The organism is Pseudomonas sp. GW821-FHT07G06, from assembly GCF_058986625.1.
The window spans coordinates 449,161-503,518 of record NZ_JBYSVW010000001.1 but is presented as its reverse complement, the minus strand read 5'-3'; the positions used below and the strand labels follow the sequence as shown (position 1 = coordinate 503,518).

The 54,358-nt window shown below is 59.4% G+C and carries 57 protein-coding genes, 1 tRNA gene and 4 pseudogenes (1 of these 62 cut by a window edge); 41 read left to right on the top strand and 21 right to left on the bottom strand.

Annotated elements, in window-relative coordinates; translation table 11 throughout:
• Together AC3WJW_RS02195 and AC3WJW_RS02190 are read left to right on the top strand one after the other, a co-directional pair.
• On the top strand, positions 1 to 43 hold the final stretch of the coding sequence (locus AC3WJW_RS02195) for a response regulator (protein ID WP_007979804.1). Its footprint begins 629 nt before the window's first position; the window shows 43 of its 672 coding nt (coding positions 630-672); its start codon lies beyond the left edge, outside the window; the stop codon is at positions 41 to 43.
• Positions 36 to 1,424: a sensor histidine kinase gene (locus AC3WJW_RS02190; protein ID WP_102698995.1), complete on the top strand. Its 1,389-nt coding sequence runs from the start codon at positions 36 to 38 to the stop codon at positions 1,422 to 1,424. The genes AC3WJW_RS02195 and AC3WJW_RS02190 overlap by 8 nt, the downstream gene beginning before the upstream one ends.
• 115 nt (positions 1,425 to 1,539) lie before the next feature.
• Here the strand turns inward: AC3WJW_RS02190 and AC3WJW_RS02185 are convergent, their stop codons facing one another.
• Positions 1,540 to 2,361, bottom strand: coding sequence for an HDOD domain-containing protein (locus AC3WJW_RS02185; RefSeq protein WP_493724963.1), 822 nt, complete (start codon positions 2,359 to 2,361; stop codon positions 1,540 to 1,542).
• Between the two features lie 27 nt (positions 2,362 to 2,388).
• Positions 2,389 to 3,330, bottom strand: a complete 942-nt coding sequence (gene ygfZ / locus AC3WJW_RS02180) for a CAF17-like 4Fe-4S cluster assembly/insertion protein YgfZ (RefSeq protein ID WP_493724962.1) — start codon at positions 3,328 to 3,330, stop codon at positions 2,389 to 2,391.
• A gap of 149 nt (positions 3,331 to 3,479) precedes the next feature.
• Between ygfZ and AC3WJW_RS02175 the strand changes: the two genes are divergently transcribed.
• Together AC3WJW_RS02175 and AC3WJW_RS02170 are read left to right on the top strand one after the other, a co-directional pair.
• Positions 3,480 to 3,734, top strand: coding sequence for an FAD assembly factor SdhE (locus tag AC3WJW_RS02175; RefSeq protein ID WP_007979797.1), 255 nt, complete (start codon positions 3,480 to 3,482; stop codon positions 3,732 to 3,734).
• Positions 3,718 to 4,170 carry a protein YgfX gene (locus tag AC3WJW_RS02170; protein WP_493724961.1) on the top strand — a complete coding sequence of 151 codons (453 nt, stop codon included), beginning with the start codon at positions 3,718 to 3,720 and terminating at the stop codon, positions 4,168 to 4,170. The genes AC3WJW_RS02175 and AC3WJW_RS02170 overlap by 17 nt, the downstream gene beginning before the upstream one ends.
• On the opposite strand, the gene nadB is transcribed toward AC3WJW_RS02170, so the two are convergent.
• Entirely contained in the window at positions 4,139 to 5,755 is a 1,617-nt protein-coding gene (gene nadB, locus AC3WJW_RS02165; RefSeq protein WP_493724960.1) for an L-aspartate oxidase, read from the bottom strand. The two genes, AC3WJW_RS02170 and nadB, sit on opposite strands and share 32 nt — an antisense overlap.
• 552 nt (positions 5,756 to 6,307) lie before the next feature.
• On the opposite strand from nadB, the gene rpoE reads away from it, so the two are divergent.
• The 4 genes from rpoE to AC3WJW_RS02145 all read left to right on the top strand — a co-directional run bounded on the left by rpoE (position 6,308) and on the right by AC3WJW_RS02145 (position 10,079).
• A complete protein-coding gene (rpoE, locus tag AC3WJW_RS02160) occupies positions 6,308 to 6,889 on the top strand; it encodes an RNA polymerase sigma factor RpoE/AlgU (protein WP_003172477.1) in 582 nt (193 codons plus the stop codon).
• 31 nt (positions 6,890 to 6,920) lie between these two features.
• A complete protein-coding gene (locus tag AC3WJW_RS02155; protein ID WP_493724959.1) occupies positions 6,921 to 7,508 on the top strand; it encodes a sigma-E factor negative regulatory protein in 588 nt (195 codons plus the stop codon).
• 8 nt (positions 7,509 to 7,516) lie between these two features.
• On the top strand, positions 7,517 to 8,476 hold the full coding sequence (locus AC3WJW_RS02150) for a MucB/RseB C-terminal domain-containing protein (protein ID WP_493724958.1): 960 nt from the start codon (positions 7,517 to 7,519) through the stop codon (positions 8,474 to 8,476).
• Positions 8,477 to 8,654: 178 nt separating this feature from the next.
• On the top strand, positions 8,655 to 10,079 hold the full coding sequence (locus tag AC3WJW_RS02145) for a DegQ family serine endoprotease (RefSeq protein WP_493724957.1): 1,425 nt from the start codon (positions 8,655 to 8,657) through the stop codon (positions 10,077 to 10,079).
• Positions 10,080 to 10,156: 77 nt separating this feature from the next.
• Here AC3WJW_RS02145 and AC3WJW_RS02140 read toward each other — a convergent pair whose 3' ends face one another.
• A complete protein-coding gene (locus AC3WJW_RS02140) occupies positions 10,157 to 11,590 on the bottom strand; it encodes a M48 family metalloprotease (protein WP_102698987.1) in 1,434 nt (477 codons plus the stop codon).
• Between the two features lie 98 nt (positions 11,591 to 11,688).
• On the opposite strand from AC3WJW_RS02140, the gene AC3WJW_RS02135 reads away from it, so the two are divergent.
• Positions 11,689 to 11,928, top strand: coding sequence for a sulfurtransferase TusA family protein (locus AC3WJW_RS02135; protein ID WP_007979782.1), 240 nt, complete (start codon positions 11,689 to 11,691; stop codon positions 11,926 to 11,928).
• A 31-nt stretch (positions 11,929 to 11,959) separates the two neighbouring features.
• The gene (locus tag AC3WJW_RS02130) at positions 11,960 to 13,030 is read left to right on the top strand and encodes an AI-2E family transporter (RefSeq protein WP_007979780.1); all 1,071 of its coding nucleotides are present in this window, start codon (positions 11,960 to 11,962) and stop codon (positions 13,028 to 13,030) included.
• A gap of 11 nt (positions 13,031 to 13,041) precedes the next feature.
• Here AC3WJW_RS02130 and AC3WJW_RS02125 read toward each other — a convergent pair.
• A pseudogene (locus AC3WJW_RS02125) lies at positions 13,042 to 13,491 on the bottom strand (peroxiredoxin); the annotation flags it as partial.
• Positions 13,492 to 13,501: 10 nt separating this feature from the next.
• A complete protein-coding gene (locus AC3WJW_RS02120) occupies positions 13,502 to 14,062 on the bottom strand; it encodes a glycine cleavage system transcriptional repressor (protein WP_007979776.1) in 561 nt (186 codons plus the stop codon).
• Between the two features lie 329 nt (positions 14,063 to 14,391).
• On the opposite strand from AC3WJW_RS02120, the gene dapA reads away from it, so the two are divergent.
• The 7 genes from dapA to AC3WJW_RS02085 all read left to right on the top strand — a co-directional run bounded on the left by dapA (position 14,392) and on the right by AC3WJW_RS02085 (position 20,049).
• A complete protein-coding gene (dapA, locus tag AC3WJW_RS02115) occupies positions 14,392 to 15,270 on the top strand; it encodes a 4-hydroxy-tetrahydrodipicolinate synthase (protein WP_493724956.1) in 879 nt (292 codons plus the stop codon).
• Positions 15,271 to 15,287: 17 nt separating this feature from the next.
• Positions 15,288 to 16,403, top strand: a complete 1,116-nt coding sequence (bamC, locus tag AC3WJW_RS02110; protein ID WP_493724955.1) for an NlpB/DapX family lipoprotein — start codon at positions 15,288 to 15,290, stop codon at positions 16,401 to 16,403.
• A gap of 4 nt (positions 16,404 to 16,407) precedes the next feature.
• Entirely contained in the window at positions 16,408 to 17,166 is a 759-nt protein-coding gene (locus tag AC3WJW_RS02105; protein WP_116580246.1) for an MBL fold metallo-hydrolase, read from the top strand.
• 28 nt (positions 17,167 to 17,194) lie between these two features.
• Positions 17,195 to 17,908, top strand: a complete 714-nt coding sequence (gene purC / locus AC3WJW_RS02100) for a phosphoribosylaminoimidazolesuccinocarboxamide synthase (protein ID WP_007944067.1) — start codon at positions 17,195 to 17,197, stop codon at positions 17,906 to 17,908.
• Between the two features lie 83 nt (positions 17,909 to 17,991).
• Positions 17,992 to 18,081: transfer RNA gene (locus AC3WJW_RS02095), tRNA-Ser, on the top strand.
• A gap of 290 nt (positions 18,082 to 18,371) precedes the next feature.
• A complete protein-coding gene (locus AC3WJW_RS02090) occupies positions 18,372 to 19,412 on the top strand; it encodes a phosphoribosyltransferase-like anti-phage protein (protein ID WP_493724954.1) in 1,041 nt (346 codons plus the stop codon).
• Positions 19,393 to 20,049, top strand: a complete 657-nt coding sequence (locus tag AC3WJW_RS02085) for an NADAR family anti-phage protein (RefSeq protein WP_493724953.1) — start codon at positions 19,393 to 19,395, stop codon at positions 20,047 to 20,049. The genes AC3WJW_RS02090 and AC3WJW_RS02085 overlap by 20 nt, the downstream gene beginning before the upstream one ends.
• A gap of 76 nt (positions 20,050 to 20,125) precedes the next feature.
• Here AC3WJW_RS02085 and AC3WJW_RS02080 read toward each other — a convergent pair whose 3' ends face one another.
• From AC3WJW_RS02080 to AC3WJW_RS02070, 3 genes are read right to left on the bottom strand one after another with little or no spacing between them, the layout of a single operon-like run.
• Complete coding sequence (locus AC3WJW_RS02080; protein ID WP_493724952.1) at positions 20,126 to 20,395, bottom strand: hypothetical protein; 270 nt, start codon at positions 20,393 to 20,395, stop codon at positions 20,126 to 20,128.
• Positions 20,396 to 20,410: 15 nt separating this feature from the next.
• Positions 20,411 to 20,701, bottom strand: coding sequence for a hypothetical protein (locus tag AC3WJW_RS02075; protein ID WP_493724951.1), 291 nt, complete (start codon positions 20,699 to 20,701; stop codon positions 20,411 to 20,413).
• Positions 20,635 to 20,934 (bottom strand): Arm DNA-binding domain-containing protein, encoded by a 300-nt coding sequence (locus tag AC3WJW_RS02070; RefSeq protein ID WP_493724950.1) that lies wholly within the window; start codon positions 20,932 to 20,934, stop codon positions 20,635 to 20,637. The genes AC3WJW_RS02075 and AC3WJW_RS02070 overlap by 67 nt, the downstream gene beginning before the upstream one ends.
• Here AC3WJW_RS02070 and AC3WJW_RS02065 point away from each other — a divergent pair.
• From AC3WJW_RS02065 to AC3WJW_RS02040, 6 genes and pseudogenes are all read left to right on the top strand, one after another.
• Positions 20,925 to 21,134, top strand: a complete 210-nt coding sequence (locus tag AC3WJW_RS02065) for a hypothetical protein (RefSeq protein ID WP_493724949.1) — start codon at positions 20,925 to 20,927, stop codon at positions 21,132 to 21,134. The genes AC3WJW_RS02070 and AC3WJW_RS02065 overlap by 10 nt on opposite strands.
• A gap of 93 nt (positions 21,135 to 21,227) precedes the next feature.
• On the top strand, positions 21,228 to 21,704 hold the full coding sequence (locus AC3WJW_RS02060) for a glycoside hydrolase family 19 protein (RefSeq protein WP_493724948.1): 477 nt from the start codon (positions 21,228 to 21,230) through the stop codon (positions 21,702 to 21,704).
• A gap of 26 nt (positions 21,705 to 21,730) precedes the next feature.
• Positions 21,731 to 22,237, top strand: a pseudogene (locus AC3WJW_RS02055) (lysis protein).
• A gap of 1,449 nt (positions 22,238 to 23,686) precedes the next feature.
• A complete protein-coding gene (locus AC3WJW_RS02050; protein WP_493725141.1) occupies positions 23,687 to 24,088 on the top strand; it encodes a LexA family protein in 402 nt (133 codons plus the stop codon).
• 510 nt (positions 24,089 to 24,598) lie between these two features.
• Positions 24,599 to 25,525 carry a LysR family transcriptional regulator gene (locus AC3WJW_RS02045; protein WP_493724947.1) on the top strand — a complete coding sequence of 309 codons (927 nt, stop codon included), beginning with the start codon at positions 24,599 to 24,601 and terminating at the stop codon, positions 25,523 to 25,525.
• Between the two features lie 51 nt (positions 25,526 to 25,576).
• Positions 25,577 to 25,942, top strand: coding sequence for a 5-carboxymethyl-2-hydroxymuconate Delta-isomerase (locus AC3WJW_RS02040; RefSeq protein ID WP_007979758.1), 366 nt, complete (start codon positions 25,577 to 25,579; stop codon positions 25,940 to 25,942).
• 3 nt (positions 25,943 to 25,945) lie between these two features.
• Here the strand turns inward: AC3WJW_RS02040 and AC3WJW_RS02035 are convergent, their stop codons facing one another.
• The 3 genes from AC3WJW_RS02035 to AC3WJW_RS02025 form a co-directional block, all read right to left on the bottom strand.
• A complete protein-coding gene (locus AC3WJW_RS02035) occupies positions 25,946 to 26,884 on the bottom strand; it encodes a LysR family transcriptional regulator (protein WP_493724946.1) in 939 nt (312 codons plus the stop codon).
• A gap of 113 nt (positions 26,885 to 26,997) precedes the next feature.
• Positions 26,998 to 27,915 carry a DMT family transporter gene (locus AC3WJW_RS02030; RefSeq protein WP_493724945.1) on the bottom strand — a complete coding sequence of 306 codons (918 nt, stop codon included), beginning with the start codon at positions 27,913 to 27,915 and terminating at the stop codon, positions 26,998 to 27,000.
• Between the two features lie 13 nt (positions 27,916 to 27,928).
• Entirely contained in the window at positions 27,929 to 29,113 is a 1,185-nt protein-coding gene (locus tag AC3WJW_RS02025) for a cyanate transporter (protein ID WP_493724944.1), read from the bottom strand.
• Between the two features lie 485 nt (positions 29,114 to 29,598).
• Between AC3WJW_RS02025 and AC3WJW_RS02020 the strand changes: the two genes are divergently transcribed.
• From AC3WJW_RS02020 to AC3WJW_RS01995, 6 genes are all read left to right on the top strand, one after another.
• Complete coding sequence (locus AC3WJW_RS02020; RefSeq protein ID WP_493724943.1) at positions 29,599 to 30,981, top strand: glutamine synthetase family protein; 1,383 nt, start codon at positions 29,599 to 29,601, stop codon at positions 30,979 to 30,981.
• Positions 30,982 to 31,170: 189 nt separating this feature from the next.
• Positions 31,171 to 32,820 carry a phosphoethanolamine transferase gene (locus tag AC3WJW_RS02015; RefSeq protein ID WP_493724942.1) on the top strand — a complete coding sequence of 550 codons (1,650 nt, stop codon included), beginning with the start codon at positions 31,171 to 31,173 and terminating at the stop codon, positions 32,818 to 32,820.
• A gap of 72 nt (positions 32,821 to 32,892) precedes the next feature.
• Entirely contained in the window at positions 32,893 to 33,543 is a 651-nt protein-coding gene (locus AC3WJW_RS02010) for a class I SAM-dependent methyltransferase (RefSeq protein ID WP_493724941.1), read from the top strand.
• Positions 33,544 to 33,666: 123 nt separating this feature from the next.
• Positions 33,667 to 34,800, top strand: a complete 1,134-nt coding sequence (gene rnd / locus AC3WJW_RS02005) for a ribonuclease D (RefSeq protein WP_493724940.1) — start codon at positions 33,667 to 33,669, stop codon at positions 34,798 to 34,800.
• Positions 34,797 to 35,090 carry a YcgL domain-containing protein gene (locus AC3WJW_RS02000; protein WP_102698976.1) on the top strand — a complete coding sequence of 98 codons (294 nt, stop codon included), beginning with the start codon at positions 34,797 to 34,799 and terminating at the stop codon, positions 35,088 to 35,090. The genes rnd and AC3WJW_RS02000 overlap by 4 nt, the downstream gene beginning before the upstream one ends.
• 119 nt (positions 35,091 to 35,209) lie before the next feature.
• Positions 35,210 to 36,142 (top strand): D-2-hydroxyacid dehydrogenase, encoded by a 933-nt coding sequence (locus tag AC3WJW_RS01995; RefSeq protein ID WP_493724939.1) that lies wholly within the window; start codon positions 35,210 to 35,212, stop codon positions 36,140 to 36,142.
• A 123-nt stretch (positions 36,143 to 36,265) separates the two neighbouring features.
• Here the strand turns inward: AC3WJW_RS01995 and AC3WJW_RS01990 are convergent, their stop codons facing one another.
• Positions 36,266 to 36,859, bottom strand: a complete 594-nt coding sequence (locus tag AC3WJW_RS01990) for a nitroreductase family protein (protein WP_493724938.1) — start codon at positions 36,857 to 36,859, stop codon at positions 36,266 to 36,268.
• A 164-nt stretch (positions 36,860 to 37,023) separates the two neighbouring features.
• On the opposite strand from AC3WJW_RS01990, the gene AC3WJW_RS01985 reads away from it, so the two are divergent.
• On the top strand, positions 37,024 to 37,473 hold the full coding sequence (locus AC3WJW_RS01985; protein WP_007984794.1) for a YcgN family cysteine cluster protein: 450 nt from the start codon (positions 37,024 to 37,026) through the stop codon (positions 37,471 to 37,473).
• Positions 37,474 to 37,508: 35 nt separating this feature from the next.
• Positions 37,509 to 38,738 carry a hypothetical protein gene (locus AC3WJW_RS01980; protein ID WP_493724937.1) on the top strand — a complete coding sequence of 410 codons (1,230 nt, stop codon included), beginning with the start codon at positions 37,509 to 37,511 and terminating at the stop codon, positions 38,736 to 38,738.
• A gap of 128 nt (positions 38,739 to 38,866) precedes the next feature.
• Here the strand turns inward: AC3WJW_RS01980 and AC3WJW_RS01975 are convergent, their stop codons facing one another.
• The 4 genes from AC3WJW_RS01975 to AC3WJW_RS01960 form a co-directional block, all read right to left on the bottom strand.
• Positions 38,867 to 39,244, bottom strand: coding sequence for a YgaP family membrane protein (locus tag AC3WJW_RS01975; RefSeq protein WP_493724936.1), 378 nt, complete (start codon positions 39,242 to 39,244; stop codon positions 38,867 to 38,869).
• An 80-nt stretch (positions 39,245 to 39,324) separates the two neighbouring features.
• On the bottom strand, positions 39,325 to 39,795 hold the full coding sequence (locus tag AC3WJW_RS01970; RefSeq protein WP_007993783.1) for an RNA methyltransferase: 471 nt from the start codon (positions 39,793 to 39,795) through the stop codon (positions 39,325 to 39,327).
• Positions 39,796 to 39,993: 198 nt separating this feature from the next.
• Positions 39,994 to 40,365, bottom strand: a complete 372-nt coding sequence (locus tag AC3WJW_RS01965) for a YajD family HNH nuclease (protein ID WP_007944009.1) — start codon at positions 40,363 to 40,365, stop codon at positions 39,994 to 39,996.
• A 50-nt stretch (positions 40,366 to 40,415) separates the two neighbouring features.
• Positions 40,416 to 41,102: a spermidine synthase gene (locus tag AC3WJW_RS01960; RefSeq protein WP_007972413.1), complete on the bottom strand. Its 687-nt coding sequence runs from the start codon at positions 41,100 to 41,102 to the stop codon at positions 40,416 to 40,418.
• 95 nt (positions 41,103 to 41,197) lie between these two features.
• Between AC3WJW_RS01960 and AC3WJW_RS01955 the strand changes: the two genes are divergently transcribed.
• Positions 41,198 to 41,488 (top strand): hypothetical protein, encoded by a 291-nt coding sequence (locus AC3WJW_RS01955; protein WP_493724935.1) that lies wholly within the window; start codon positions 41,198 to 41,200, stop codon positions 41,486 to 41,488.
• On the opposite strand, the gene AC3WJW_RS01950 is transcribed toward AC3WJW_RS01955, so the two are convergent.
• Complete coding sequence (locus AC3WJW_RS01950; RefSeq protein ID WP_008015977.1) at positions 41,485 to 41,958, bottom strand: cyclic nucleotide-binding domain-containing protein; 474 nt, start codon at positions 41,956 to 41,958, stop codon at positions 41,485 to 41,487. The two genes, AC3WJW_RS01955 and AC3WJW_RS01950, sit on opposite strands and share 4 nt — an antisense overlap.
• 137 nt (positions 41,959 to 42,095) lie before the next feature.
• The gene (locus tag AC3WJW_RS01945; RefSeq protein ID WP_493724934.1) at positions 42,096 to 44,156 is read right to left on the bottom strand and encodes a S9 family peptidase; all 2,061 of its coding nucleotides are present in this window, start codon (positions 44,154 to 44,156) and stop codon (positions 42,096 to 42,098) included.
• A 289-nt stretch (positions 44,157 to 44,445) separates the two neighbouring features.
• On the opposite strand from AC3WJW_RS01945, the gene AC3WJW_RS01940 reads away from it, so the two are divergent.
• The 4 genes and pseudogenes from AC3WJW_RS01940 to AC3WJW_RS01925 all read left to right on the top strand — a co-directional run.
• Positions 44,446 to 44,943, top strand: coding sequence for a hypothetical protein (locus AC3WJW_RS01940; protein ID WP_007972419.1), 498 nt, complete (start codon positions 44,446 to 44,448; stop codon positions 44,941 to 44,943).
• Positions 44,944 to 44,975: 32 nt separating this feature from the next.
• Positions 44,976 to 45,752 (top strand): class II glutamine amidotransferase, encoded by a 777-nt coding sequence (locus AC3WJW_RS01935; RefSeq protein WP_015096368.1) that lies wholly within the window; start codon positions 44,976 to 44,978, stop codon positions 45,750 to 45,752.
• A gap of 11 nt (positions 45,753 to 45,763) precedes the next feature.
• Positions 45,764 to 46,306, top strand: coding sequence for a DUF2937 family protein (locus AC3WJW_RS01930; RefSeq protein ID WP_007993795.1), 543 nt, complete (start codon positions 45,764 to 45,766; stop codon positions 46,304 to 46,306).
• Positions 46,307 to 46,440: 134 nt separating this feature from the next.
• Positions 46,441 to 46,605: pseudogene (locus AC3WJW_RS01925) on the top strand (DUF2937 family protein); the annotation flags it as partial.
• On the opposite strand, the gene AC3WJW_RS01920 reads toward AC3WJW_RS01925, so the two are convergent.
• A complete protein-coding gene (locus tag AC3WJW_RS01920; protein ID WP_493724933.1) occupies positions 46,586 to 48,697 on the bottom strand; it encodes a TonB-dependent receptor in 2,112 nt (703 codons plus the stop codon). The pseudogene AC3WJW_RS01925 and the gene AC3WJW_RS01920 sit on opposite strands and share 20 nt — an antisense overlap.
• Positions 48,698 to 49,208: 511 nt before the next feature.
• Positions 49,209 to 50,138, bottom strand: a complete 930-nt coding sequence (locus tag AC3WJW_RS01915; protein ID WP_493724932.1) for a LysR family transcriptional regulator — start codon at positions 50,136 to 50,138, stop codon at positions 49,209 to 49,211.
• A 146-nt stretch (positions 50,139 to 50,284) separates the two neighbouring features.
• Here AC3WJW_RS01915 and AC3WJW_RS01910 point away from each other — a divergent pair, with 146 nt between their 5' ends.
• From AC3WJW_RS01910 to AC3WJW_RS01890, 5 genes and pseudogenes are all read left to right on the top strand, one after another.
• Entirely contained in the window at positions 50,285 to 51,571 is a 1,287-nt protein-coding gene (locus AC3WJW_RS01910) for an MFS transporter (RefSeq protein WP_007972423.1), read from the top strand.
• Between the two features lie 72 nt (positions 51,572 to 51,643).
• The gene (locus AC3WJW_RS01905; RefSeq protein ID WP_493724931.1) at positions 51,644 to 52,396 is read left to right on the top strand and encodes a 5-oxoprolinase subunit PxpA; all 753 of its coding nucleotides are present in this window, start codon (positions 51,644 to 51,646) and stop codon (positions 52,394 to 52,396) included.
• Positions 52,393 to 53,097 carry a 5-oxoprolinase subunit PxpB gene (gene pxpB / locus AC3WJW_RS01900; RefSeq protein WP_493724930.1) on the top strand — a complete coding sequence of 235 codons (705 nt, stop codon included), beginning with the start codon at positions 52,393 to 52,395 and terminating at the stop codon, positions 53,095 to 53,097. Before AC3WJW_RS01905 ends, pxpB begins: the two co-directional genes overlap by 4 nt.
• Positions 53,094 to 54,017 (top strand): 5-oxoprolinase subunit C family protein, encoded by a 924-nt coding sequence (locus AC3WJW_RS01895; protein ID WP_493724929.1) that lies wholly within the window; start codon positions 53,094 to 53,096, stop codon positions 54,015 to 54,017. Before pxpB ends, AC3WJW_RS01895 begins: the two co-directional genes overlap by 4 nt.
• A 150-nt stretch (positions 54,018 to 54,167) precedes the next feature.
• A pseudogene (locus AC3WJW_RS01890) lies at positions 54,168 to 54,284 on the top strand (biotin-dependent carboxyltransferase family protein); the annotation flags it as partial.
• Between the last annotated feature and the right edge of the window lie 74 nt (positions 54,285 to 54,358).

The window sequence follows — 54,358 nt, the reverse complement described above, 5'->3', positions numbered from 1 at the left end:
CTTCCGTGGCCTCGGTTACTTGCTGGAAAGCCGCGATGCATAAGCCCAGCAGCTTGCGCTGGCGGTTGTTGTGGAACCTGGCGCTGTTGCTGGTGGTGTTGATGCTGGCCAGCGGGTTGAGCGCTTACTGGAACGGTCGTGAAGCCGCCGACACGGCCTATGACCGGACCTTGCTGGCCTCGGCGCGCACCATCGCCGCCGGTGTCTCCCAGCGCGACGGCACCCTGAGTGCCGACGTGCCCTACGTGGCCCTCGATACCTTTGCCTACGACAGTGCCGGGCGAATTTTCTACCTGGTCAACGATATCAATCAGAAGCTGATTTCCGGTTACGAAAACCTGCCCGCGCCACCGCCGGGAACGCCGCGTACCGATGACTATCCGGCACTGGCGCGTTTCTACAACGCTCAGTACCGCGGGCAGAACGTGCGCGTGGTGAGCCTGCTCAAGCCCGTGAGCGAGCCCAACATGAACGGCATGGCGGAAATCCGCGTGGCCGAAACCGATGAAGCGCGCGTCAGCATGGCCCGCAGTCTGGCGGCGGATACCTTGCTGCGCCTGGGCATGCTGGCAATCGGTGCGTTGATGCTGGTGTGGTTTGCGGTGAGTGCCGCGTTGCGCCCGCTGGAACGCCTGCGCACGGCGGTGGAAGAGCGCCAGCCGGACGATCTGCGCCCCTTGCCATTGGTGGAAGTGCAGCGCGAATTGTGGCCGCTGGTGCGCGCCCTCAATCACTTTACCGAGCGTCTACGTGGACAGTTCGAGAAGCAGGCGCAATTCATTGCCGACGCCGCCCACGAACTGCGCACGCCATTGGCAGCCCTCAAGGCGCGACTGGAGCTGGGCATGCGCTCGGCCGAGCCCGATACCTGGCGCAGCACCCTGGAGACCGCCGCCCAGGGCACTGACCGCTTGACCCATCTGGCCAATCAGTTGCTTTCCCTGGCACGGGTCGAAAATGGCGCCCGGGCGATTGCCGAAGGTGGCGCGCAGTTGCTCGACCTCAGTCAACTGGCTCGGGAACTGGGCATGGCCATGGCGCCGTTGGCCCACAAGCGCGGCATCGCGCTGGCGCTGGAAGCGGATGAACCCGTCTGGTTGCGAGGCGAGCCGACGCTGTTGAACGAACTGCTGAGCAATCTGGTGGATAACGCGCTGGCCCACACGCCGCCGGGTGGCAACGTGATCCTGCGGGTCTCGGCGCCTGCCGTGCTGGAAGTCGAAGATGATGGCCCCGGCATTCCGCTTGAGGAGCGCGACCGGGTGTTCGAACGCTTTTACCGGCGCAATCAGCACGTGGCCGGTTCAGGGTTGGGGTTGGCGATTGTCGGCGAGATCTGCCGCGCGCATCTGGCGCAGATCAGCCTGCACGATGGTGAGCGGGCGGGGTTGAAGGTGCGGGTGAGTTTTGTTGCAGGGGAGTGATGCGGTGTCTGTTCTGGCCTCTTCGCGAGCAGGCTCGCTCCCACAGGGATTTGTGTGTTGCATAGATCCAATGTGGGAGCGAGCCTGCTCGCGAAGGGGGCGAAGCAGTCCTTGATCAGTAAAACATCGACCGTGTTTCCTCCAGGTCGGCGCACATCGCCTCGTCGTCGATGTCGATGCCAAGCGCATTGAAGGCCGGCACGCTCAACGGATCAATACGAGCGAACGGATGGTCGGTGTCCTTATGGCAATACAGGCTGGCCACCTGCACCAGATCCACATAGTCGACCTGCGCCGACTGGCGTTTGAAATCCAGGTAGAGCTGCGGCACCTGCACCAGCATGTCGGGAAAGTCCCAGACCTTGAGCAGTTTTTCGCCGATCAGGGGATGAATCCGGTCGATCACATGGTTGAGGCTGACCGGGTCGGACAGCAGTTCATAGTGATCTTCGGCGTAGGTCAGGATCGGCAGCACGCCAATTTGATGCACCAGCCCGCCAAGGGCAGCCTGGTCGGGCTTGAGCCGGGTGTAACTGCGGCACAGGGCATAGCTGACGCCGGCGATTTCCAGGCTTTTGCGCCAGACTTCGCGCATTTTCTGTTCCACCACGTCGGAGCGGGCGTGGAAAATCTGCTCCATGACCAGGCCGATCGCCAGGTTGCAGCTGTAGTTGATGCCCAGGCGAGTGATCGCGGTGTGCAGGTCGGTCACTTCCTGGGTCGCACGCAACAGCGGGCTGTTGACCACTTTGATCAGGCGCGCCGACAGCGCGGTATCACGGCCGATCACTTTGCTCAGGGTACTGACGCTGACTTCCGGGTTTTCCGCGGCCTTGCGAATTTGCAGGGCCACTTCCGGTAACGTTGGCAGAACCAGGTCATCGTTATTGATGGCCTCAACCAAATCCTGTTGGACCTTTTCCGCCAGCTCGCTCATTGAGTCTCTCTAGGCCAAGTGCTGCCGTTATTGCTGGATTTCGCGATCGCGGTCCAGTTCATAAGGCAGGTCGAGCAGCTGCAAGGACGGCCCTTCGAGCGCCCCCAGGTGGATGTCTCCACTGTCTGCTGCTTCGGCTTGCAACACCGCCAGGAGCTCAATGCCTTGCCCGGCGCGGGCAGCCAGCACCACTTCGCCGATGGAGCTGCCATGGGTCGGGGAGAACAGCGCCATACCCGGTTCCGGCAGCTCGCCGGCAGCCAGTTGCAGGCGATACAGGCGACGCTTGAGCTTGCCCAGGTACTGCATGCGCGCGACGATTTCCTGGCCGGTGTAGCAACCTTTCTTGAAGCTCACGCCACCGATCGCTTGCAGGTTGAGCATCTGCGGGATGAACAACTCGCGGGTGCCGGGCATGACCTGGCCGATTCCTGCGCGGACCTGGCCCAGCAGCCATTGATTCAGATCGCCTTCGCTCAGCACTGCCGACAGCTTGCCTTTGACCGCGTCGGCAAGACCTGCGGCGACCCACAGTTCGGCGCGTTCAGGCGAGACACGGATGGCAATCAGCCCATCGTTGCGCACGACGCTGTCGGTTTCTGCCGGCAGGTCCAGGCCGAGGCTGGCCAGTGCGGCGTCGCCATGGTCAATGCCGAAGCGGACCCAGGCGGCACTTTCGTCGGTGAGTTTCGATTTGGAAAACACCGCGTATTTTTTCAGGTCCGCCAGTTGCGGTTCGAGCAATTCGCTGGCCATGGCCAGGACCACGCCATCACCTTCGAGCAGGATGCGGAAACTCGATTGCATCCGGCCTTTTTGCGTGCAGCGCGCACCGAGGCTGGCCCGGGAATCGCTCAGGTAGTTGAGATTGCAGGTCAGTTGGCCTTGCAGGAATTTGCTGGCGTCCGCGCCGCGGACCGCGAGAACACCTTCATGAGAAAGCGTGCAGAAAAAAGCAGAATCGGCCATGGGTCATCGCAGGGTAAAAAGTCTGGTGGACATCATAAGGGGCTGCCTTCGAAATGGGTAGTTCACAAAGGATCACCGGTGCCCGACCAAAGCCGACTGTTCGACGGTGCGCGGGCCTGTATACTTGCGGCCTATTTGAGGAGCGCTCCATGGTCGAAGATGTTGAACTGAACCGCCTCTTTTGGCACAGCCGCCGTGGCATGCTTGAGCTTGACGTGTTGCTGGTACCGTTCACGAAAGAGGTTTACGCAACGCTCAACGAGGTGGATCGCGCGTTGTACGTCCGACTGCTGACGTGTGAGGATCAGGACATGTTCGGCTGGTTCATGGAACGCAGCGAATCGGAAGATCCCGAGCTGCAACGCATGGTCCGCATGATCCTGGACCGTGTCCAGCCCAAGTAACGTGTTCGAATGCCGCTGGCATGCCTCACGGCAGTTGCTGGCGGCGTATCTGCTGGCCCAGCTGTTCGCGCTGGGTTCGTTGTTTTTACTGTCGATTCCGCTCTGGGCCAGCTCGCTCGGTGTTGTGCTGTGCGTGGCTCACGGCGCCTGGCTGCTGCCCCGGCAAATCCTGTTGACCCACCCGCAGGCCTTTTGCGGCTTGCGGCGCGATGCCGATGGCTGGCAGTTGTGGAGTCGGGCCAAGGGTTGGCAGCCCGTGCAACTGAGGCCGGACAGCCTGGCGCTGCCGTTGGTGGTGGTCTTGCGTTTCCGTCTGCGTGGCGAGCGCCGGGTCAGGGTCATTTGCGTGCCCCGGGATGCGCAGGCGGCGGATGTGCACCGACGCCTGCGGGTCCGGCTCAAGTTCAGCCGACGTAGGTGGGCGGCACCAGAATAGTGTCCAGCGCGACCGGCAACATGTCCGGGTAGTCGAGGGTGTAATGCAGGCCACGGCTTTCCTTGCGCTCCATGGCTGACAGAATCATCAGCTCGGCCACCTGGGCCAGGTTGCGCAATTCGATCAAATCCCGGCTGACCTTGTAGTTGCTGTAGAACTCGTCGATTTCATCCAGCAACAATTGCACGCGGTGTTGTGCCCGTTGCAGGCGTTTGTTGGTGCGCACGATGCCAACGTAGTCCCACATGAACCGCCGCAGCTCATCCCAGTTGTGCGCAATGATCACGTCTTCATCGGAATCGGTGACCTGGCTCGCATCCCAGGCGGGGAGGGGGGCGGGCATCGGAACCCGGGGCAACTGTTCGAGAATGTCCGCGGCCGCCGAGCGGGCATAAACGAAACATTCAAGCAGTGAGTTGCTGGCCATGCGGTTGGCACCGTGCAGGCCGGTGAAACTGGTTTCGCCAATGGCGTACAGCCCCGGCACGTCGGTGCGGCCTTGTTGATCGACCATCACGCCACCGCAGGTGTAGTGCGCCGCCGGGACCACCGGAATCGGCTGTCTGGTGATGTCGATGGAAAATTCCAGGCAGCGTTCGTACACCGTCGGGAAGTGCGTCTTGATGAAGGCTTCGGGCTTGTGGCTGATGTCCAGATAGACGCAATCGATGCCCAGGCGCTTCATTTCATGGTCGATGGCTCGGGCGACGATGTCCCGTGGCGCCAGCTCTGCCCGTGGATCGAAGCGCTGCATGAAGCGCTCGCCGTTGGGCAGCTTCAGGTGGGCACCCTCGCCGCGCAGGGCTTCGGTGATCAGGAAACTCTTGGCCTGCGGGTGATACAGGCAGGTGGGGTGAAACTGGTTGAATTCCAGGTTCGCCACCCGGCAGCCCGAGCGCCAGGCCATGGCGATGCCATCGCCGCAGGCACCGTCGGGGTTACTGGTATACAGGTAAACCTTGGCCGCTCCCCCGGAGGCGAGGATCACAAAGCGTGCGCCATAGGTATCGACTTCGCCGGTGCCGCGATTGAGTACATAAGCACCGAGGCAGCGGTCGCCTTCGAGTCCCAGGCGTTTCTCGGTGATCAGGTCTACCGCAACCCGCTGTTCCAGCAGTTCGATGTTCGGCCGTTTTCTGGCCTGCTCGAGCAGGGTGGTGAAAATGGCAGCGCCCGTGGCATCGGCGGCGTGGATGATGCGCCGATGGCTGTGACCGCCTTCGCGGGTCAGGTGGAATTCGAACCCGCCATCTTCATTGCTCGACTGTTCATCGCGGGTAAAGGGCACGCCCTGGTCGATCAGCCATTGAATCGCTTCCTTGCTGTGCTCGACGGTAAAGCGCACCGCGTCTTCATGGCACAGGCCGCCGCCGGCATTGAGGGTGTCATCGACATGGGATTCAACGGTATCGGTGTCATCCAGCACAGCGGCAACGCCACCCTGGGCCCAGAACGTCGAGCCATTGGCGAGGTTGCCTTTGCTCAATACGGCAATGCGCAAATGACCGGGCAAGGTCAGCGCAAGGCTCAAGCCGGCAGCACCGCTGCCAATTACCAGAACATCGTGTTGAAACTGTTGGCTCATTTCAGGATTCCGCTCAAAGCGACCCGGGTCGGGGGTGGCGCAGCTGGACTGGCGAGTCGAGTCAGCCGCACAGCCCACTAGTATATAGAGGGGGGGGACGGCACAATACCCGAGCCAGCATGGCATTGTGAAACTACTGTGACGCAAAATGTCGGGCGCTTCGTCGGATGTTTTTCTGCCCGTTGCGCGCGAGAATGACTGTATCGCCGATTTAACAGTCTTTTTCGCCTCACGGTTGCACAATGTCGGTTCGGTGCAGCTATAAATATTTGGAACTTTTGCCAAAGGGCCAAGATCAATAGACCGTTGCCTGAAACAAGGGACAGCGTCGGATTCAGTACAGGATTGCAGTTCGATCCCTGGCGAAGAATCCGATGACAAGATTATTCGCGCAGCCGGGCCCACTCGCGCTGCGCTTTTCGTGCGTGCCAAATCAGAGCCCGCAGGAAACTTGCCTGGAGGGGGAGAACTTTTGCGAAAAGCCCGAGTCTATGTTTGCAAGTCTGGTGGTTTACTTCTGCAAGCCTCCTCCGAGCTCATCGAGGAGTGTTCATGCTAACCCAGGAAGAGGATCAGCAACTGGTCGAACGCGTTCAACGCGGCGACAAGCGTGCTTTCGATCTGCTAGTGCTGAAATACCAGCACAAAATTCTCGGGTTGATCGTGCGTTTTGTGCACGACACCCATGAAGCCCAGGATGTGGCACAAGAAGCCTTTATCAAGGCGTACCGTGCACTTGGAAATTTTCGCGGAGACAGCGCGTTTTATACGTGGCTTTACCGCATCGCCATCAACACGGCGAAAAACTATTTGGTTTCACGCGGCCGTCGGCCGCCGGATAGCGATGTCAGTTCCGAAGATGCAGAGTTCTACGATGGCGATCATGGCCTCAAGGATCTCGAGTCGCCAGAACGGGCTTTGCTGCGGGATGAGATCGAAGGCACTGTCCATCGAACCATTCAGCAACTACCGGAAGATTTGCGTACGGCTTTAACTTTACGTGAGTTTGATGGTCTGAGTTACGAGGACATTGCGAGCGTCATGCAATGTCCGGTAGGCACCGTGCGCTCCCGGATTTTCCGCGCCCGGGAGGCCATCGACAAAGCCCTGCAGCCGTTGTTGCAGGAAAACTAAAGACAGCGGCGACAGCCAAGAGAGGAACGCCATGAGTCGTGAAGCCCTGCAGGAATCGCTGTCCGCAGTGATGGATAACGAAGCGGACGAATTGGAATTGCGTCGGGTATTGAATGCCTGCGACGATGTTGAAACCCGTGACACCTGGGCTCGTTATCAGATCGCTCGGGCAGTGATGCACAAGGATCTGCTGCTTCCACGCCTGGACATCGCCGCGGCTGTTTCTGCTGCCCTGGCTGACGAAGCCACACCGGCAAAAGCGTCCCGCGGTCCATGGCGCAACCTGGGTCGTCTGGCGGTCGCAGCTTCTGTGACCCTGGCGGTACTGGCCGGTGTGCGTCTGTACAACCAGGATGAGATCGCCGGTGCCGAACTGGCCCAGCAATCCGCTCAACCCGCACTGGCCGTTCCTCAAGTAAAAGGCCCTGCTGTTCTGGCAGGCTACAATGAGAGTTCGGAAGCTACAGGCCCAATGGCCAATGGCGTTTTGCAAGGTCAACCAGGCTGGCACGATCAGCGTCTGCCAGGCTACTTGCGCCAACATGCACAACAGGCTGCACTGAAAGGTACTGAGAGCGCTCTGCCTTACGCTCGTGCGGCAAGTCTGGAAAACCGTTAAGGAGGATCATGCGCGCCATACCTCTACTTTCGCTTCTGCTCAGCGGCTGGTTCATCGTTCCAGCCCAAGCTGATGATGCCCAGGACTGGTTGACCCGCCTGGGCCAGGCAGAGCAGCAGCAAAGCTTTCAGGGTGTTTTCGTCTACGAGCGTAACGGTAGTTTTTCTACCCATAACATCTGGCACCTGGTCCAGGATGGAAAGGTCCGCGAGCGATTGATCCAGCTCGACGGCTCCGCTCAGGAAGTCGTTCGCATTGATGGGCATACTCAATGCGTCAGCGGCACACTGATAGCAGGGCTGGGGGACTCCCCCAACTCCGCTGCCCGTGCACTCGATCCTCAAAAGCTCAAGAATTGGTATGACCTCGCCGTCATCGGCAAGTCGCGTGTCGCCGGGCGTTCGGCGGTGATCGTATCGCTGAAACCCCGCGATCAACACCGCTACGGTTTTGAACTGCATCTGGACAAGGAAACCGGCCTGCCTCTGAAGTCTTTGTTATTGGACGACAAGGGGCGGTTGCTGGAGCGCTTCCAGTTCACGCAACTGGAGACGGCCGACGTTCCCTCCGAAAAGGATCTGCAGGCCAGTAATGATTGCAAGCCAGTCAATCTCGACAGTGACAAGGCTTCTGCCGTCAAGACTGCCCAGGTCTGGCATTCCGACTGGTTGCCACCCGGCTTCGAGCTGACCAGCAGTACCGCTCGCAAGGATCCGCAGACCAAGACCCAGGTCAATAGCCTGATGTACGACGATGGACTGGCGCGTTTTTCGGTATTCCTCGAACCGTTGAATGGCGCAGCCGTCACCGACACCCGTACTCAGTTGGGGCCGACCGTTGCGGTTTCCCGGCGCTTGGCGACGGCACAGGGTGACATGATGGTGACCGTCGTCGGCGAGATACCGGTCGGTACTGCTGAGCGGATAGCGCTTTCAATGCGCACCGACGCCACTGCAACCAAGCAGTGAGCTGAATTCGAAATGTTTCGTGAGCATTTCAATTTGCAAAAATCCCGTAAATTTCTTATAGGTCAGAGCCCCTCGGCTCTGGCCTTGTTTGTTGTTCCCGGAACAAAAATACCGGCGTATTGTTCCCGGTGTTCCTTGCTCCATATCGCTTAACCCTGCTCGTCGTAACGGGAGCCGTATGTCGATACCACGCTTGAAGTCCTACCTATCCATTATTGCCACCGTGCTGGTGCTCGGTCAGGCGGTCACCGCCCAAGCGGTCGAATTGCCTGACTTTACGCAACTGGTCGAACAGGCCTCGCCCGCGGTCGTGAACATCAGTACCACGCAAAAGCTGCCGGATCGCAAAGTCAGCCAGCAAATGCCCGACCTCGAAGGCCTGCCGCCAATGCTGCGCGAATTCTTCGAGCGGGGCATGCCGCCGCAATCGCGTTCTCCGCGCGACCGTCAACGCGAGGCAACTTCCCTGGGTTCGGGTTTTATCATCTCGTCTGACGGCTACATCCTGACCAATAACCATGTGATCGCCGACGCGGACGAAATCCTCGTCCGTCTGGCCGATCGCAGCGAAATGAAGGCCAAGCTTGTCGGCACCGATCCACGTTCCGACGTGGCGTTGCTGAAAATCGAAGGCAAGGATCTGCCGGTGCTCAAGCTCGGTAAATCCCAGGACCTGAAGGCCGGCCAGTGGGTGGTTGCTATCGGTTCGCCGTTCGGCTTCGACCACACGGTGACCCAAGGCATCGTCAGCGCCGTCGGTCGCAGTCTGCCGAACGAAAACTATGTGCCGTTCATTCAGACCGACGTGCCGATCAACCCGGGTAACTCGGGCGGCCCGCTGTTCAACCTCAACGGTGAGGTGGTCGGGATCAACTCGCAGATCTATACCCGCTCCGGTGGCTTCATGGGCGTGTCGTTTGCAATCCCGATCGACGTGGCCATGGATGTTTCCAATCAGCTGAAATCCGGTGGCAAGGTCAGCCGTGGCTGGCTGGGCGTGGTGATTCAGGAAGTGAGCAAGGACCTCGCCGAGTCGTTTGGCCTGGAGAAACCGGCGGGTGCGCTGGTTGCCCAGATCCAGGATGATGGCCCGGCTGCCAAGGGTGGCCTGCAAGTGGGCGACGTGATCCTGAGCATGAACGGTCAGCCAATCGTCATGTCGGCCGACTTGCCGCACCTCGTTGGCGCATTGAAGGCTGGTGCCAAGGCCGATCTGGAAGTGATTCGTGACGGCAAGCGCAAAAATGTCGAGCTGATCGTTGGTGCCATTCCGGATGACGACAAGGAAATGGGCGCCGAGCCAAAATCCAGCATCGAACGCAGCAGCAATCGCCTCGGTGTTTCCGTGGTCGAGCTGACTGACGACCAGAAGAAAACCTACGACCTCAAAGGTGGCGTGGTGATCAAGGAAGTGCAGGACGGTCCTGCCGCCATGATCGGTCTGCAGCCGGGTGATGTGATCACCCACCTGAATAACCAGGCCATCGGTTCCGCCAAGGAGTTCGCGGACATCGCCAAGGCACTGCCAAAGAACCGTTCGGTGTCGATGCGGGTACTGCGTCAAGGTCGTGCAAGCTTCATCACCTTCAAACTGGCTGAATAACCCGGTTGATGGCTGAATAAAAAACCGCCTCGAAAGAGGCGGTTTTTTTGTGTCCGGCCTTTTTTTCTGCAAGGGCGTCAGCCCATCATGTCCTTGATCAAGCGCTCCTGTTCCATCAGCTCGCGTTGCCGCGCGTCGATCCGCGAAGACAGCGGGAAGTTGCTGCCGGCCTTGCGTTTGGCGAAGTCCAGTTGCTGAATGGCCTGCTTGTAGTCCCCGACCAGGGCAAAGTATTCGGCGCGCGCCTGATGCAGGCCGATGATATTGCCCGACAGGCCACGCGTCTCGGCAACCTGATACCACACGTCCGGGTCATCCGGCCGTGACTTGAGCAGGCCTTCGAGGGCTTTCTCCGCATCTGCGGTGCGGTTTTGCTTGAGCAGCAGGTCGACGCGCACCTGGTTCAGCGGGTAGTTGCCGGGGTACTGGGTCATCAAGCGGTCAACCCGGGACTGGGCATCCGCCAGGCGATTGTTGGTGATGTCCAGATCGACCTGAGCCAGGTTGTAGATGATTTCGTTGGGTGACTTGGCCAGCAACTGCTTGAGGTTTTCCCGTGCTTCGTTCAGTTGGCCGCCCTTGATCTGGGCGATCGCCAGGCCGTAGCGTGCCACGTCGTTTTTCGGGTTCTCGTCGAGCTGGGCGCGGAAGCGCTTGGCGCCGAGCCCCGGGGTTTCTTCATAGATCAGCTGTACGCGTGCGCGGATCAGCTGGTAGCGCATGCTGTCTTCAATGCCGCCCGTTGGAAACTGTTCGGCGCGGTTGCGGGTGTCGGCGATACGCGATTCGGTGACCGGGTGAGTCAGCAGGAACTCCGGTGGCTTGGCGTCGTAGCGGTACTGACGCCCCAGGCGCTCGAACATGGTTGGCATCGAGCGGGGATCGTAACCGGCCTTTTCCAGATTGAGGAGGCCGATACGGTCGGCTTCCTGTTCGTTCTGGCGGGAGAAGCGCCGCTGTTCCTGAATGGCTGCTGCCTGTGTGCCCGCGATGGCTGCGATCCCGGCGTCACCGCCACCTGCGGCCGCTACCACGATACCTGCCAGCAATGCCGCCATCATGGGGACTTGCATGCGTTGCTGCGCTTCGATACCCCGGGCAAAGTGGCGCTGCGACAAGTGAGCCAGTTCGTGCGCCAGTACCGAGGCGTATTCGCCTTCGGTCTGGGCGTTGAGGAACAAGCCACCGTTGACCCCGACGATCCCGCCCGGCGCCGCAAAGGCGTTGAGCTGCGGGCTGTTGATCAGGATGAACTCCAGGCGCCGGTCGGTGACCTGGCTGGTCTCCAGCAGGCGGTAAACGCTGGATTCCACGTAATTCTTGAGTTGCGGGTCGTTGAGCTGCGAAACCTGGCTGCGCAACATGGCCAGCCATGCGCGGCCGAGCTGGTATTCCTGTTGTGGCGAGACAATGGCAGAACTGGCGTCGCCGAGTGACGGCAGGTCGTCGGCGAAGCCCGGTGAGGCGAGCAGGCAAGCGAGCGTCAGCAGGGTAGGGCGCAAAAATGTCATGCACAAAGCCTTAGTCGACAAAGACCTTACTGTAGCCGGACACTGGCGTTGCGACCAGATATTCTAGGCAACTCAACCACCTGACCCGGAGTGATGCAATGACCGATGCTGTAGAGCATGACGTTGAACTGGACGCCAGCGGCCTGAATTGCCCGTTGCCGTTGCTCAAGGCCAAGATGGAGCTCAACCGGCTGGCCAGTGGCGCGGTACTCAAGGTCATCGCCACCGATGCAGGTTCGCAGCGCGACTTTCGCACCTTTGCCCGATTGGCCGGTCATACCCTGCTTCGTGAAGAAGATGAGGCGGGTGTTTACCGCTACTGGTTGAAAAAAGCCTGAATTGTGCTGCGTTTGCTCCTAAGGATTATTGATGTTCAAAGTGTTACGCGACTGGATTCAGCGCTATTTTTCCGATGAAGAAGCGGTGGTGCTGGCGGTCCTGCTGTTTCTGGCGTTCACCGCCGTATTGACCCTGGGCGGCATGCTGGCGCCGGTGCTCGCCGGGATGGTGCTGGCGTACCTGATGCAGGGGCTGGTGGTGACGCTTGAACGCCTGCGTGTGCCGGGCGGGGTCGCGGTGGGGCTGGTCTTTGCGTTGTTCATGGGGCTGTTGCTGGTGTTTATCGTGGTGGTCGTGCCATTGCTGTGGCATCAATTGATCACCTTGTTCAACGAGTTGCCCGGCATGCTCGCCAAGTGGCAGTCACTGTTGCTGCTGCTGCCCGAGCGCTATCCGCATCTGGTGTCTGATGAGCAAGTACTGCAGGCCATCGAAGTGGCGCGCGGCGAAATCGGCAAGTTTGGTCAGTGGGCACTGACGTTCTCGCTGTCGAGCCTGCCCTTGCTGGTGAACATCATGATCTACCTGGTGCTGGTACCGATCCTGGTGTTTTTCTTCCTCAAGGACCGGGCCATGATCGGCCAGTGGGTGCGCGGTTACCTGCCCCGTGAACGGGCGCTGATCACCCGGGTCGCCCATGAGATGAACCGGCAGATCGCCAACTACATTCGCGGCAAGGTCATCGAAATCTTCATCTGCGGTGGCGTGACCTACATCGCCTTTGTCGTTCTTGAACTCAACTACGCGGCGTTGCTGGCACTGTTGGTGGGGATTTCGGTGGTGGTGCCTTATGTCGGCGCCGTGGTGGTGACTGTGCCCGTGTTCCTGATTGCGCTGTTCCAGTGGGGCTGGAGCGACCAGTTCATCTACTTGATGGCGGTCTACGGAATCATCCAGACGCTCGATGGCAACGTGCTGGTGCCCTTGCTGTTCTCGGAGGCGGTCAACCTGCACCCGGTGGCGATCATCTGCGCAGTGCTGTTGTTTGGCGGGTTGTGGGGCTTCTGGGGGGTGTTCTTTGCGATTCCCCTGGCGACGCTGTTCAAGGCTGTGCTGGATGCCTGGCCGCGCAAGGAGCCGGAAGTGGCGCCGTTGTTGTAAATCAAAAAGATCGCAGCCAGAACCGCATCCACATGCCCTGGTACCTTCACACCACGCCATTCCTGGCGCAGCACGCCATTCTTGTCGATCAGGAAGGTGCTGCGATCCACGCCCATGTATTCCTTGCCATACAGCTTTTTCAGCTTGATCACGTCGAACAGCTGGCAGATGGCTTCGTCCTTGTCGCTGATCAGCTCAAAGGGGAATTCCTGTTTGCACTTGAAGTTCTCGTGGGATTTCAGGCTGTCGCGAGACACGCCGAACACTTCGGTGTTGGCGGCCTTGAACGCGGCATGCTGATCACGAAAGCCCTGGCCCTCGGTGGTGCAGCCCGGCGTGCTGTCCTTCGGATAGAAGTAGATCACCACCTGCTTGCCCTTCAGGCCTGCGAGGCTGACGGTCTGCCCGCTGGTGGCGGGGGCTTCGAAATCGGCAACCGGTTGGTCGATGGCAACGGCCATGAAAGCTTCCTTACATTGGGTTCTGTGGGCGCCAGGGTTCGATCAGGGCGTCCAGGTTCAGCGCGTCGGCGAAATCCAGGAACTGATCGCGCAGCCAGCTGATCTGCACGCCGGCTGGCAAGGTCACGGTAAACGTGGCGTTGAGCATGGTGCCGCCGGTCTGCGGAGCCTGATAGGTGTCGCAGGTCAGGTTTTCCAGCTCGACATTGTGGTCCATGAAGAACTGGCACAGCTCGTTGATGATGTCCGAGCGGTAGGCCGAGCTGACATAAGCGACGTACGGCAGGGCCTGTGGGCGGTTTTCCAGGGCGGCGCTGCGCACCACGTTGACCGTGAACGCATGCCGCTTGGCCAGCACTGGCAGGCTGCCTTCCAGGCGCGCCAGGGCATCCCAGCTACCGGAGATTTCCAGCACCAGGGCACTGCATTCGCCATGGCGGGTCAGGCGAGAGGTGACAACGGCGCAGCGGTTTTCATGGCTGGCGCGGCACAGGACGTTGGTCAGCTCCATGGGGTTGGCGCCGAGGGCACTGATAACAAGGAATTGTTCGCGAACTGTGGGGGTGGACATGCAGCATTCCTAAAGCGATGAGCGGTCGGTACGTCTAAGGGCTGATTGGCCGGGAGCGAGCCTGCGGATGCGAACTCAGAAAGTCCCGAGTGACAGGTTGCGAACAGGCTCCGCCGGGGCGGGAGCGAGACATGGCAACGCTGGATCAGGACTTGTGATGCCGAAAATGGAGGCTGAAACCCGACGGACGAGCTTGTCTGTAACGATCAAAGTCTGAAGGGTAGCGAAAACCGGCGCCAAGGGGAATGGCGGCAGCACAGTACTTCGCTTGTGCAAGCAACTTGGCGCCAGTACCATTACGGCTCTCTTTTTCCGGCAGGAGCGGTTTCATGATTGCGGGCAGTATGGTGGCACTGGTCACTCCCATGGATGCACAGGGGCGTCTTGACTGGGACAGCCTCAGCAAACTCGTGGACTTCCACCTTGAAAACGGCACCCATGCCATTGTCGCCGTCGGTACCACCGGCGAATCGGCAACCCTTGATGTCGATGAACACATCGCCGTCATCAAGGCGGTCGTCAAGCAGGTCAATGGTCGCATTCCGGTGATTGCCGGTACCGGCGCCAATTCGACCCGCGAAGCCGTCGAATTGACCCGCAATGCCAAGGAAGCCGGCGCCGATGCCTGCCTGCTGGTTGTGCCGTACTACAACAAGCCGACCCAGGAAGGCCTGTACCTGCACTTCAAGCACATCGCCGAAGCGGTCGACATCCCGCAGATTCTCTATAACGTTCCCGGCCGCACCTCCTGCGACATGCAGGCCGAGACCGTGATCCGCCTGTCCACCGTGCCGAACATCATCGGTATCAAGGAAGCGACCGGCGACCTCAAGCGCGCCAAGGCCATCCTCGATGGCGTCAGCAAGGACTTCATCGTGCTGTCCGGCGATGATCCGACCGCGGTCGAGCTGATCCTGATGGGTGGCAAGGGCAACATCTCCGTCACCGCCAACGTCGCTCCGCGTGAAATGGCCGACCTGTGCGAGGCCGCCCTCAAGGGGGATGCCGAGACTGCACGGGCAATCAACGAAAAACTGATGCCACTGCACAGGGACCTGTTCATCGAAGCCAACCCGATTCCGGTGAAGTGGGCTTTGGTCGAAATGGGCCTGATGCACGAAGGCATTCGCCTGCCGCTGACCTGGCTGAGCGCACCTTGTCACGAAACGCTCCGCACGGCCCTGCGCCAGTGCAGCGTCCTGGTTTAATTGAGGAAGTACAACGCATGAAGCGAATGGCCGGACTTTCCGCACTTGCCTTGATTATCTCCAGCACCAGTGGCTGCGGATGGGTCTGGGGCCCGGAAGGTTATTTCCGTGACCGTGGTAGCGATTACCTGGAAGCGCAACAGACTGCACCGATGCAAATTCCGCCGGATATCCATACCGCCAAGCGTCTGGATCCGCTGTTGCCGATCCCGCGCAACGTGGCCGATGACACGGCCAAGGGCGAATACATCGTTCCTCGTCCCCAGCCGCTGACGGCGGCTGCCGATGCCAGTCCCTATTCGCTGCAGAAGAGCGGCGGCACCAGCTCCATCCTGGCGCAGAACCCGCCGGCCGAAATCTGGCCTGTGGCCGTTCAGTTCTTCCAGGACAACGGTTTCCGTCTGGATGAACAGCGCCCGCAAACCGGCGAATTCACCACGACCTGGCAGCATTCCGATGAACTGTCTGCGGCCATGGCCAAGCGCCTGGGCGCGGCCGGCGTCAGCACCGACAGCGAAACCCGCGTGCGGGTGCGCATCGAGCCGGGCGTGCAGCGCAACACCAGTGAAGTCTACGTGGTCAGCGCCGAGCGTCCTGCCGGCAGCACCGCCGATGTCGAGTTCACCAACCGTTCGGTCAACACTGGCCTGGACGCGGCACTGGTCGACGACATGCTCGCGAGCATGAGCCGTATCTCGGAGAAGGGCGGTTCGGTCTCCATGCTGGCTTCGCGTGATTTCGACGCGCCCAGCCGTGTCAGCCTGAGCGAAGACGGCAGCGGCAACCCTGTGCTGAACGTCGGTACCGACCTTGACCGTGCCTGGTCGAGCGTAGGTCGTGCGCTGGAGCAAGGCGAATGGCGCGTTGAAGACATCAACCGCAGCCTGGGCCTGTACTACATCAACCTGGCCGAAAAAGCCGAGAGCAAGGACGACAAGCCAGGCTTCTTCAGCAGCCTGTTCGGCAGTGCGCCGAGCAAGGAAGAGCTTGAAGCCCGTGCCGAGCGTTATCAGGTTCGCCTGAGCAAGGTTGGCGAGAACGTCCAGGTCACCGTCGAGAAGAACATCAACACCGTGGCGCCGGCAGATGTGGCGCGTAAAGTGTTGAGCAAGATTCAAGACAACCTGGGCTGATCCTATGCGTTTTGCCGTTCTCGGCAGCGGCAGTCAAGGGAACGGCACGCTGATAGCCAGCGCTGATACGTACGTGCTGGTGGATTGTGGTTTTTCCCTGCGGGAAACCGAAAAACGCCTGCTGCGACTGGGTGTGAACCCTGCGCAGCTGAGCGCGATACTTGTGACCCACGAACATGCCGACCACGTGCATGGCGTGGGTTTGCTGTCTCGGCGCTACAATCTGCCTGTCTACCTCAGTCGCGGGACCTTGCGCGGGATGCGCAAACCGATTGAACCCGCAGGCTTTCTGGCCGGCGGCGAGCAGTTGCAAATCGGCGACTTGAGCATCGGTGTCATTGCCGTGGCCCACGATGCACAGGAACCGACGCAGTATGTCTTCAGTGACGGTTTACGGCGTTTCGGCCTGTTGACCGACCTGGGCTCCTATTGCGACAAGGTGCTGGACGGTTACCGGGACCTCGATGCATTGATGATCGAGTCCAACCACTGCAGGGACATGCTGGCTCGCGGTCATTACCCGTACTTTCTCAAGCAGCGGGTGGGCGGTGAACTGGGACATTTGAACAACCATCAGGCGGCATTCCTGGTGGCGGAGCTGGGCTGGAAGGACCTGCAACACCTGGTCCTGGCCCATCTGAGCAGCAAGAACAACCTGCCGCAGCTGGCCCGGCAATGTTTTGTCGACACCCTCGGGTGCGACCCGGACTGGCTGCAACTGGCCGATCAAGATTCAGGGCTCGACTGGCGTCACATCGCCTAGCCCATCTACTTAGCAAGCGGAGCCCATCATGGAAAAACGTGAAGAACTCTACCGCGGCAAAGCCAAGTCGGTTTACAAGACCGACGACGCTAACCGTTTGATCCTGCTGTTTCGCAACGACACTTCGGCGTTCGACGGCAAGCGTATCGAACAGCTCGACCGCAAGGGCATGGTGAACAACAAGTTCAACGCCTTCATCATGCAGAAGCTCGAAGCGGCCGGCGTGCCGACCCAGTTCGACAAACTGCTGGGCGACAACGAATGCCTGGTGAAGAAGCTCGACATGATCCCGGTCGAGTGCGTCGTGCGTAACTACGCCGCTGGCAGCCTGGTCAAGCGCCTGGGTGTCGAAGAGGGCATGAAACTCAACCCTTACACCTTCGAACTGTTCCTGAAGGACGACGCCAAGGGCGACCCGTTCATCAACGAATCCCACGTCGTGGCTTTCGGCTGGGGCACCGCCGAGCAACTGGTTCGCATGAAAGAGCTGTCGCTCAAGGTCAACGAAGTCCTGAGCAAGCTGTTCGACGACGCCGGCCTGCTGCTGGTCGACTTCAAACTGGAATTCGGCGTGTTCCACGATGGTTCCATCGTGCTGGGCGACGAGTTCAGCCCGGACGGCTGCCGTCTGTGGGACAAGGCTACCGGCAAGAAAATGGACAAGGACCGCTTCCGTCAGGGCCTCGGTGACGTCATCGAAGCCTACGAAGAAGTCGCCAACCGTCTGGGCGTACCGCTTTAACCGACGCAAGCATCTGAAAGCACAGAAATATTTCGCTTGGGGGGTTCGCTTTCGGCGAAAGTGTTGTTATGATGCGCGCCGTTGGAGAGATGCCAGAGTGGCCGAATGGGACGGATTCGAAATCCGTTGTACCTTCACCGGTACCTAGGGTTCGAATCCCTATCTCTCCGCCATTATTGAATAAGACTAAGCCCCTGTAATCGTTATTGATTACAGGGGCTTTTTCGTTTTCGTGATATTGATTAGGGCATATTGAGGGCAAAAATAATCACCTGCATACCGCTGCACGCTGCCCTACACCCCTGCATCGACACTCTGTTACTCCGGTGACTTCAAAGGCGTTGGCACCTACGGAGGTAAAAGCCCGCGTTCAGTAGCAAAGTGGCAGTACTGGCCCCTTGGAACTATTCGGGCGTACGGATACGATGATGTTTTTAAAACTCGTCAATTCAAGGATTATAAGATGAGCGAGCGTGAAGACCTGCTGATCTCGGTGGCGAATACGATCAAGACCTATCGAGTGGGGCACATAGACCCAACGCCCGAGCACGTCGACCGGTGGCTTAATCAATTCACTCCCGCTCACCAATTGCCGTTTTTGCGAGAGTTCGATCATGTACTCAAGCAGGGCTTCTGTACGCAGGAGCATGTAAAAGCCTTCCTCGGCAACCTTGTGAGCAACGCGAAGTTAGCTGGAGCAGATCCAATAGCATATTGGTCAGCCGCGAACGTCCTCAATATTCAGCAGAACGGGCAAAGCCAGAAGGAAATGCTGAAGCTGTTTGCTACTTGTCTAAAGGAGAAGTGCCTTCTGGACCTAGGAGCCTGCGGAAAGGTCGGCGGTGACTTCATTTATCTTGACGATGTGTTGTTTAGTGGTAATCGGGTGGGAAATGATCTGGAACCATGGATCATTAACGACGCTCCCCAAACGGCCACTGTTCATGTCATTGTCGTGGCGCAATACTCAAGTGGAGCGTATTTGGCCGGTAGAAAGCTCAGAGACGTAGTCCGGCAAACAGGCAAGCAGATCACCATCCATTTTTGGCGCTCTTTCGAGATTGAAAATCAAAAGAGGTACAAAAATCGCTCTGGGGTGCTATGGCCCATTGCGATCCCTGATGTTGCCGAGGTCCAAGCGTACATGGCGCTACCATCGAAGTTCCCTTTCGAGCCTCGCCAGCCCATCGCGGCGGTAACCAAGCCATTCGCTTCTGAATCCGGCCGTCAAATACTGGAAAGTGAGTTTCTGATTGCGGGTGCTAAGATTCGGGCGATGAGTGAGAATCCGAAGCTATCTATGCGTCCGCTCGGTTTCAGCCCTTTTGGGATAGGATTCGGAGCTATGATAGCAACGTATCGAAACTGCCCCAATAATTGTCCTTTGGCAATATGGTGGGGAGATCCAAAGGCAACCTCCGGTGCGCTGCATTGGTATCCCCTTCTACCTAGGGAGGGATACTCCTCTGCGAGGAATATTTTTGATGCTTTCGCAAGGCTCTGATACGAATCTGCCGAGGAAGAACCTATTGCGGACCTACCACCGGGAGGAGGGGATCGTCTTCTATAAGACGAAGGAGATTTTCGGTGGCCTGTCTAATATGGCATCGGGCTACCCTTTGCATGTCAACGGTGTTCGCATTCTGACAACAGAGGCTTTGTATCAGGCCTGTCGTTTCCCCCATCTACCGGAAATCCAGCGAGAAATCATCGGTCAGCACAGCCCGATGACTGCTAAAATGGTTAGCAAGCCTCATCGTCAGGAGTCTCGAGCCGACTGGGATGAGGTTAGGTTTAGAGTTATGCGCTGGTGTCTTCGAGTCAAGCTCGCACAGAACTATGAGGCGTTCGGTAATCTTCTGCTCGCTACTCAGGGTCGACCGATTGTCGAGCAGTCGCGGAAGGATGACTATTGGGGGGCTAAGTTAACCGATCAGGACGGTAATGTATTGGTTGGACAAAACGTGCTAGGCCGACTTCTCATGGAGTTGCGGGAGAAGCTCAAAGAGGATTCTGAGGGTGCATTGAAAGTAGTGCCTCCGCTTGGAATCCCCGATTTCCTTTTATTGGGAAAGCCTATTCAAGCGGTCACAGATCGGACTCCTGTTATCGGCTTAAAGAACCAGCCCGACCTGTTCTAGCTGTTCTGATGCATACCTTTACGTTTCTCGGAACCCAAGCATTTTTGAAGCAATTCCAGCCATGCTCTTGGTGTCCTTAGGAATCTATCTGCCGTAATGCTTTCTTACCATCGTTCTCTTCTATAGGGGCTTCCCTGGCCGCGGCAACGATCTCTCGCATCAGTTCAAGCGCAGGATCTATCAGCTCAATGACCCGTACGCGGGAGCGTTCTTTTGGGGCTTTGATCTCGCCAACGACCAGCCCGCGACGAACCTGCACCAGGCCGGCATCGAGATCGATGTCCTCTACAGCGAGTGCGATAAGCTCAGATAGCGATAGTCCGGCCCAGCAATTGAACTCAATCATCCTGGTATCGGGTCGTCATTCCGGATCCGCTTTGCCGATTAACTCAATCTCGGTGCGACTGAAGGGGTCGGCGTGCTCGAGGTCGACGTCCGAACCGACATTGCTGATTCGGTCCAGTGGGTTGGCTTTCAAAATGCCGTCGCCAAAGGCGGCAGCCCAGACTCCTCGGACAACGGTGAAGATGTCGTTTACTGTCTTTGGGGATAGGCCTTGCTTCAGCAGTTGCGCTTGGAACAGTTCTATATCGCTCTTGCTGATTTCAACGATTCGGCGTTTGTCAAATTTGTTTTCGGCGTGCTTTGCCATGCTGACATAGTTAACGGCCGTACTTGATGCTTTGAGTGCTCGCTGAACCTCCAGCCATCGATCGATACTTTCCTTAACGGTGCGCTTAATAGATGGCCCGCCAGTTCCCGTGAACATCGCTGCCGGAAGTGAGCCGCATAGTCGAAGCGGCCCTCTTTAATCTCTGCAAGGATTGTGCGGCGTTTGTTGTCTGCATAGGCAATCGCAGCTTTGTTTACCGGTGATGCTCGCACCGCCTGCTGCTGCGAAACCTCAGCCGACCAAGGTCGAGCAGCGGTTCGATATCCAGGCACCTTTGCATGTCACCGTACAGGGCGACGTGAAGGATCCGGCGCAACTGGCGCGAGAGCTTCAACCCTACATCGATCAGCAGTGGCGTCAGTCCACGCAGCAGTTGCAAAACTGCTCGCTGTTCGACGAACCGCATGTGTAACGAGGAGGGCCAATGGCCTACATTGAGCAGCTGCAGTCGGGACTGAAGAATCTGGCTGCAGCGGGATAGAGTGGTCGGCGGAGCCTCGACGGCATGATGGGGCCGGTCAACGGTGCCATCAGCGAGATCAGCGGCACGGCCTCGGACCTGGAAGGGATTCCCTTTGTCGGTCCGGCGATGGGGGCAAAGCTGCAGCGTGTCATGCGCGGCGTCAACGCCGCTCAGGCCAAGGTCGGCCAGGTGGTGGCCACGTACAACAAAGCCACCGGTGCCCTGGTCGCAAAACTGGGCAACACCCCAGCGGTGGATGGCGATGACCAGCGTTATCGCGGGCGCGGGCTGATTCAGGTGGCCGGCCATGACAACTACCTGCGCTGCAGTCTGGCACTGTTCGGCGACGAGCGCTTGCTGTGTACCCCAGAGCTGCTGGAATTGCCGCAGTGGGCGGCTGAATCGGCCGCATGGTTCTGGTCGGTGAATGGGTTGAACACGCTCGCGGATCAAAACGAATTCAATGCGATCACCCGCAGGATCAACGGTGGTCTCAATGGTCTGCAGGATCGGCTGTAGCTTTGGGGGCGGGCGAGGGCGGTGTTATGCGTTTCGGCGACCTGATACCTACGCCTTACCGGCTGCTGGGCAAGGTGGTGTTGCTGCTCGCCTTGAGCGGCACATCCGCCGCCATTACCTGGCAGGTGCAGGACTGGCGTTACGGTAGTCGCCTCAGTGAGCAGTCCCGGCGACACACCGAAAACCTCAATCATCTGGCCTAGGCCACGATCGCGCAACAGCGTGCTGAAGAGGATAAGCGCCTGGCGCTCGAGCAGCGTCTGGCGACCAGCGAGCAAATCCATTACCGAGCCTTAAGCGATGTCCAGCGTGATCCAGGTCGCCTGCGCGACCGCCTTGCCACTGCTTATCTGCGCCTGTCAGTCCTACTCGACGCCACCACCGGCGTCGACAACGGTTCGGTGTCAGCCACCACCGCCACCGGCGGCGTGGTTCATGGCCCCACAAGAGCCGAACTTGACCCCGCGCATGCTCAACGAATTGTTAGTATCACCGATGACGGTGATCAGGGACTGATCGCGTTGGCCGCGTGACAAGGTTATGTCAAAACGATCACTTTCCAATGAAAAAAGCCGAGTTTCCCCGGCTTCTTTTATCAGGCAAGCAACAGCGGCAGTACGTCTTGAAGCAGACGAACCACCTCAATTGCCAAGATCAACATCAAATGGCTAATGGACATTTTTGCATCCTCTTCGTGATGCTCAGTCACCAGGTCCTCAGTCGCACGCGACCAAGTGCCATGGCTCACCAACCATGATCTGTGCTACTTTTGATTCGCGAGAATCTGTGAAGCCAGCATCATTTTTGGTGCCGGATCGGCCTAAGCGTTAACGATCCGTGGTTTTGCAGTGAGGCTGGAGGGTTGCCGCCCTTCAGCTTTTTTTTGCTTTTTTTTCTTACTTTCGTTTTTTCATTTCATCAAACCGACAGAGGCCCTCGCCGGAATCTCAAATGAGACGTGGCGTTTTGGTTCTGTGTGGCCGATGGGAGTGATCTTAGAGCGGGCTTTTAAACTCGTCAATCGCGACCACGGACCTGTAGTGGGAAAAGTGGGGCACTAAAAAAAACGTTTTTTAATGTATTTTTGTTTCTGTTGAAAGTGGCTGTAGGCCTTGATTTGTAAGGGTTTGGTGGGTTTTTGTTTTGGTTTTTTTTGCTTTTTTTGAGCAGGCTTATATAAAGTCTAATTTGATATTGTCGGGTCGCCTTTAACCACTGTGTGTGTCTGTGCTTGTACTATTGAATTTAATATCAAATAGGAGGATTTTCGGTGGTCGGATTTGTTATTGGTTTGTTTGTGTTGTTTTAGTGTTTTAAATAAGGCGAGATATTTATCCATAAAGGTTAGTTTGTTTTTTTGTAGATATGGCAATGCCTTGATCGCGCTGCAGCCCACGCCGTCCGGGGCTTGTAGCGTTATTCGCCTACGCAGAATATATCTCTAAACCAGATTCAAGCATCCAATAAAATAAAAAGCTTGCAGAAATTCATTTTTTAGACCAGAATCGCCTCAAAGACCAACCTTTGGTCGTAATTAGAACAATACGCGATCCCACGTTCTTGGGACCCCTAGCGGTAGCTTTATCCAAAGCGTTTATTTCAAAATCCCATCCTCGTATCTAGATTCTTCAAGTCCGCCCTCTTCGTAAAAAAAATTATTTTTTTTGAAAAAAACCGCTTCGAATCGGTTTTTTGCGTCATTTCCGCGCCCTCCCGCGTTGGTCAATCAGCTCTGCTGACCTGAATGGTGGGTGCGAATTGCTCGTGAGAAGGGTATGCATCATTTGCCGGACAGCCTCCAGGTCACGGGTTCAAAGCGCGGGGTGGAGGGGGGCGCTCATCCGATTTGGTGATGCTTACGCTTGGGTACCCCGCTGGTTTGATATTTCCCGCAAAAATTGACCGGAAGACTTTCAAAAAGTTAACTGTATATTCGTACAGTGCTGGAGGTCGTGCGTCAGAGTTACTCAATTCTAGGTCCAATGATTGAGGGCGGTACCAAACTGTCGCTTTGCCTGTTTCGCGTTCCGGCCGGCTTCCCGTCGCCGGCAGCAGATCATATGGAGGCGCCAATCTCGTTGGATGAAGTGCTAAACATACGTGCGCCGCATGTCTATCTGGTATCGCTCACCGGTGAGAGCATGCAAGGCGCCGGGATCTATGAGGGCGACCTAGCCATCGTTGACCGCTCAATTGAGCCGGCTCACGGCCATATCGTTATCGCACTGTTTAATAATGATCCAGTATGCAAACGTCTATGCCTTAGAGGTAAAGAGGTGGTCCTACTGTCCGAAAACTCAAAGTACCCACCACGCTATGTGCTTAAGGGCGATGAGCTATCGATCTGGGGCGTAGTCACCGGTAGTGTGCGCAGTCATGTCTAAAAGCTCGCCGGTGTTCGGCCTGATCGATTGCAACAGCTTCTATGCCAGCTGCGAGCGCGTGTTCCGCCCAGACCGCGGGTGCCGTCGGCATAGGTGATCAGGGTGAGGGTCTCGGGTTCATGGGCGTGCGCAATGACGGGCATGCTGATCAACATCAAGCTTAACGCGCGAAGGGTAAAGACGTTCATGTTTTTCGGCTCGGGTTTTGAGAAGTGAGCAGCAAAGACTAACGGGCAGACTTGGGGGGGCGCGAACCCTGCAATGTGAGTGCATATGACGGCGGCGTAGCTGATTTAGTGGAGCCCCGACTATCAGGCCCCGATCAAGGAAATCTGAATTGTAGCGGTGAGGCTGCTCGTCCGAGGCCGCTTTCTTTCGAGCAGGAAACGGTCTGCATTCCTGCTCAATCCATCAGGCGTAACCGCATCAGGCTGTTGAACTTGAGTTGGATAGACGGCAGTTGCCCCGGCTACCTAAACTGTCAGCAGATTTGGGGATCGGGGACACTGGATGAATCGCAACGAACTTCGCAAGGCGGATATCAACCTGATGGTGGTATTCGAAACGCTGATGCTGGAGCGCAATGTCACCCGGGTGGCGGAGAAGCTGTTTCTCGGTCAGCCGACCATCAGTTCGGCGCTCAACCGCTTGCGTGCGATGTTCAATGATCCGCTGTTCATCCGTGTTGGCCATCGCATGGAGCCGACGGCACGGGCAGAGGAGATCATCAGGCACCTGTCACCGGCGCTGGATTCCTTGTCCGTGGCCTTGAGCCTGACTCATGATTTTGACCCGGCCAGCAGCACGATGACGTTCCGCATCGGGTTGTCCGACGATGTCGAGTTCGGTCTGTTGCCGCCGTTGCTGCGAACGCTGCGCCAGGAAGCGCCAAACGTAGTGTTTGTGGTGCAGCATGTCGACTACTGGCGGATTCCCGACTTGCTGGCGTCCGGCGATATCACGGTGGGTATCAGCCAGACCCGTGGTTTGCCGGCCAATGCCAAGCGCAAGTTGTTGCGGCACATTCAGCCCAGCATTTTGCGCGCCGATGCTTCCGATACTCCGCTGACGCTCGATGAATATTGCGCGCGTCCGCACGTGCTGGTGTCCCATACCGCCAACGTCAGTGGATATGCCGACGAGTGGCTGGCGGAAATCGGCCGCACGCGCCAGGTGGTGCTCTCGGTACCGCAATACAGTTCGTTGCCGGCACTGCTCGCCGGGACGGACCTGATCGCCAGCCTGCCGGACTACACCGCCGAGGCGATGGCTGCTTCGGGAACGCTGTTCAAGGAGCCCTTTCCGTTCAAGACACCGACCCTGGATTTGTCCATGGTCTGGCTCAGTCATGTCGATACCGACCCTGCCGAGCGCTGGTTACGTTCGCGCCTGGAGGCGTTCATGAGTGAGCGTGCCGTTTTGCCGCTGCCCGAATGAACAGGGCATGTTATACGTACGACCTTTCCATCCCCTTCCAGGAGCCAACTCATGCCTCACCTGCACATGGAATACACCGCCAACCTGACTGACCTGAATGCCGATGTGGCGTTGATGCGGTTGAACAATACGCTGGTGGGTTCCGGTCAGTTTGCTGCCGAATTCGACATCAAGAGCCGCGCGGTCAGGGTCGAGACGTTCAAGGTCGGTACTGCTCTGGCTGAACGGGCATTCGTGCATGTGAAACTGGCACTGTTGAGTGGGCGTTCCGCACAGATCAAGAAACAACTCTCCGAAAGCCTGCTGGCGGTGGTTCAGGACCTGTGTGAGTGGCCGAGCGGCGTTGAAGTCCAGTTGTGCGTGGAAATACTCGACATCGATCGCGATTCCTACAGCAAGACCGCCATCAGCCACTGAGTATCAGGCCGTTTCCTGCACGGCGCAGGCCTGTATCACTTGCGCTCGCAGCCAGGTGTTGGCGCTGTCCTGATCGACGCTTTGGCTCCACTGCATGTCGAGGGTGAAACCCGGCAATCCCTCGGGCGCTTCACAGTGATTGAAGGTGTCGGTACTGGCCAGCAGCCGCTGGATGCGCCGGGGCAGGGTCAGGGCATAGTCGGTGCCGGTAATCAGCTTCAGCGCTGCGCTGTAACTGTTGGCGCGCGCGATGATCTGGCGCTGTTTGGCCTGCTGCGCGAGCCAGCCGTCGACCATGTTGGTGGCGGACGTCCAGGGTGTCGGGAACACGTGTCGACGTTCGACATAGGTTTGCAGGCTCAAACGTGGTTCCGCCGGGGTGGCGCGTTTGTCGAACACACACACCAGATCATCTTCGAGCAGCGTCCGGGATTTGAAATCGACGTGGCTGCGATGAAAGTTCGGGCCGAAACACATCACCAGGTCGAGACTGCCTTCGCGCAACGCTTCGGCAGGGATGTCGGCTTCGAGTTTGAGCACATTGACCGTCACCGGGAGATCGGCGAGGGCGAAGGTTTTCAACAGGCGCGGCAGGATCAACTGTTCGAAATATTCCGGTGCGCAGAGGTTGAAGGTCACGGCTTGCAGGCCAGGGTCGAACGCGGGTGAGCCCGCGTGACACAAGTTGATGCTTTCCAGGATTTTCAGCGCGTGAGGGTACATCGCGCTGGCCTTGCCGGTGGGCTGCATGCCGCCGGTACGGGTATTGATGAACAGTTCGTCCTCGAAGCTGTTGCGCAGTTTTTTCAGGCAGTAACTCACGGTGGACTGGCTGACGCTAAGCGTCTCGGATACGCCGGTGACGCTGTTCTGCTCGTACACGGCGACGAACACCATGAGGTCCTGCATGTCGAGTTTTCTAAGCGAATTACTGTTCAGCATCCGTTGCGTCTCGCTGCGTCCCATGCGCTGACCATGTGCAGGGTGGGTGAATTATCCTAACGGAATGAGCGAACAGGGAAAATGCCTTGCAGGAAGTTTCGCCCTGAAGCCCTTCAACTCTGGACCATCGCCGACACGGCGCGGCGGCTGGAGATCAACAGCGCGAACATGCCGATGCCCACCAGCAGCGCGCCGGCCAGCTCCAGCGGCAGCGGCATCTGGCGGCCCCAAAACCAGTGAAACAAGGTGATGAACAGCGTGCTCAGGTAGATGTAGGAAATCACCGAGGATGGCGCGATCACGCCGATGGCCCGATGCAGCAACCAGAACGTTGCCAGGGTGGCGAACACCGCCAGGTACATCAGCCAATAGAAATCCTTGAGCGTCAGTAATGATGCCGAGCGCCAACCACCACTGAATCCGCAGAACACCAGCAGAAACAGCGCGCCGAACAGCATGTTCCAGAACGTCATGGGCACCGGCCCGCGTCCCTTCAGGCTGTTGGTTTTCAGGCGTTGGCTGAGCGGGGCGTAGAGTGCCATCGCCAGGCAACCGATGCCGTACACGGTCAGTGCATACGGCGATGGCAACTCACCGGGGCCGGTGTCTTTCATGATCAGTAACACCGCACCGGCAGCGGCGAGCAGCATCGGCACAATCCGTTGTTTCAGGCGGCTGTCAGGTATGAGCACGGCTTCGAAAGCCAGGGTCATCAGCGGCACCAGCGTAAACATCGTCCCGGTATTGACGGCCGAGGTGTAGCGCAATGCTTCGAACAGCGAGCCGAAGTACAACGCCAGCAGCAGGCCGAGCACCGCGTGACCAAGCAGCCCGCGGGCGGTCATGACGGCATTGCCTTCACGCAGCAACAGCGGCAGAAACACCAAGGCGCAGAACAACAGGCGCAAGCCGGTGAGCAGGATCGGATCGATGGCCTGGCTGACTTGCGCCGCTGCGGAAAACGATGCGGCGATCAACAAGGCCCAAAGCAGCATGCTGGCGTGAGCGGCGGCGAAACCGGTGGTTTTCATGGCGGGCTCCGGGTCAGTGGATGTGGCGGCTGTAGTGCCTTGGGTTGAAGCGAAAAACCATCAACATCATCAGCGCCATGACCGCCGTCAGCGACCACCAGGCCCATTCAAAGCTGCCGAGCCGGTCGCGGATGATCCCCGCCAGCAGCGGCGACAGGCTGGCGATCAGGTAGCCGATGCCTTGCACGAATGCGGTCAGGCCACCGGCGCGCAATGGATTGTCCAGGTGATCCAGCGATACGATCAGGCTCATCGGGAACAGCCCGCCAATGCCCAGCCCCAGCAGGCATGGCCACATCAGGCTCAAGTGCTGCGGGCTCAGAATCAGTCCGCAGAAACCGGCGATGATCAGTGCCAGCAAGACCATCAGCACGACGCGGCGGTCGCGGCTGCGATTGGCGATGAAGGGCGTCAGCAGGCCCGACAGCACTTCCATTGCGGTCAGAAACCCGAGCAGCAAACCAGCGTGTTGCTCGCTCCAGCCCTTTTCCACGTAGTACGGCGCCAGCCAGGCCAGAACGCAGGTGTAGGACGCAGTGCCCAGGCCAAAGAAGATCGCGAGTAACCACGCGCGGGAATTGGCGAAGAACGATCCTTTGCGGGATGCCCTCGAATCCAGTGTTGGCATCCCCGCGCTTTGGCTGCGCCAGAAGAGCAATGCCAGCACGGCGAGAACGGCCCAGATCGCCAGACCCATACGCCAGCTGCCGGTAGACGCCATCACCAGCGGCGCAAAGGACGCACCCAGGGCGGCACCGCCCATGATCGACGTGACGTAGAGCCCCATGCACAGGGCAACGTGGTCGCTGAAGCGGGATTTGATCAGCGCAGGCATCAAGGCCTGGATCAGGGCGATGCCGATACCTGCCAGTACGGCGCTGAGGATCAATTCGGCTACCGAATCGAGAAACAGGCGCGACACCGTGGCCACGCCTATGATCAGCAACGAAAGGACGACAGTGCGCTGTTCACCGAGGCGCTGGCTGACACGCAGTCCGAAAAACATCGCCAGTCCCATGGCCATGACCGGCAACAGGGTCAGCAGTGAAGCCAGGCTGAAACTCAGCGGGATGTCCTCGCGAATCGCCGAGAGCAATGGCCCGACGGCGGCCATGGAGGGACGCAGGTTCAGGGCGACGAGAACAATGCTGAACATCAGCCAGAGGGCAGGGCGGGTAGTCGCGCGGGTGTTTTCCATGATCGCACCTTGACCGGTAAGGTTGCGATTAGGCGCGCGAGGCCTGAAGGCCGCAAATCAGAAAGTCTGGTGATGTATTTGGAAATTAAATAAGAGTGCGGTCATACGGACGCCGTTGAATGTTTAGCCATTCGACATCCAAGGTTCTTCAAATCCTGATTTAACGACGGAACCCATCGTGTGACGCTGCGGGTCATCTGTTTTCTGCGGTTCTCTCTATGGACGGTTGGCCAGTCGCAATCCACTTCAAGGCAACCATCGGCGCTCGAGCGTCGAGCCTTGGTCGTCGATTCACGCCCGCCACCGCGCCAAGCCTCTCTGCACTTCCTTCTGAACTGGCCTTCTGGGCGCTGTGGCATTGCCGCCATGCGCGCCCGCCGGATTCCTGCTTTTTCCGCTGATTGTCCTTACCTGTTCCGGTCGATGCCGGGATTAACGTGCGGGTGCTTTTGCGTACCCGTCTGACACGGAAAAAGAGAATTCCCATGAGTTGTGCCACGACCTCGTTCGCCACCCGGCTTGAAGCCCTGACCTTTCTGGAACAGAACCCGGATATTGAAATGTTCGAGCTGTTCATCCTCGACAACAACGGTGTGCCGCGGGGCAAGCTACTGCACCGTGACGAGCTGCTGGCGGTGTATGAAAGCGGGCGGCCATTGCCGAGCACCATCCTCGGCCTGACCATCAACGGCGATGACGTGGAAAACTCCGGGCTGGTCTGGGATGTCGGCGATATCGACTGCCGGGCCTACCCGATCAGCGGCAGCCTCACGCGTATGCCATGGCGTCTGATACCGACCGCGGCCGTGCAGGTCAGCATGCATCCGACTGAGGGAATGCCCGCTACCATTGCCGATCCCCGTCACTTGCTGGCGAAAGTCATCGAAGGTTTGCAGGCTGACGGCTATTACCCGGTCATGGCGGCGGAACTGGAGTTCTATCTGCTGGATCAGCAACGCGACAGCAATGGCCGGCCGCAACCGGCACGGGATGTCGATGGTGGGCGTCCGCGCGGCACCCAGGTCTATGGGTTGCGCGAGCTTGAGCAGATCGAACCCTTCCTCGCCGATCTCTACAGCGCCTGCAAGCTCCAGGGGATTCCGGCGCGCACGGCCATTTCCGAATACGCGCCGGGGCAAGTGGAAATCACCCTTGAACACCGCAGCGACGCGTTGCAGGCAATGGACGAAGCGGTGCGCTACAAGCGCCTGGTCAAGGGGGTGGCGCACAAGCACGGCATGACAGCATGCTTCATGGCCAAGCCATTCGATGACTTGGCCGGCACCGGGATGCACATGCACGTGAGTCTGGCGGACAAGGACGGCAACAACCTCTTTGCCAGCGAAGCCCCGGATGGAACGCCCCTGCTCAAGCAGGCTGTCGCTGGCATGCTCAGTACCTTGCTCGATTCACTGTTGCTGTTCTGCCCCAACGCCAACTCCTACCGTCGATTCCAGGCCAACAGCTATGCGCCGCTGGCAGCCACTTGGGGTGTGGACAATCGCACCGTGAGTTTGCGCGTACCGGGCGGGCCGGCGTATTCCCGGCACATCGAGCATCGAATTTGTGGCGCGGATGCCAACCCCTATCTGGCGGCTGCGGCGATTCTGGCCGGTATTCATCGCGGTATCCGCGAACACCTCGACCCGGGGGCGCCGGTGGAGGGCAATGGCTACGCTCAGGCCGCAAAACTGTTGCCGACGGACTGGTTGACCACATTGCGTTCGCTGGAAGGCTCCAGTTGGGCCAGGGAAGCCTTCGGCGGCGAGTTCCTCGGTGTCTACCTGGCGGTGAAACGCGCCGAGTATCGCCAATTCATGGGGGAGGTCGGTGAGCAGGACTGGCGCTGGTACCTGCACCAGGCTTGAGCCGAAACTGAACCAAAGCTGAACTGTTCTCAAATAGTCTGAAGTTTCAGACAGGTGTTATAAGCCAACTAATTGTTGGCTTCTTTTTCACAAAAAATTGATGGTTGGCTACCTAAAATTTGAATTGTCTCGGTAAATGAAATTTTCACATTTACCGAAGGCACTTCTTTTCAGGACTCGCCGAACCTCATGTTTAAGATTAAAGCCGTGCGCCCCGAATGGGTGACACTGATTGCCAGTGCATTTTTGTTGGTTGGCTTCAACTTTGTACTCTGGCAGCACCTGTTCGAAATCACCACGTCCGATGGCAAAGGCATCGTCATGCGCGTGGCCTTCGGGGTGATGATATTCGCGGCCTTCAACATCGTGCTGACCCTGCTGGCCTTCCGGCCGGTGCTCAAGCCGGTCCTGACCCTGCTGTTCATGGTCAGTGCGGGCGTGGCGTATTTCATGAGCCAGTATGGTGTCCTGATCGACACCGGCATGTTGCGTAACTTCGCTGAAACCAATGCTACGGAAGTGCGCGACTTACTGTCGCTCAAGTTGTTTGTTTATATTGTGCTGCTCGGTGTGTTGCCGTCATGGCTATTGTGGAAGGCACCGATTAATTATCGTCGCTGGCACCGTGAACTGCTCAGTAAAGTCCTGGTGACGTTTGCTTCGGCGGCCGTCATTGGTGGTGTTGCACTGGTTAACTATCAAGGCCTGTCTTCGCTGTTTCGCAATCACCACGAGTTGCGCCTGATGGTGGTGCCAAGCAACTACATTGGTGCCTCGGCTGGTTTCTTGCGCGAGAAAGTAGCGACTGCGCGACAACCGTTTGTCAAGATCGGTGAAGATGCCCAGCGCAATACCACCTGGCAAACTCACGGGCGCAAATCCCTGACTGTTCTTGTCGTCGGTGAAAGTGCCCGGGCAGAGAACTTCGGCATCCTTGGCTATAGCCGCGACACCACGCCGAAACTGAGCAGGGAAGATGGCCTGATCGCTTTCACCGATGTGCACTCCTGCGGTACGGAAACCGCCGTATCGGTGCCTTGCATGTTCTCCAACATGGGGCGCAAGGACTACAACGCCAGCAAGGCCAAGAACGAAGAAGGCCTGCTGGATGTGCTCAAGCATGCGGGTATCGACGTGATCTGGCGTGACAACCAGTCGGGCTGCAAGGGTACATGCGATCGCGTCACCATTCAGGACGTCAGCAACCTGAAAGACCCGGCGCTGTGCGCCAACAGCGAATGCCGCGACGAAATCCTGCTGCAGGGACTTCAGCATTTCATCGATACCCTGGACAAGGACACCGTGCTGGTATTGCACCAGATGGGTAGCCACGGTCCGGAGTACTTCAAGCGGTATCCGAAAGAGTTCGAGCGCTTCACCCCGGTTTGCGAGAGTAACGCCCTGAACAATTGCAGTCGCGAAAGTATCGTCAATGGTTACGACAATACCTTGGTCTATACCGACCATGTGCTGTCGACCCTGATCGATCTGCTGCGTAGCAATCAGGACAAAGTGGACACCGCGATGCTGTATCTGTCGGACCACGGTGAATCCCTGGGCGAGTACAACTTGTTCCTCCACGGCACGCCTTACATGCTGGCGCCGGAGCAGCAAAAGCATGTAGCCATGTTTGCCTGGTTCTCCGACAGCTATAAAAAGTCGTTTGCGGTAGATACCCACTGCCTGCAACAGGGGCGTGAAAAGCCCCTGAGCCAGGACAACCTGTTCCATTCGATGCTTGGACTGCTGGAGGTCAACAGCAAGGTCTACAACCAGGATCTGGACATGTTTGCCGGATGTCGTGGCCCGGTGACCGACGGTGTGCTGGCCAAGGATTGAGTGCTCCGGTTTTGTTTCACGCGGCGGCTGCCGACCTGCGGCCAGTAGAACGTTTATCAAGAGCCATTGCACATGTCCGCTCAGCCCCCATCCACCATCGAACTTGAGATTGCCCGACGCTACGACCAGGAACACGCGCGCGTCTGCCTTCAGCCGCAAGCGCCGGGCCTGACCGGGCGTCTGCTGCTCTGGCGTGAGGAGCGTCTGGTGCGTAATGCGCTTAACGTCGCTGGCGAGCCGGGCCTGATCCTTGATGTAGCTTGTGGTGTAGGGCGTTTCTGGTCGGTGCTGGCCGAGCATGCCAATCGGGTGATCCTCGCGACGGACCCGTCCCAGGACATCCTCGATCATGCCCGCACCCATCACCCGCAAAGCCTGTTGAAGCGGATCAAGACCTTTCAAAGCTCCGCCTTCTCGATTGGTTTGTCGGAGAACGCGGTTGATTGCATTTTTTGCATGCAACTGTTTCAACACCTTTACAACCCGGAGCATCGTCTGGCGATGCTGGGCGAGTTTTACCGGGTCAGTCGCGATACGGTGATTGTCGCGGTGCGTCTCGACGGACGTTTCAAGGGCGCGCATTCAAGCGTGGAGGGGCCGTTACCGAGCAAGGCCGGGGTCGAAAGCGAGTTCAGGCAGGCGGGATTCCGTTTGCTCAGCCATCAGGATTTTTTTCCCGGTTGTGCACAGATGCGGGTCTACGTGCTGGGTAAGACCCGCTAGACCGACCTTGTCGGACTATTCTTCATGTCACGCAGTCATTTTCGCTAACGCTCTTGTTCAGTGGATGCGCGGAAATCGCCGGGGGCGATATATACTGCGCGCCATTCTTCAAGGGAGAGCCGTGTGGCCATCGATATTCACTGGATTCGCGACAACGATAGCCTCGGTCGGTTTTGTGCCGAGTGGCAGCAATTGCCATTCGTTGCCCTCGATACCGAATTCATGCGGGTCGACACCTTCTACCCGATCGCAGGTCTGCTGCAGGTCGGTGATGGCGAACGTGCCTACCTGATTGATCCGCTGACTATCGACGACTGGCAGCCTCTGGCCGCATTGCTGGAAAACCCGGCGGTGGTCAAGGTTGTCCACGCATGCAGCGAAGACCTCGAAGTCCTGCTGCGCCTGACCGGTAGCCTGCCGGCGCCACTGTTCGATACGCAATTGGCGGCCGCTTACCTGAACCTCGGTTTCTCCATGGGCTATTCGCGCCTGGTGCAGGAAGTGCTCGGCATCGACCTGCCCAAGGGTGAAACCCGTTCCGACTGGCTACAACGTCCGCTCTCCGAAACCCAGATCAGCTATGCCGCCGAAGATGCCGTGCACCTGGCTGAAGTCTTCGTAAAGTTGCGTCCAAAGCTGTCTGACGAGAAATACGCCTGGGTTCTGGAAGACGGTGCCGAACTGGTGGCCAACCTGCGCCGCGAGATCGATCCGTACGAGGTCTATCGTGATGCCAAGCTGGCCTGGAAGCTGTCCCGCGCCCAACTCGCGGTATTGCGTGAGCTTTGTGCCTGGCGCGAAAAGGAAGCCCGTGCCCGCGACCTGCCGCGCAACCGGATTATCCGTGAGCATTCGTTGTGGCCGCTGGCGCGTACGCAACCGGACAATCTCGGCGCCCTGGCGAAAATCGAAGACATGCACCCGCGTACCGTGCGTCAGGATGGTGAGTTTCTGCTTGATCTGATCAAGCGCTCTGGCAGTGTGTCGCCAGATCAATGGCCGCCAGCCGTGCCGGAGCCGCTGCCGGTGGACGCTGCCGTGTTACTCAAGCAGCTCAAAGCCATCGGCCAGGCCGAAGCCGAGCGCCTGAACATTGCGCCGGAACTGATGCTGCGCAAGAAAACCCTGGAAGCGCTGCTCAAGAGCGGCTTCCCCAATGGTCCCTACCAATTGCCTGATTCGCTGCGTGGCTGGCGCCGCGAATTGATGGGCCAGGCGCTGCTGGACAGCCTGGTCACCGCCGGAGAACAGCCTTGAAACGTATTTGCTCCATCTACCGCAGCTCGAAAAGAAACGAAATGTACCTGTATGTGCTCAAGAGCGATGCTCTGGAGCGCGTGCCGGAGCCCCTGATGGCAGCCTTCGGCAAGGCCATCCACGCGTTCGATCTGGTGCTCAGCCCCGAGCGCAAGCTGTCGCGCGAGGACATCACCGTCGTGCTGGATAACCTCGAAAAACAGGGTTATCACCTGCAAATGCCGCCTGCCGAAGACGAGTACATCGAGCACTTGCCGGAAGAATTGTTGCGCCGCAACGATCCGGTGTGAATGGCAGACAGGCTCTGTTCAGAGTGGTTATGAAACACTGATTGATTTTAGCGATGGCAGCATCGACCGAGCAGCGCTCTGTCGGCTGCCGTCTGCACCGTTTTTGAAAGGTTTGAAGCATGCGCGTCCTGATTGCTGAACACGACCACCCCGTGTACGCCCAACTGTTGCGCGAGGCGGCACCGGATCTGGAGGTGCTGACCAGCGGTGATTCCGCCGAACTGGCCAGCCAGGCCGCCGATTGTCCGGTGTGGCTCGGCCAGCCTGATCTGCTGGCGACCCTGTTGCGCCAGGGCCATCAACCGCAATGGCTGCAATCGACCTGGGCCGGCATTACGCCGCTGCTGGCCGATGGCTTGCCACGGCACTATCGATTGACCCGTGCAGTCGGCATCTTCGGACAGGTCATGGCCGAGTACGTGCTCACCTATATGCTCGGTCACGAACGTGAAGTGCTGGCGCGACTGGTCAGCCAGGTCGAGCGCAAATGGGACAGCCGCCATGGCCAGAGCCTGGCGGGGCGCAAGGTGTTGATCGTCGGCACCGGTGATATCGGTCAGAGTGTCGCGCAGTTCCTCGTGCCGTTCGGTGTCGAGTTGTATGGCGTTGCCAGCAGCGCGCGGGAACAGGCGCCGTTCATCGAAGTCGGTGCACTGGCGGATCTGCCGCGGCTGGTCGGTGAGGTCGATTACGTGGTCAATCTGCTGCCGAACACGCCGGAAACCCACGATATCTACGACGCGGCGCTGTTCAGGCAATTCAAGCCGACCGGTTTGTTCATCAATGCCGGGCGTGGTGTGGCGGTGGTCGATGCGGATCTGGTGGAAGCCTTGAAGGAAGGGCATCTGGCGGGCGCGGTGATCGACGTGTGCCGTCAGGAGCCATTGCCCCAGCGGCATCCATTCTGGACAGCCTGGGGCCTGCTGCTCACCGGCCACAGCTCGGCACCGACTTCGCCGTCGATGATGGTGAAGCTGTTTGTCGAAAACCTGCGGGCGTTCGAGGCGGGAGAGGCGTTGCGCGGGGAAGTGGATTTCGATCGCGGGTATTGAAATCACTCTCAAAAACTGTGGGAGCGAGCTTGCTCGCGATGAGGCCGGCATATCCAACATAAATGTTGACTGTCCTACCGCTATCGCGAGCAAGCTCGCTCCCACAGGGATTTTCAGTATGGCTTAGAGGGTGAAGTCGCCTTCAGCCGCCAGCTCGCTCAACGGACGACGCGGGCTTGGTACTTCACGGGCCTGCAGGTACTCCGCCAGGCTGGCCTTGTCCCCGAGCTTGCCCACCGCGACGGCGGCGTGCAGGGCGTAGCCTTCAGGAATGTTCAGCTCCTTGCGGGTCAGGTCCTGGTCGAAGCCGGCCATGCCGTGGGTGTGCCAGCCGCTCAGGCTCGCTTGCAGGGCCAGGTGGCCCCAGGCGGAACCGGTGTCGAAGGTGTGCCACAGGGCCGGGGTTTCTTCGGTGGCGCCTGGCGCGGTGAAGGTAGTTTTCGAAATCACGATCACCAGGGCCGAAGCATGTTGCGCCCAGCTGCGGTTGAATTCGTTCAGCAGTCCCAGGTAGCGCTCCCAGTTCGGCGTATCGCGACGTGCGTAAAGGAAGCGCCAGGGTTGCGAGTTGTAGGCCGAGGGTGCCCAGCGCGCGGCTTCGAAGAAGCTCAGCAGGGTTTCTTCGGCAATGGCTTCGCCCGTGAAGGCGCGAGGCGACCAGCGGTCGGTGAACTGAGGGTCAATGGTGTAATCGGCAACGCGTGGGTTGGCACTCATCAAGAGATTCCTTGCTACGTTTGAAAGTGGGAGCGACGAAAAACCCTACTTGGCAGCGCAGAAACTGACAAGCCCGTTCTACCGACAGTCGCCAATGCTTGGCCCACGGGGCTACGGGCACTAGACTGGCGGCCTTTTCACCACCTGATGTCGATGCTCGAACCATGGCCGCCAAAGTAGAACCGTTCTGGATACGCAAGACCCTCGATCAACTCGATCAGGAGGAATGGGAGTCGCTGTGCGACGGCTGCGGATTGTGCTGTCTGCAAAAGCTTGAAGACGAAGACGACAACAGCGTCTATTACACGCGCATCGCCTGCAAACTGCTGGACCTGAAAACCTGCCAGTGTACGGATTACCCTAACCGTCGCGACACTGTGCCGGACTGTATCCAGCTCACGCCGGGCAAGGCCGACGAATTCAAATGGCTGCCGCCGACGTGCGGCTATCGCCTGGTCAGCGAAGGCAAGGACTTGCCGTTGTGGCATCACCTGGTGTGCGGTGATCGCGATGCCGTGCATCACGAGCGGATTTCCCAGTCCGGGCGCATGCTCGCCGAAGGCAGCGTGCCGGAAGACGACTGGGAAGATCACCTGATTTTCCGCGCAGGCTGACTGCCAGAGGCTCAACCTTTCACGAAGGAGTGTGTATGGCTGTGGGATGGCGGCAGGCGTGGGGCGTTGGATTACTGGCCGTGAGTGCGCCCGTATGGGCAGCGAACAAGGTCGATCTGGATTATCACGTGCGCCTGTTGCCGCAGAACGATCAAGCCGAAGTGCGCCTGACGCTCGCCCAGGGCTCGGCGGTACGCAGCCTGGATTTCGACCTCGGCGACGGCAGCCACTACAGCGATTTCAAGGCCGACGGCCAATGGCAACTGACCCCTGGCAAAGCGGCGCGGGGTGTCTGGCGTCCAGCGGCCGACAAGGCCAGCCTGACGTATCGGGTGAGTATCAACCACGGGCGCAAGAACGGCAGCTTTGACACACGTATGACGCCAAACTGGGCATTGATGCGCGGCGACGATCTGGTGCCGCCTGCCAGGCTCGATCAGCAGGATGGCATCGAACTGGTTTCACGCCTTGAATTCGAGCTGCCCGGTGGCTGGAAAAGCGTTGAAACCGCGTGGCCACGGATTGGCCAGAACAGGTTCCGTATCGATAACCCTTCCAGACTGTTCGACCGGCCCACGGGCTGGATGCTCGCCGGCCAGCTTGGCAGCCGCCGCACCCGTCTGGGCGAGACTGAAGTTACCGTCGCCTCGCCGCTGGGGCAGGGCATGCGGCGTATGGATGTGCTGACGCTGCTGACCTTCGTCTGGCCGCAAGTGCAGGCGCTGTACCCACGACACCCGGGCAAGCTGCTGATCGTCGGGGCCAATGATCCGATGTGGCGTGGCAGCCGGTCGGCGCACGAGTCGATCTACCTCAACAGTCACCTGCCATTGGTCAGCGAAAGCGGCACCAGCGCCCTGGTCCGCGAGTTGGCCCAGGTGTACGGACCGATCAACGGCACAAAGCGCAGTGACTGGATCGGCGAAGGCTTTGCCGAGTATTACGCCATCGAACTGGTGCGCCGGGCCGGCGGCATGAGTGATGAACGCTACGAGAGCCTGCACGGCAAACTGGTCAGGACCAGCCAGAAAGTCACCACGCTGCGCAGTGATCGGGTCAATCCGGTGCAGGTGGCCAGGGCGGTGGTGTTGCTGCAGGAGCTGGATCGCGAGATTCGCCTGAAAACCCACAACAAGCGTTCGCTGGATGACGTGTTGCGCGGGGCGATGCGGCAGGGGGATATCGATACCCAGGCGTTTGTTCAGCTCAGCGAGAGCGTGATTGGTGGGTCTTCAAAAGTGCTCAGTACCGAGTTGATTCAGTGAGTCCGTAATCGCGAGCAAGCTCGCTCCCACAATGATTGGGGGTGAACACAAATGTTGTGTACGCCACATAATCCTGTGGGAGCGAGCTTGCTCGCGATAGGGCCATCAGCCCCGCCGGACGATCCGGATCAAACCCCGGCTTTCGGCGACTTCAACGAATCATTACCCGTCACGGTTGCAGTTTTGGTCGCCGCCTCGGCATTGGCTTTCAACTGGCTCAATTCCTCACCGGCCCGCTGGATTTTCGCCCGCACGTTGTCCATGTCCTGACGGCTTTTCTCCAGCAGGCTTTTCGCCGAGCTGTGGCCGGTAATGCCGCGCGCCAGGGCTACGCCGCCGATGGCCACCTGGATCAGGCCGAAGATCCCGCCACGACGCAGGCCCTTGCCCACCATCACCACGCCGCCGGCCAGGGAGCCGATGCGTTCCCAGCCTTGCACGTTCTGCTCGGAAGGGCTCTGGAAGGGGGTGGATTCGATACGCTCGACGCGTTTGATTTCGCTCATGGTCTGTCTCCAGGCTTCGGTGATCGATAGTCAAGCTGACCGCCGGGGCGGGCAGCTCGTTCAATCGGATGTGCGGCGATTCAGCGGAATTTTGGTCCGGAGCGGGTATTGAGACCCTTGGACATGCGGTCGTAGAGCACGACGTTGACCGTGGCGGCCAGGTTCATGCAACCGGTGGTCGGAATGTAGACCACGTCTTCGCACCAGTCGCGAATCTCCTTATCCAGCGAGCCGTCTTCCGGGCCGAAGATGTAGAGCGCGCGATCCGGGTGGGTGTATTCCGGCAGAGGGCGGGCACCCTCAACCAGTTCCACGGCGACGGGCACACAATTGAGCGGCAGGATTTTCTTCAGGTCATCGATGCCGATCAGCGGGATGTCGTAGTGCACGCGCTTGGTATCGGTGACGAAGTCGGCGGCGCGCTCATAGCGCTTGCCGGTGTAGAACACCGACGCCACGCCATAACAGCCAGCGGCGCGCATCACCGAACCGACGTTCTCCGGTGACTTGGGGTTATACAAACCAATGCAGCTGTACCGTTTGTCTGCCACGAGCGGGGTGCCTTTCGGGAAAAAAGCGCGATTATACGGGGATTGGGGGAGGGCGGGCAGATTCAAGACTTGTGGTGTCTGAGCGATTGCTTTCGCGAGCAGGCTCGCTCCCACAGTTGACCGAGGTGTCCAGACGGGCGCGGATCAATGTGGGAGCGAGCCTGCTCGCGAAGAGGCCAGTTCAGGCACTGAAGATTTTCAATCTTCTTTTTTCATCAACCCAGCCAACGCCGCAAACGGGTTATGCGTAGCCTTGGCGATTTTCGGCGTGCTCAGCGAGCCTTCGCCGAAATACTGCTGGTCGGTATAGCGCGAGTGTTCGTTATCGTGACAGTACAGGCACAACAGCTCCCAGTTCGAGCCGTCCTGCGGGTTGTTGTCGTGGTTGTGGTCGCGGTGGTGCACGGTCAGTTCGCTCAGGCGCTTGCCGGAGAACTCACGGGCGCAGCGGCCACAGACGTGCGGGTACATCTTCAGGGCCTTGTCGCGGTAGCCCATTTCCTTGTCGCGCTGGTTGTCGGCGAGGATGCGATCCAGCTTCGAAGTGTTGGTCGGGGTGGACGAACTCATGGGTTCACCTTTGTAGAAAGACTGATGACGGTTATAGGGTGAAGTTTAGCCTAGCCCTTGAGCTTCTCGGCAATCCAGATGGTGTGGCGAGTGCCCTTGTTGCCGTGTGCGAAGACCTGGACTTCCTCGGCCTTGAAGCCGGCTTTCTTCAGTTTGTCGGAAAATTGCCGATCGGCGCTGGCCGACCAGACCGCCAGCACGCCTTTGGGGCGCATGGCCCTGGCACAGGCGTTCAGGCCGGCGGCGGAGTACAGCCAGCTGTTGGCTTTCTGGGTCAGGCCTTCGGGGCCGTTGTCGACATCGAGCATGATGGCATCGAAGCCCTGGGGTTCGGCTTGCAGGACTTTGGCCACATCTTCCATGCGAATCACCGTGCGCGGGTCGAGCAATGGGTTGCCAGCCTTTTCGCCCAGCGGTCCACGGTTCCACTCAACCACGCCGGGGACCAGCTCGGCGACCACCACTTCGGCGGTCTTGCCCAGGTGCTTGAGCGCCGAGGCAAGGGTGAATCCCATGCCCAGGCCGCCGATCAGCACCCGTGAATTCGGTCGGCCTGCGACTTTGCGGCAGGGGATCTCGGCCAGGGCATCTTCGGAGCCGTGCATGCGCGTGTTCATCAATTGTCCGCCGTCGCCACCCTGGATCTTGATGACGAAATCCTCGCCATATTCGAACAGGCACAGGGCACCGCCGTTTTCAGGAATGGGGGTGGTGTCCAGCAGAACGAAACGTTTCATGGGGCTCACTTGAAGAAAATTGGCAGAACTCGGGAGGGCAAACAGACGCAGTTGGGAGTAGCCTGTTCATGACGACAAGGCCAACGGAGCCATTGATGAAGCGCACCATTCTAACGGTCATTGCCCTGGCCGCGCTCTCGATAACTGCAGCGCAGGCCCAACAGTTGCAACCGATTCCCGTCAGCCCCGCGCCGATACCCGGTTCGCCCGGCACCGCCACGCCCACGCCTTACCCGCAAATCAGCCCGGCGCCCTTGCCGAAAGTCGGCCCCGGCAGTAGCGGGCCGCCGTTGGTGCCGATTGAAATGCCCAGCCCGCCAACCAAGGATCAGCCCGTGCCGGGAATCGAACAGAACCCGCCGAAAGTCAAATCACCGGGTGGCTAGACCTGCTGCGAAAGCAATTGACCGTCGGCCATGCGCAGGCGTTTGGACAGGGAGACGGCGAGGGCTCGGATGATCTTGGCAGCGATTTTCGGTGCATCGTTGAGCATCTTTTCCAGCGAGTCCTTGCCCAGGTTGAGCAACTGGCAGTTGCTGGCAGCCACGCAACTGGCCGAGCGCCGTTCGCCGTCGAGCACGGCCATTTCCCCGAACGAGCGGCCGCTGCGCAAGGTGGCGATGGTGACTCGTTGCCCGTCAGCGGTGGTTTTCTGCACCGCCACCTGACCGGTATGGATGATGCACATGAAGCTGCCGGCATCGCCCTCCTGGAAGATCTCCTCGCCTTGGGCAATGGTGCTGATACTGAAATAGCCCGAGGCCGCGGCGAAGTCCGCCGGCAACAGTTGATTGAACAGGCCGCAATCCATCAGCCAGTCGCGAATTTCGTTGTTCAGAAAAGTTGATTCAGACATGTCGTCACGGTCTTTTGTTTGTCTGGTTCCCTGTAGGAGCTGCCGCAGGCTGCGATCTTTTGATCTTAAAAATCAAAGCCAAAAGATCGCAGCCTGCGGCAGCTCCTACAAGGGATTGGTGTTGTATCCGACCGCAATCAAGGCCGGTTTATACCCAATACCTTGAACAAAAATGCATATTCGAGCGCTACGTCACGCAATCCCTGATATCGACCGCTCATCCCGCCATGCCCGGCACCCAGTTCGGTCTTGAGCAGTAGCGGATTGCTGTCGATCTTGGTCGCGCGCAGTTTTGCCACCCACTTGGCCGCTTCCCAGTACTGCACGCGGCTGTCGTTGTAACCGGCGATCACCAGGGTCGCGGGATAAGCTTGCGCGGTGACGTTTTCGTACGGGGCGTAGGCCTTGATCCGATCATAAACGTCCGGTTCTTCAGGGTTGCCCCACTCGTCGTATTCCGTCACGGTCAATGGCAGATCGGGGTCGAGCATGGTGTTGAGGACGTCGACGAACGGCACTTCGGCGATGGCGGCGCCAAACAGCTCCGGCCGTTGATTGAGCACCGCGCCGATCAGCAAGCCGCCGGCGCTGCCGCCGCTGATTGCCAACTGCGGTGCAGTGGTGAAGCCTTGGGCGATCAGGTGTTCGGCGCAGGCGATAAAGTCGCTGAAGGTGTTGTGCTTGTGCTCCTGCTTGCCGGCGCGATACCAGGCTTCCCCCAGTTCGCCGCCGCCACGCACGTGGGCAATGGCAAACGCCATGCCGCGATCCAGCAGGCTCAGGCGCGCATGGGAGAACCATGGGTCGAGGCTTTCGCCGTAGGCGCCATAACCGTAGAGGTACAGTGGCACCGGTTTGCCGAGGTCGGTACGTTTGATCACCAGGCTGATGGGCACTTGCGTGCCGTCCGGCGCCGTGGCCCACAGGCGCTGGCTGATGTAGGCGTCGGGGTCGAACGGGCCGAGTACCGGGGTTTGCTTGAGGACTTTCTGTTCGCCGGTCGCCAGTTCAAGCTGGCGGATTTGCGCCGGACGGTTCAACGCCTCGTAGCGCAGGCGAACCCGCTCGCTTTCGAACTCCAGGCTGTTTTGTACGTGCAGGCTGTAGGCCGCATCCGGCAGTTGCACGCGATAAGGCGCCAGGCCTTGTGGGTGTACTTCAATGACCGGCAAACCGCCGAGTCGCAGGCTGAGGGTCATGGCCCCGGTGTTCAGGCTGATGCCGTCGATCATCACCGTGTCGCTATGAGGGATCAGGTTCTGCCAGTCGGCTTCGGTGGGCGCGGCGCCGGTATCGACGGCCGTGTACAAGGCGAAATTGATGCCGTCGCGGTTGGTGCGGATGAACCAGGTCCATTGCCCGTCGAGTGTGCCGTGATCCACGTCGTACTCATGATCCTCAACCCGTGGCGCCAGGCAGGTAAACGCCTGCTGGGGCCGGGAGGCATCGAGGACCCAGACTTCGCTGGTGGTCTTGCTGCCCACGGACAGCAGCAGTTGCTGCTCGGAGCTTGAACGGTAGCAATGCATGAAGAAGCGACCGTCCGGTTCATGGAACACTTCTTCGGCCGCCGTACCGTCCAGTCGATAGCGATACAGTTTGTGTGGGCGATGGGTGTCGTCCAGCTCGCCAAAGAACAGCGTCAGGCTGTCGTTGGCCCAGGTCATGCTGCCGTCACAGTCCTGGAATTCCAGCTCGCTGACGCGGCCGTCGGACAATTCCTTCACGAACAGCGTGTAAATCTCGTCGCCACTGGAGTCGATGCTGTAGGCAAGGCGCTGATGGTCCGGGCTGATGCTGAACGCACCCAGGGAAAAGAAGCCGCCGTTGGCCAGTTCGTTGGGGTCCAGCAGCAGTTGTTCGCGGCTTTCGTCGAGGGTCAGGCTGTCATCGGCCGGACGTGGGCAGCGGTAGTGCCGGGCATACTCATCGCCTGCGGTGGTGCGGGTGTAGTACAGATACGGTCCCCAGGGCGAGGGCAGGGACAGGTCGGTCTCGAGAATCCGCCCCTTGATCTCCTCGAACAGGGTTTCGCGCAGCCCGGCCTGGTCGGCGGTTTGCGCCTCCTGATAGCTGTTTTCGGCTTTCAGATAGTCGAGCACTGCAGCGGTGTCGCGCTCTTGCAGCCAGGCATACGGATCGGAGCCATCAGCCTTGTGGGCAATCGGAGCGTCGCAAGTGTTGGCGGATAGGGGCATGAAGGACTCTCGAGCAGTGTACGGAATTGGGGGTGAATAACCTGTAGGAGCGAGCTTGTGTGGCGAGGGGGCTTGCCCCCGTTCGGCTGCGAAGCAGTCGTAATACAGACACCGCGTTATTGACTCAATATCGCAATGACTCGTTTTAGGGCCGCTTTGCGACCCAACGGGGGCAAGCCCCCTCGCCACACAAGCCCGCTCCCACATGGATAGCGCTCAACAGTCAGGCATTGATGCAGCCTGACGGGCGAAAAGCCGTTATCATAAGCGCCTCTTTGCCTGCCTTGCCATGGACACCATGACCGAGAACGACTATCTGATCGCTTGGGGCCTCTACGCCTTTGCCGCTTTGGGCTGCCTGTTGGTGTGGATGCGCTTGACCCGCTGGATGTGGCGTTGGCTGCGTGAGCCATTGCGGCTGGCGATGGTCGTGCTGCTGTTCAGTCCGACCATCATCGACCCGGTCAAGGATAAAGTCGCACCGGCCGTCGCCATTACCGCGCTCGACCTGCTGTTCAAGGTCGGCAACAACGCCTGGCGGGCAATTTCCGATTTGTTCATGTACGGCATGATCGCATTCGGCCTCTATCTGGTGCTGGTGGCGATCCGTTTCCCCATCGAACGCGCCGCCAACGCCCGCAAGGAGCGTGAGGCTGCCACCAAAGCCGCCGTCCGCGCCGAAGAGCCTGAGGATGATCAACCGTTTGGCGGTGCCGGCGATGATCGTTACGGTCGTCCGCCCGTGCCGAGCAATCCTCAGCGGATGCGAGTCGAACCCCGTCTGTAACCTTGCCCCTGCGATTGAGCGAGAGTCCGAACATGTGTGAGTTATTGGGCATGAGCGCCAATGTCCCGACCGATATCGTGTTCAGCTTTACCGGGCTGATGCAGCGCGGCGGCCGCACCGGCCCGCATCGCGATGGCTGGGGCATTGCCTTCTATGAAGGCCGTGGGCTGCGGCTGTTCCAGGACCCGGCGGCCAGCTGCGAGTCGGAAGTCGCCAACCTGGTGCAGCGCTATCCGATCAAGAGCGAAGTGGTGATCGGGCACATCCGCCAGGCCAACGTCGGCAAGGTCTGCCTGTCCAACACCCATCCGTTCGTCCGCGAGCTGTGGGGGCGCAACTGGTGTTTCGCCCATAACGGCCAGTTGGCGGATTTTCAGCCAACGGCCAGTTTCTATCGCCCCGTGGGCGATACCGACAGCGAAGCGGCATTCTGCGATTTGCTCAACCGTGTGCGTGCGGCGTTCCCCGAACCGGTCGAGGTCGAAGCGTTGCTGCCGGACCTGGTGGCCGCTTGCGCCGAGTACCGCAGCAAAGGCGTGTTCAACTGCCTGCTCAGCGACGGTGACTGGCTGTTCTGCTATTGCTCGACCAAGCTGGCGCAGATCACCCGCCGCGCCCCCTTTGGCCCGGCGCGCCTGAAAGATGTCGATGTGATCGTCGACTTTCAGGCCGAAACCACCCCTGACGATGTGGTCACCGTCATCGCCACCGAACCCCTGACCGAAAACGAAACCTGGACCCGTTACGAACCGGGTCAATGGAGCCTGTGGCGACGCGGCGAATGCGTCAGCCAGGGCACGACCGAATAAGGATGCCTTGCATGTTGCTCAGTTATCTACGGCTGGTGTTGTTTGCGGCGGGCCTGTTGATCGGTGTCCAGGTGCCGGGGTTCATCAACGATTACGCCAAGCGGGTCGAAGCCCATCTGATCGAGGCGCAAGCCGGGTTGAGCGGCTTCCAGAACACCGCCAATCAGTTCTTCAAGGGCGACATGCAGGCGCTGGTCGCGCATTACCGCGCCAGCGAGGACCCGATATTTCGCAGCGACGCCGACAGCCTGAGCAACCTGCTGACCCGTCAATTGGCGTTGGATAAACAGTTCCAGGCGATGCAGGGGCCGTGGTACATCCGCTTCCTGCAAGTGGTACTGGCCGCCGATCCGGACATTCGCAAGGAAACCTGGAACGGCTACAGCTACCAGATCCTGTTGACGCCCGAAGCGATGGTCTGGGGCATGAGTGGCGCCTTGCTGCTGTCGTTCGGGATCGAGTGCCTGTTCCGGCTGATCGACTGGGTGGTGCTGGGCGGCAAGCGTCTGCGCCAGAGCCGGCCGATCGAAGAGCGGGATTTACGCGGGCTGTAAGAACAAAAGATCGCATCCCAATGTAGGAGCTGCCGAAGGCTGCGATCTTTTGATTTTCAACGATTCAAACCGATGTAATTTTCACCGACCCGGCGCGCATACCCCTCCAGCACCGGTGGCAAGGCGCCGATACCGAAGCCCATGTGATCGAGGCGCAAGCCGCGTTGAGCAGCTTCCAGAACAGCGCCAATCAGTTCTTCAAGGGCGATATGCAGGCGCTGGTCGCGCATTACCGCGCCAGCGAGGACCCCATCTTTCGCAGCGACACCGACAGCCCGATTACCAATCTATCGAATAGGTCATGCTCAAAGTGCGGCCTTGGGCGTTGGGGTATGGCGCTTTGGCGTTGGCCTGGGCGAACAGGTTGACGTACGTGCGGTCGGTCAGGTTGTACACCCCGCCTTCCAGGCGACCGACCGGCAAGTACACGGAGCCGAGCAGGTCCACCAACGTATAGCCTTCGATGTCACGCCCGTTGTTGTCCTTGGCGGCCGCGTCGTAGCTGGACAGGTGCATGCCTTGCATACGCAGGGAGTAGTCGTCTTCGGTGTAGCCGACGAACAGCGTGGTCTTGGCCGGTGAAATGCGTGTCGCCGGCAGATCGATCCATTTCCCGTTCTGCTGGGTCTCGCCTTTGGCCCAGGCATAGGTGCCACCCACCGACCAGTGATCGGTCGCGCGGTAGGTCAGGCTGTTTTCGATGCCGCGAACCCGCTCCTTCTGGTTGATCAGACGCAAGACACGGCTATTGGCATCGTAGAATTGGGTCACGTCCGAGGTGTTTTCATAGACGGTGACGTCGGCCTGCCACTGGTCCCAGTCTCCGCGCCAGCCCAGCTCGTAGCTGTCGACCTTGATGGCCTGGGCGTTGAGGCTCTGGATGTCGAAGGTGCTGCTCACGTCACGCAAGAAACGCTGGATGTCCGGCAGCGAAAAGCCCTGGCTGTAATTGGCGAAGACGTCCTGATGTTCACTCAGGTGATAGACCGCGCCCAGGTTATAGAGCGTGGCGTCGTATTTGAGGGTGTCGCCGGGCAGGATGGCGCGTACGCCGGTCTGGACGATCTGACCGTAGGCGATGCTGTCGGAAACCTCGCTTTCGATCCATTCGCGGCGCACACCACCACGCAAGGTCCAGTCACCGATGTCCCAGGACATCTGTCCGAACAGTGCCTTGGTGGTGGTTTCGATATCCGGGCCCATCTCGTAAGTGGTGCCGGTCTTGGTGTAGGTCAGCCCTTTGAGGGTGTATTGGTCACCGCGCTGACGAGAGCGCTCGTTATCGTAGTCGGCGCCCCAGACCAGGTTGCCCGTGGCGCTGCCGATGGCCGGCAGCGGCGTGTCGATGGCCGCACGCAGGCCGTACACATCCTGCACGCTGTTGTTGTCGGCGATCCCGGCCTTGCCCCGCGACAGGTCAGGGAAGAACAGCGCGTCGGCCCGGCGCCAGTAGCTTTCCAGTTGCAGGCCCTGGCCGTAGAAGTCGTTGTCGGTGAAGTTGAGGTTGGCCGCCTGGTTATGGGTGTAGGGCTGGTCGTCGAGATTCAGTCCTTTGACCGCTACGGCCTCTTGCAGGTTTTTCGGGTCTTTTGTGTAGCCGGTGTCTTGCTGGTCCTTGTAGTCCTGCAGCGACAGGCTGAGTTTTTTGTCGGCATCCAGTTCGTAACCGAAACGACCTTGCAGGTCATAGGTGTCGGTGTCCATGTTGCTGCCCTGGGAGGTGTCCTGAGGGATGCGATTGCCGTTGCCGTCGTACTGGTCGTTGCGCTGGGTCAGGTCGGCGGACAGGTACCAGTCCAGGGCATCCTTGCGTCCGGTCGCACTCTGAAAGGCCTCGTAGGCGAAACCCTTGCTGTTGAGGTTGTTGCCGGTGGTCAGGCCCAGTTTGCTGCTGTAGGCAAGGTCCTGACCCTGGTTGCGCTTGGTGATGATGTTGATGATGCCGCCCGAAGCACCGGCGCCATAAATGCTGCTGGCGCCGGAAACCACCTCGATGCGTTCGATGCTGGCCGGCGCAATGCTGTTGAGCTGGCGGAAGTTGTCGCGCGTGGCGTTCTGCGACACGCCGTCGATCAACACCAGCATGTTGCGCCCGCGCAGGGTCTGGCCGAAGTTGCTCATCCCGCCGCTGGACGGCGCGAGCCCTGGAACCAGTTGCCCCAGGATGTCGGAGACCCGACGCCCGGCGCCACTCTGTTGGCTGATCTGTTGTTCGTCGATCACCTGGACCGAGCCTGGAATCGAGGCAATGGTCGCTTCGCTACGCGTCGCGGAAACGACGGTGGCCTGCATGTTCAATGTGCCAGGTTGCTGGTCGGTGTCCTCGGCCCAGGCCTGGGCGCTGACGGAGCCGAGCAGCGGAATCAGCAGGGAAAGTTTGGTTCGGGTCATGAGGTGGTCTTTTTTAGTCGTGATAAGTGTGGCCAGGCAAGATTTCGGGGCCGGATGTGGCGGTAAATGAGCGCACCCGGTGGATCCCGATGGTGGCCAGGGCGTAGGCGACGGGGAGCAGTGCGCCTGCCAGATGCCCCAGAGCACCCGGCTGACGAGAAACCCAGCCATTCGTTAGCCAGCACCGTGGCCGTCAGCGTCAGGATGCAGAACCGGGCAACGCCCTCGATGAGGCGCAAGGTGTAAGCAGGATCAGGGGTTGGAAGCAGCGCTGCGCGGTGGGCGCCGGGGCAGTGCTCAAATGGTCGAGGGTGATGCGGCGGGACTGGAAGGCCGGAGTGCCGAGGGCTTCCCTCCAGTGTGAGAGCCGTTGCTGCTGTCTTTGCGTGAAAGCGCGCATCAAGTCCGATTCCTTCTGGACAGTGGTTTAGCTGAATGCGCGCAGAGAATACATTTTCAAAATATTAATGCAAATGATAGTAATTGCTTCTTGTGATATGGAAGCTCCTTTTCAGAGCCTGGCCAGGGGTTTGCTCAAGACCATGTAGCGCTCTCCCACCTTCCGTGCATACTCCTCCAGCACCTGCTGACACAACGCCACAATCTCCTCGACCCACTCCACACCCACCCGCCACGACACCACCACCTGCAAGTCGGGTGGTCGCTGATCGATGTCCAGCAGGGTCAATTCGCCGCGCGCCAGTTCCTCGGCCACCAGCACCGGCGGCAACGCGCCGATACCGAAGCCGTCGCGCAACAAGCGAGTAATTGCCGACACCGAGTTCACGCAGTTCAACCGTGGCGCCATCACGCCATTGGCCTGCATCAGGGCCAGCACTTCCTGGTGCGGATGGGAGTTTTTCGAATAGGTGATGACCCGCTCGCCCGCCAGGTCAGCGATGCCCGAGTACTCGCGGTTGTAAATGGAGTTGCTGGCGACGATCCAGCCCATGGGGTGGCTGGCCAGTTCCAGGCTGCGCACGCTTTCCTGGCGCAGCAGGTCGGTTTGCAGGATCACATCGAGAAAGCCTTTTTGCAGCTGATCGCAGAGGTTGAGCGAGGTATCGGCCACCAGCTCGATTTCCACCAGCGGGTAGTGATCGGTCATCTGCGCCACCAACGGGCTGAGCCAGGTATGGATCACCGTGTCCATCACGCCGATGCGCACCCGTCCGGCCTTGCTCGAACGGGTCTCGATCGACTGCTTGAGTGCGTGCATGGTGTCCAGCATCTGCTCGGCGTAATCGAGCACTTTGAGGCCTTCGGGCGTCAGGCTCACGCCGCGCGAATCACGCAGAAACAGCTTCACCCCGAGCTCGCCTTCAAGCACCGCAATTCGGCTGGAAATCGAAGCCTGAGTGGTGAAGAGCTTGTCGGCGGTCAGGCGGAAACTCTTGAGTCGGGCGACCCAGACAAAGGTCTCGAGAAACTTCAGGTTCATGGGATAAAGATTTCTTATGTCTAAGGCGGGTTTTTATTAGTTGGACGCAGCAGGGGCGCGCGTCCAAAAATCGGCGCATCCGGTTCCCACGATAGGCGTCGTCGGGGCTCAGAACAATACCAATAAAATCAGCGCGGAGATTTGCCATGAGTGCGCCCGACACCCCCGTCATCGCGAAAGCCACGGCTCGCCCGGGACCTTTCGACTGGTATCGCAACATCAATCAGCAGGAGCGCCGCACCTTCTGGAGCTGCAAGATCGGCTATGGCCTGGACGGCATGGACACCCAGATGCTCAGCTTCGTGGTGCCGACCCTGATTGCCATGTGGGGCATCACCACCGGCCAGGCCGGGCTGATTCACACCAGCACCCTGATCGCTTCGGCCATCGGTGGCTGGGTCGCCGGGATTCTCTCCGACCGCATCGGTCGTGTGCGCACCCTGCAACTGACTGTGTTGTGGTTTGCCTTCTTCACCTTCCTCTGCGGCTTCGCCCAGAGCTACGAGCAACTGCTGATTGCACGGACCCTGATGGGCTTCGGTTTCGGCGGCGAGTGGACGGCCGGCGCCGTGCTGATCGGCGAAGTCATTCGCGCCAAAGATCGCGGCAAGGCTGTGGGCATGGTGCAATCCGGCTGGGCGCTGGGTTGGGGGCTGACGGCGATTCTGTATGCGCTGCTGTTCTCGGTATTGCCACCGGAAGACGCCTGGCGCGCGCTGTTCATCCTTGGCATCGTGCCGGCGATTTTTGTGATTTTTGTCCGCCGTCTGGTCAAGGACCCGGAAATCTATCGTCAAGCCAAAGCCCGGCAGGAGCCGAGCAACCCGTCGAAGTTCTATGAGATCTTCGCCCCCGGCATGCTGTTCACCACGATTCGCGCTTCGTTGCTGACCACCGGGGCATTGGGCGGCTACTACGCCATCACGTCCTGGCTACCGACTTTCCTGAAAAACGAACGCGGTTTGAGCGTACTCAACACCAGCGGTTATCTGGCGATGGTGATCGTCGGTTCCTATGTGGGTTATGTCATCAGCGCCTATTTGACCGACATCCTCGGACGCAAGAAGAACTTCATCCTGTTCGCCGTCGGTTCGTTCACCATTGTCCTGCTGTACACGCAAATGCCGGTCAGCAACGGCGTGATGCTGTGGCTGGGCTTTCCGCTGGGGTTCTTCGCCTCGGGGATTTTCAGTGGCATGGGCGCATTCCTGACCGAATTGTTCCCCACGCGCATTCGCGGTTCGGGCCAGGGTTTTTGCTACAACATCGGCCGCGCGCTGGCGGCGTTGTTTCCGCTGCTGATCGGCCTGCTCAGCCAGACCGTACCGCTGAGCGTGGGCATCGGTGCCTTCGCGGCGGTTTCCTACGGTGTGGTGATTCTCGCGGCCCTGAGCCTGCCGGAAACCCGTGGCAAGCAACTCGACGCCCAGTAACTGATAACCTGCGGGACTGTCTTATAGGTATGTCCCGCAGCTGAAAAGAATAAAACTACAGGAGTGTTCAGTGTGAGCCGCCTGCTATTGAACTGCGACATCGGCGAGAGTTTTGGCAGCTGGACCATGGGTCTGGACGCCGAAATCATGCCCTTCATCGATTGCGCCAACGTCGCCTGCGGTTTTCACGCCGGCGACCCGAGCATCATGCGCAAGACCGTCAGCCTGGCCCTCAGCCACGGTGTGCAAATCGGCGCGCATCCGGCCTATCAGGATCTGGTGGGCTTCGGTCGCCGCTCCATGGCCTATGCCACCCAGGAACTGCAAGACATCCTGCATTACCAGATCGGCGCCCTCGACGGCATCTGCCGGGCCCAGGGCGGCCGGGTCAGTTACGTCAAACCCCATGGCGCGATGTACAACGACATGATGGCCAACCCGGCGCAGTTGCGCGCCGTTTTGCAAGCGGTGGCGTCCTACGACCGCACTCTGCCATTGATGCTGATGGCGACCCGCGACAACAGCGCTGCCCAACAAATGGGTGATGAATACGGCGTGACGCTGTGGTTCGAGGCCTTCGCCGATCGCGCTTACGACAGTGCCGGCAGGCTGGTCGCGCGACAACTGCCGGGCGCGGTGCATCACGACCCGGAAACAATCATCGAGCAGGCGCTGACCATTGCCCGTGGTGATCAGCTTACCGCCAGCGACGGCAGCGCCCTGCATTTGCAGGCCAATACCCTCTGCGTGCACGGCGACAACGCCAGTTCGGTCGCTGCCGTGCAACGCATCCGAGAAGCCTTGAACCGGCAGAGTGCGTCATGAAGCTGCGGGTGGAAGTGGTGGCGCTGGATTGCCTGATGGTGCGCCTGTTCGATGAAATCGCCGAAAGCAACATGCCGTGGATGCTCGCGGCCAGTGAAAGTCTGCGCATGGCATTTGCCGGGCACCTGATCGATCTGGTGCCGTCCTACACCACCTTGATGGTGCATTACGACATGACTGCATTGAGCCCGAGCCAGGCACGGGAACTGATCGCCCAGGCACTGATCGATCTGTCGCCCAATGCGCGCACTCGCGGTACCTGTCATGTGTTGCCGGTGTGGTACGACTTGAGTGTCGGACCGGAATTGACGCTGTTGTCGCAGCGCAGCGGGTTGGCGGTGGAGGAGGTGATCCGTCGCCACAGTGAGCGTGAATACCAGGTGTTCGCCCTGGGTTTTGCACCGGGCTTCGCCTTCATGGGGCTGGTGGAAGAAGCGCTCGCTGCGCCGCGTCTGAACACACCACGCAAGAAAGTCGCGGCCGGCAGTGTCGGCATCGCCGAGCGGCAAACGGCGGCTTACCCGGTGGTGTCGCCGGGCGGCTGGAACCTGATCGGCCGCACGCCGGCCAGATTGTTCGACCGCAACCGTGACGGCTACAGCCTGATGCAGCCCGGTGACACCGTACGGTTCGAAGCGGTCGGCCATGCCGAGTTCATTAACCTGGGGGGTGACGATACGCCTCTGGAGGCCCAGGCATGAGCCGTCTGATGATTGAAGCGAGTACGCCGCTGTGCCTGTTGCAGGATGCCGGTCGATTCGGCGTACGGCATCTGGGCGTGACCCAGGGTGGAGCGGCGGATTGGCGTTCGATGTCCTGGGCCAACTGGCTATTGGGCAACGGACTGGATGCACCGGTGATCGAAATCACCCTTGGCGGATTTACTGTGGTGGCTGAAGAAGACTGCGTGCTGGCCTTGGCCGGAGCGGATCTTGGCGCGCGGGTGGATGGCGAGGCTTTGACCCCGTGGCGCAGTTTCAGGCTGCACAAAGGTCAGCGTTTGCAATTCACTCAGCCGTTGCTCGGAGCCCGGGCTTATCTGGCGGCGCCGGGTGGGTTTGATGCGCCGAAAGTGCTGGGCAGTAGCGCGACGGTGGTCCGGGAGGAACTCGGCGGGCTGGACGGCATGGGCCGAGCGCTGGGTAAAGGGGCGAGCTTGAGCTATTCGGGCAACCCGGTGATGTTGCTGCGCGAATTGAGCGCAGACCAACGACCGGACCTGAGCCTTGATGCGCCGTTGGACCTGGTCCTCGGAGCACAGATCGGCGAGTTCAGCGGGCAGAGCCTGTTCGACGCGTTCAACAGCGTATGGCACCTCGATAGCCGTGCCGACCGGATGGGTATTCGCCTGCTGGGTACGGCGCTGCAGTACCAGGGCAAGCCGATGATTTCCGAAGGCATTCCGTTGGGTGCCGTGCAGGTGCCGCCCGACGGGCAGCCGATTGTGTTACTCAATGATCGGCAGACCATTGGTGGGTATCCGCGTCTGGGGGCGTTGACGCCGTTGGCGCTGGCGCGGCTGGCGCAGTGCCTGCCGGGGAGGGTGGTTCGACTCAAGCCCGTTGTGCAAGAAGTCGCACATCGGGAACAGATCGAGTATCTGCAGCGCTTTAAAGTTTGAAGATCAAAAGATCGCAGCCTTCGGCAGCTCCTACAGGGATCGGTGTAGGAGCTGCCGCAGGCTGCGATCTTTTAGCTTTATTTGGACAAAAACCGCATCCCTTCCTCCAGCCCGCGAAGGGTCAGCGGATACATCTGGTCATCGATCAAGTTGGCGCTGGCGCGGCTGGCGCAGTGCCTGCCGGGGAGGGCGGTTCGACTCAAGCCCGTTGTGCAAGAGGTCGCACATAGGGAACAGATCGAGTATCTGCAGCGCTTTAAAGATTGAAGATCAAAAGATCGCAGCCTTCGGCAGCTCCTACAGGGATCGGTGTAGGAGCTGCCGCAGGCTGCGATCTTTTA

Coding starts and splice junctions, on each gene's coding strand:
- AC3WJW_RS02190 (WP_102698995.1), top strand. CDS start 36: ATGCATAAGCCCAGCAGCTTGCGCTGGCGGTTGTTGTGGAACCTGGCG.
- AC3WJW_RS02185 (WP_493724963.1), bottom strand. CDS start 2,361: ATGAGCGAGCTGGCGGAAAAGGTCCAACAGGATTTGGTTGAGGCCATC.
- ygfZ (WP_493724962.1), bottom strand. CDS start 3,330: ATGGCCGATTCTGCTTTTTTCTGCACGCTTTCTCATGAAGGTGTTCTC.
- AC3WJW_RS02175 (WP_007979797.1), top strand. CDS start 3,480: ATGGTCGAAGATGTTGAACTGAACCGCCTCTTTTGGCACAGCCGCCGT.
- nadB (WP_493724960.1), bottom strand. CDS start 5,755: ATGAGCCAACAGTTTCAACACGATGTTCTGGTAATTGGCAGCGGTGCT.
- rpoE (WP_003172477.1), top strand. CDS start 6,308: ATGCTAACCCAGGAAGAGGATCAGCAACTGGTCGAACGCGTTCAACGC.
- AC3WJW_RS02155 (WP_493724959.1), top strand. CDS start 6,921: ATGAGTCGTGAAGCCCTGCAGGAATCGCTGTCCGCAGTGATGGATAAC.
- AC3WJW_RS02150 (WP_493724958.1), top strand. CDS start 7,517: ATGCGCGCCATACCTCTACTTTCGCTTCTGCTCAGCGGCTGGTTCATC.
- AC3WJW_RS02145 (WP_493724957.1), top strand. CDS start 8,655: ATGTCGATACCACGCTTGAAGTCCTACCTATCCATTATTGCCACCGTG.
- AC3WJW_RS02140 (WP_102698987.1), bottom strand. CDS start 11,590: ATGACATTTTTGCGCCCTACCCTGCTGACGCTCGCTTGCCTGCTCGCC.
- AC3WJW_RS02135 (WP_007979782.1), top strand. CDS start 11,689: ATGACCGATGCTGTAGAGCATGACGTTGAACTGGACGCCAGCGGCCTG.
- AC3WJW_RS02130 (WP_007979780.1), top strand. CDS start 11,960: ATGTTCAAAGTGTTACGCGACTGGATTCAGCGCTATTTTTCCGATGAA.
- AC3WJW_RS02120 (WP_007979776.1), bottom strand. CDS start 14,062: ATGTCCACCCCCACAGTTCGCGAACAATTCCTTGTTATCAGTGCCCTC.
- dapA (WP_493724956.1), top strand. CDS start 14,392: ATGATTGCGGGCAGTATGGTGGCACTGGTCACTCCCATGGATGCACAG.
- bamC (WP_493724955.1), top strand. CDS start 15,288: ATGAAGCGAATGGCCGGACTTTCCGCACTTGCCTTGATTATCTCCAGC.
- AC3WJW_RS02105 (WP_116580246.1), top strand. CDS start 16,408: ATGCGTTTTGCCGTTCTCGGCAGCGGCAGTCAAGGGAACGGCACGCTG.
- purC (WP_007944067.1), top strand. CDS start 17,195: ATGGAAAAACGTGAAGAACTCTACCGCGGCAAAGCCAAGTCGGTTTAC.
- AC3WJW_RS02090 (WP_493724954.1), top strand. CDS start 18,372: ATGAGCGAGCGTGAAGACCTGCTGATCTCGGTGGCGAATACGATCAAG.
- AC3WJW_RS02085 (WP_493724953.1), top strand. CDS start 19,393: ATGCTTTCGCAAGGCTCTGATACGAATCTGCCGAGGAAGAACCTATTG.
- AC3WJW_RS02080 (WP_493724952.1), bottom strand. CDS start 20,395: ATGATTGAGTTCAATTGCTGGGCCGGACTATCGCTATCTGAGCTTATC.
- AC3WJW_RS02075 (WP_493724951.1), bottom strand. CDS start 20,701: ATGGCAAAGCACGCCGAAAACAAATTTGACAAACGCCGAATCGTTGAA.
- AC3WJW_RS02065 (WP_493724949.1), top strand. CDS start 20,925: ATGCTCGCACCGCCTGCTGCTGCGAAACCTCAGCCGACCAAGGTCGAG.
- AC3WJW_RS02060 (WP_493724948.1), top strand. CDS start 21,228: ATGATGGGGCCGGTCAACGGTGCCATCAGCGAGATCAGCGGCACGGCC.
- AC3WJW_RS02050 (WP_493725141.1), top strand. CDS start 23,687: ATGATTGAGGGCGGTACCAAACTGTCGCTTTGCCTGTTTCGCGTTCCG.
- AC3WJW_RS02045 (WP_493724947.1), top strand. CDS start 24,599: ATGAATCGCAACGAACTTCGCAAGGCGGATATCAACCTGATGGTGGTA.
- AC3WJW_RS02040 (WP_007979758.1), top strand. CDS start 25,577: ATGCCTCACCTGCACATGGAATACACCGCCAACCTGACTGACCTGAAT.
- AC3WJW_RS02035 (WP_493724946.1), bottom strand. CDS start 26,884: ATGCTGAACAGTAATTCGCTTAGAAAACTCGACATGCAGGACCTCATG.
- AC3WJW_RS02030 (WP_493724945.1), bottom strand. CDS start 27,915: ATGAAAACCACCGGTTTCGCCGCCGCTCACGCCAGCATGCTGCTTTGG.
- AC3WJW_RS02025 (WP_493724944.1), bottom strand. CDS start 29,113: ATGGAAAACACCCGCGCGACTACCCGCCCTGCCCTCTGGCTGATGTTC.
- AC3WJW_RS02020 (WP_493724943.1), top strand. CDS start 29,599: ATGAGTTGTGCCACGACCTCGTTCGCCACCCGGCTTGAAGCCCTGACC.
- AC3WJW_RS02015 (WP_493724942.1), top strand. CDS start 31,171: ATGTTTAAGATTAAAGCCGTGCGCCCCGAATGGGTGACACTGATTGCC.
- AC3WJW_RS02010 (WP_493724941.1), top strand. CDS start 32,893: ATGTCCGCTCAGCCCCCATCCACCATCGAACTTGAGATTGCCCGACGC.
- AC3WJW_RS01995 (WP_493724939.1), top strand. CDS start 35,210: ATGCGCGTCCTGATTGCTGAACACGACCACCCCGTGTACGCCCAACTG.
- AC3WJW_RS01990 (WP_493724938.1), bottom strand. CDS start 36,859: ATGAGTGCCAACCCACGCGTTGCCGATTACACCATTGACCCTCAGTTC.
- AC3WJW_RS01985 (WP_007984794.1), top strand. CDS start 37,024: ATGGCCGCCAAAGTAGAACCGTTCTGGATACGCAAGACCCTCGATCAA.
- AC3WJW_RS01980 (WP_493724937.1), top strand. CDS start 37,509: ATGGCTGTGGGATGGCGGCAGGCGTGGGGCGTTGGATTACTGGCCGTG.
- AC3WJW_RS01975 (WP_493724936.1), bottom strand. CDS start 39,244: ATGAGCGAAATCAAACGCGTCGAGCGTATCGAATCCACCCCCTTCCAG.
- AC3WJW_RS01965 (WP_007944009.1), bottom strand. CDS start 40,365: ATGAGTTCGTCCACCCCGACCAACACTTCGAAGCTGGATCGCATCCTC.
- AC3WJW_RS01960 (WP_007972413.1), bottom strand. CDS start 41,102: ATGAAACGTTTCGTTCTGCTGGACACCACCCCCATTCCTGAAAACGGC.
- AC3WJW_RS01955 (WP_493724935.1), top strand. CDS start 41,198: ATGAAGCGCACCATTCTAACGGTCATTGCCCTGGCCGCGCTCTCGATA.
- AC3WJW_RS01950 (WP_008015977.1), bottom strand. CDS start 41,958: ATGTCTGAATCAACTTTTCTGAACAACGAAATTCGCGACTGGCTGATG.
- AC3WJW_RS01945 (WP_493724934.1), bottom strand. CDS start 44,156: ATGCCCCTATCCGCCAACACTTGCGACGCTCCGATTGCCCACAAGGCT.
- AC3WJW_RS01940 (WP_007972419.1), top strand. CDS start 44,446: ATGGACACCATGACCGAGAACGACTATCTGATCGCTTGGGGCCTCTAC.
- AC3WJW_RS01935 (WP_015096368.1), top strand. CDS start 44,976: ATGTGTGAGTTATTGGGCATGAGCGCCAATGTCCCGACCGATATCGTG.
- AC3WJW_RS01930 (WP_007993795.1), top strand. CDS start 45,764: ATGTTGCTCAGTTATCTACGGCTGGTGTTGTTTGCGGCGGGCCTGTTG.
- AC3WJW_RS01920 (WP_493724933.1), bottom strand. CDS start 48,697: ATGACCCGAACCAAACTTTCCCTGCTGATTCCGCTGCTCGGCTCCGTC.
- AC3WJW_RS01915 (WP_493724932.1), bottom strand. CDS start 50,138: ATGAACCTGAAGTTTCTCGAGACCTTTGTCTGGGTCGCCCGACTCAAG.
- AC3WJW_RS01910 (WP_007972423.1), top strand. CDS start 50,285: ATGAGTGCGCCCGACACCCCCGTCATCGCGAAAGCCACGGCTCGCCCG.
- pxpB (WP_493724930.1), top strand. CDS start 52,393: ATGAAGCTGCGGGTGGAAGTGGTGGCGCTGGATTGCCTGATGGTGCGC.
- AC3WJW_RS01895 (WP_493724929.1), top strand. CDS start 53,094: ATGAGCCGTCTGATGATTGAAGCGAGTACGCCGCTGTGCCTGTTGCAG.